Genomic DNA, 57671 nt, shown 5'->3' with positions numbered 1-57671 from the left:
TCGGCGACGAGGATTCCGCCTGCGTCGCCCGAGGTCAGCACGATGCCGTCATGGGCCAGGGCGATCGTCGTCGATCCGTTGGAGATCGAGAAATCGCTGTATGTCCCGCCCTGTCCAGGCTCGCCGACATAGGTCTCCGACCCCGCGATGATTGAAATGCCGCTGCCGGGCGCAAGAGTCGCCGCGGCGAGGGCGGCGGCCGTGCCGGAAGGGTCAGCGGTCGGATCGACCGTGGTGATCGTGGTGGCGTGCGCGCCCGCTGTCAGCGCGACTGCGCAGACAGCTGTAATTCCCAGATTTTTCATGATTCTCCCCACTCGTACTCTCCCAGATTTCATGCTTAACACAGGCTTTCGCCCTGCGCAAGAAACCTGCCCGTGTCATTGCGATTCAGATGTCGCCTATTGCGGGTTTCGGCGGTGGAGCGCCGCCGGGGGCGGCCTTTCCAAGCGCGGCCGCTGCCGGGCGGGCGCTTACCTGTCCATCTTCAACGCCTTGATGAAGGCTTCCTGGGGGATTTCGACGCGGCCGAACTGGCGCATCTTTTTCTTGCCCTCTTTCTGCTTCTCGAGGAGCTTGCGCTTGCGCGTGACGTCGCCGCCGTAGCACTTCGCGGTCACGTCCTTCCTCAGGGCGCTGATCGTCTCGCGCGCGATGACGCGCCCGCCGATGGCCGCCTGGATCGGGATCTTGAACATATGCCGCGGGATGAGCTCCTTGAGCTTCTCGCACATGGCGCGCCCGCGGCTCTCCGCCTTAGAGCGGTGGACGATGATCGAGAGCGCGTCCACGGGCTCCTCATTGACGAGAATCTGCATCTTGACGAGATCGCCCTCGCGATAGTCGAGAAGCTGATAGTCGAAGCTGGCGTAGCCTTTGGAAACCGACTTCAGCCGGTCGTAGAAGTCGAACACGACTTCGTTGAGGGGAAGCTCGTAGACCAGCATGGCCCTGCTGCCGGCGTAGGTTAGCTCCTGCTGAACGCCGCGCCGCTCTTCGCACAACTTCAGGATCGCGCCCAGATGGTCGTCGGGCGTCATGATCGTCGCCTTGATCCAAGGCTCTTCGAGATGGCTCACGCGAACCATGTCCGGCATGTCGGCGGGGTTGTGCAGCTCCTTCATCGAGCCGTCGGTGAGATGCACCCGGTAGATGACCGACGGCGCGGTGGTGATGATGTCGAGGCCGAACTCGCGCTCCAGCCGTTCACGGATGATTTCGAGATGCAGGAGGCCGAGAAAGCCGCAGCGGAAGCCGAAACCGAGCGCGGCCGACGTCTCCATCTCGTAATGGAAACTCGCGTCGTTGAGGCGGAGCTTCGCCATCGCCTCGCGCAGATCTTCGAAATCGGCCGCATCCACCGGGAACATGCCGCAGAACACCACGGGCTGCGACGGCTTGAAGCCGGGCAGGGGCGTTCCGCAGGGCCGGCGCTCCTCGGTGATGGTGTCGCCAACATGGGTGTCGGCGACCTCCTTGATCGAGGCGGTCAGATAGCCGATCTCGCCGGGGCCGAGGGCGTCGACGGGCGTCTTCTTGGGCGTCGACACGCCGACCTGATCGACCGTGTAGCTCGCCTTCGCCCCCAGCATGCGGATGCGCGCGCCTTTCCTGAGGACGCCGTCGACGATGCGCACCAAAACGACCACGCCGAGATAGGGGTCGTACCAGCTGTCGACCAGCAGCGCCTTCAGCGGGGCGTTCGGGTCGCCCTCAGGGGGCGGCAGGCGCCTGACGATCGCTTCGAGCACCTTGTCGACGCCGAGGCCGGTCTTGGCCGAGATTTCGATGGCGTCGGAGGCGTCGAGGCCGATGACGTCCTCGATCTGGGCCTTGACGCGCTCCGGCTCGGCGGCGGGCAGGTCGATCTTGTTGAGAACAGGGACGATTTCGAGGTCGACGTCGATCGCCTGATAGACATTGGCCAGCGTCTGGGCCTCCACCCCCTGGCTCGCGTCGACGACGAGGAGCGCGCCTTCGCAGGCCGACAGCGAGCGCGAGACCTCATACGTGAAATCCACATGGCCCGGCGTGTCGATGAGGTTGAGAACATAGGTCTCGCCGTCCGCGGCCCTGTAATTGAGCCGCACGGTGTTCGCCTTGATGGTGATGCCGCGCTCGCGTTCGAGCTCCATGGAGTCGAGCACCTGCTCCTTCATCTCCCGGTCCGTCAGTCCCCCCGTCAGCTGGATGATCCGGTCGGCGAGGGTCGACTTTCCGTGGTCGATATGGGCGATGATGGAGAAATTGCGGATGTTCTTCAGCGGCGTCATGGCGGCGGGATATAGAGGCGGCCGCGCAAGCCGGCAATGGCGGGCGGGTTGACGCATGAAAACGACCGCCGGCGCGCCGCATGACGGCCCGGTTCGACAAGGTCCGAAGGGATCAGCCGCGCGGGTCAGACCCGCTGCTTCAGCAAATCCCGGATCTCGGTCAAAAGCTGCACGTCGGCCGGCGGGGCGGCGGGCGCGGCCTCTTCGTGTTTCTCGAAGCGCTCGCGCGCCTTGTTCATCGCCTTGACGACGAGGAAAAGCGCCCAGGCGACGATCAGGAAGGCGATGATCGCATTGATGAAATTGCCGTAATTGATGGTCACCGCCGCGGTGTCGGCGGTGGCCGGCTTCAGGGTGATGGCGAGCTCGGAGAAATCGATCCCGCCGATGAGCAGCCCGACCGGCGGCATGATGACGTCGTCGACGAGCGACTTCACGATGGTGCCGAAAGCCCCGCCGATAACAATGCCGACGGCCATGTCGACCACATTGCCCTTGAGGGCGAATTGCTGGAATTCCTTGATGATGCCCATCACGCTCCCCGTCCTTTCCTCGGCGGCCCGTCGCGCCGAGGGTCTTGAGGCGAGCCTATCGTGATTTGCGGGCTCGCCAAGCGGGGCCGGTCAACCGGCGAGCTGCGCCGTCGCATCCGCCCAAAGGGCGGTGGATGCGATCATGAAACGCAGGGGCGAGGAAAGGGCGATGGCGAGTCCGCCCCACAGATAGACCGGATGGACGGCCCGCCGCGTCGCGAGATCGAAGGCCGCGCCCGCCAGAACGAAAAGCAGGGACAGTCCCCAGATCGTGTGGGGCATGAAGGCGAAGAGGGCCTGGCTGTCCCATAGGAGAATCAGCCGGCCGAAGGCGGGCGGCGTCATGGCGATCGCTGAAAGATACATGAAGCGCTTGTGGACCTCGGGGCGGCGACGGTTCAAAAGGCCGAGCGTGACGAAGCCGGCGAAGAGGAGGGTGTCGAACAGCGGCACGGAAAAAAACACATGCGCCGGCGCGCCGGGAATCGGCGCCGCGCCGCGTCGCAGCGCGTCGATCGAGACGATCAGGCCAAGGATAGTCACAACGGCTGCAAGCGCGGCCCCGGCGGCTCCGAGGGCGAAGTGCATTCGCGCCCGGCCCGACGCCATCAGGCTCGTCTGGGCGATGAAAAGCAGCACCCAGAGCGAAAAGACGATCCCGTGAACGAAAAGCAGCGGCGAAAGGGGGCCGATGGCGGCTGGGCGCGCGAAAAAGGTCGGCGCGAAGCCCGCATAGACCGTGAGCGCGATGAGAATCCCCATCGCCGGGTAGAACCATCGGACGCTCGCGCGCGCCTCAAGGCCGTTCGCCATTGTCATGATCTCCCCCTGACGCCGCCCTCTCCCGAAAGCGGGCCTATAGGGATTTTCGATCCGGAGTCAACCGGCCTCAGCGGCAGGCTTCCGCAACGCGCTGGAGCGCGGCCGTGACGCCCTGCAGCGAGATCACATAGCTCGTCGCCGTGCCGCGCGCGGAGACCGCGCTCACCCGCATCTCCGCCCCGCGTTTCATGGCGTTAATCAGGCTCTGCTCGTCGGCGGCGCTTTCGATGAAACCTTCGTTGTCGGCGACGTACATCTCCCACTTGTCGGAGCCGATGCGCAGCGTCGGCGGCGGGGCGTCGCGCAGCGCATAGCCGGTCATCAGGCTGGGCTGGTTCGTCGCCGCGCCCGACTTCCATGTCGCGACGAGAAAGAAGACGTCGCCGTGATTGACCGATTTCGGCGATTTGTCCTTGGCCTCGGTCGCCGCGAAGCAGATGCGGTCGCCGTCCGCCTCGCGCACGAAAACGCTCCAGTCCCGGTAGGAGGCGATCGCCTCGGGTTCGGCGGCGGCAGCCGCGCCGGCGGCGCAGGCCGCGGCGAGGGCGAGCGAAAGCGGCAGGGCTGGAAGTCGCGAATCCATAGGCTACTAACTCCCGTCTGGCGAAACATCGTACAGCGCGCGCCTACCATAACGGGATTTGCGGCGCGACCAAGGCGCCCCTGGCGGCGGAGCCGTCGGCGACGGCGCGGCGCCGGACCGAATTGCGCCCGACGGGCGCATCGGCCATAAGGGCGGCGCGATTCACCACCTGATTTCGACGGAGGCCCCCCGTGATCCCCGGACGCGACACCCTCAAGACCAAAAGAGAGCTCAAGGTCGGCGCCAGGAGCTACGCCATCTACAGCCTCAAGGCGGCCGAGGAGAAAATCGGGGACGTGGCGCGCCTGCCCTATTCGCTGAAGGTGTTGCTCGAGAATCTCCTGCGCTTCGAGGACAGCCGCTCGGTCACGACCGACGACATCGCCGCTTTCGGCGACTGGCTGAAGAAGGGCCGTTCGGACCGCGAGATCGCCTATCGTCCGGCGCGCGTCCTGATGCAGGATTTCACCGGCGTGCCGGCCGTCGTGGACCTCGCCGCCATGCGCGACGCCATGAAGTCGCTCGGGCATGATCCCGAGAAGATCAATCCCCTCGCGCCTGTCGATCTCGTCATCGATCACTCGGTGATGGTCGACTATTTCCGCACGCCCGACGCCTTCCGCAGGAACGTCGAGCGCGAATATGAGCGCAACCGCGAGCGATACCAGTTTCTGAAATGGGGGCAGGGCGCGTTCGACAATTTCCGCGTCGTCCCGCCCGGCACGGGCATTTGCCATCAGGTCAATCTCGAATATCTCGCCCAGACGGTGTGGACTGCGGAGCGCGAAGGCGAGACCTACGCCTATCCCGACACGCTGGTGGGCACCGACAGCCACACGACGATGGTAAACGGACTTTCCGTGCTCGGATGGGGCGTCGGCGGCATCGAAGCCGAAGCGGCCATGCTCGGCCAGCCGATCTCGATGCTCATCCCCGAGGTGATCGGCTTCCGCCTCGTCGGCAAGCTGCCGGAAGGATCGACTGCCACCGATCTCGTGCTCACGGTCACGGAGATGCTGCGCAAGAAGGGCGTCGTCGGCAAGTTCGTCGAGTTCTTCGGCCCGGGCCTCGACCATCTCGCGCTCGAGGACCAGGCGACCATCGCGAACATGGCGCCGGAATATGGCGCGACCTGCGGCTTTTTCCCGATCGACGAAGAGACCCTGCGCTATCTGCGCGCTACCGGCCGCTCCGAGGAGCGGGTGGCGCTCGTCGAGGCCTACGCCAAGGAACAAGGGCTTTGGCGCGACTCCTCCGGACCGGAGCCGGTCTACACGGACACGCTCGAGCTCGACCTTTCGACGGTGACCGCCTCGCTCGCCGGTCCGAAGCGACCGCAGGACCGCGTGCTTCTGCAAAAAGCGCCCCAGTCTTTCGCGCAGGCCCTCGACAAGGAGTACGGCCTCGCCGGCCAGAAGGACAAGCGCGTTCCGGTCAGGGGCGAGGATTTCGACCTCGGCCATGGCGACGTCGTCATCGCGGCGATCACATCGTGCACGAACACCTCAAATCCGTCGGTGATGATCGCCGCCGGCCTTCTCGCGCGGAACGCCCGCAAGCGCGGCCTTGCGGTGAAGCCGTGGGTGAAGACGTCGCTCGCGCCGGGAAGCCAGGTGGTCACCGACTATCTCGCCAAGTCCGGCCTGCAGGACGATCTCGACGCGCTGGGCTTCAATCTGGTGGGCTACGGTTGCACCACCTGCATCGGCAATTCCGGCCCGCTGCCGGGTCCGATCAGCGAGGCGGTGAACGAGAACAATCTCGCCGTCTGCTCGGTGCTGTCCGGCAACCGCAATTTCGAGGGCCGCGTTTCGCCCGACGTGCGCGCGAACTATCTCGCTTCGCCGCCGCTGGTCGTCGCCTATGCGATCGCCGGCTCGCTCAATATAGATCTGACGAACGATCCCGTCGGCAAGGACGATCAGGGCGAGGACGTTTACCTCAAGGACATCTGGCCTTCCAATCAGGAGATCGCCGAGGCGGTGCGCGAAAGCGTCAACGCCGAGATGTTCGCCAAGCGTTACGCCGACGTTTTCAAGGGCGACGAGTTGTGGCGCGGCGTCGACGCCGGGGACGGTCAGACCTATAACTGGCCGCCCTCGACCTATGTGGCCAAGCCGCCTTATTTCGAGGGCATGACTCTGGAGCCGGCGCCGGTCCAGCCGATCGAGAACGCGCGCATCCTCGCGCTGTTCGGCGACTCGATCACCACCGACCACATCTCGCCCGCTGGCTCCATCAAGGAGGACAGCCCGGCCGGAAAGTACCTCAAGGACCATCAGACGCCGGTTTCGGAGTTCAATTCCTACGGCTCGCGGCGCGGCAATCACGAGGTGATGATGCGCGGCACCTTCGCCAACATCCGCATCAAGAACCTGATGCTGGACGGCGTCGAAGGCGGCTACACGCGCCATGTCCCGTCCGGCGAGCAGATGGCGATCTATGACGCGGCGATGAAATACAAGGCGGCGGGAACGCCGCTCGTCGTGATCGCGGGCAAGGAGTACGGCACCGGCTCCTCGCGCGACTGGGCGGCGAAGGGGACGATTCTGCTCGGCGTGCGCGCGGTGATCGCGGAAAGCTTCGAACGCATTCACCGCTCGAATCTCATCGGCATGGGCGTTCTGCCGCTTGAATTCACGAAAGGCCAGAACTGGAAGGCGCTCGGCCTTAAAGGCGACGAGGAGATCACCGTCCACGGGGTCGACAGCCTCGAGCCCCGCCAAACGGCGAAGGCGACGATCCGGTTCGCGGACGGACAGGCGACGGAAATAGAAGTCCGGGTGCGAATCGACACCGCCGACGAGCTCGACTATTTCCGCCACGGCGGCATTCTCCAATACGTCATCCGCAAACTCGCGGCGGCGTAACGCGACGCGTTCCTCCCGTCGTCCCCGATCTGCAACGCCGCCGTCCCGGGCGCATTGCAGCACGTGGTGATGCAATGCGCCCGGGATCGGGTTCGGCGAGCGCCGGACCCTGCCGCGCCCGATCCCGCATCAGCAGCGCGCCGCTTCGCGCTGCGCCGCATCCGGGATGACGGCGCTTCGTTCCTAATTTCTCACATCCGCCTGCTCGGCCGTTTCAAGCCCGTAGCGTTCGACCGCGAAGCCCTTTTCGCGAAGCAGCGCGGGCAGCGAGCGGTCCCCGGCGAGATGGGCCGCGCCGACGGCGACGAGCGCGCGGCCGGAGCCGGCCATGACGTGCGCAATCTCCTCGGTCCAGGCTTCGTTGCGCCGGACGATGAGCGCGTCATAGACCTTCGGCGCTTCCGCGCGCAGGGTCTCGTTCATCAGTTGGTCGATCGACTCCGCGTCGCCGGTCCGCCAGGCCTCGAACAGGGCGTCGAACTGCTCCTGCTGCTTGTCCCACTCGCGCAAGGTGACGACGAGGAGCTTTTTCTCCGTCTCCGGATCGAGCGAGGTGAACAACGCGAGCTGTTCTTCGACCGTTTCGAAGAAGCGCAGCTCGCGCCCGGCCGCGCGCGCCTCGGCGAGCAGCTTCGTTTCGACGCCCGAACCGGGATCGAAGCCCTGATTGACGATGAACTGCACGCTCAGGGTCAAGAAGGCCTGCCAGGGGCGCATCGGGTCGATGGCCGACAATGGCAGGCCGAGTTCGCGCGCGACCTCGGCGAGGCGGCGGGCGTCCTCGGGCGCCAGCATCGCGCTCAAGGTTTCGCCCGGCGGGTTGAACCCCTGGGTCATGACGACCTGCACCGTCTTCTGGCGCGCGGCGGGCGTATCGACTTCGGCCTCGAACCACACCGTCTCGGCTGCGTCGAAGGCGGCCGCGACCGGCGGGGAGCGCCAGTCGAGCTCCTTGGGCAGGATGTGGAACGTGCCGAGGAGCCAGATTTCGCTGTCCGCATCGGCGAGGCGCCACATGGGCGGGACGGCCGTACCCGGCGGCGGGGCTTCGCGCGCCGCCGCTGGCGGCAGGCAAAAGGCGGCGGCGGCGAATAGGACGGCGAGGCGGCGGAAAAATCGCATGATCGGCTCTCTCCTTGCGTGAGCGAAGCGAGGGGAGCTTAACAGCGCCGGCCCGGAGGGCGAACATGGTCATTGAACGTTCGGGCCGCCCGTGGTTTAAGCGGGGCCGGTCAGGGGGTCGCCCCCCGGCCGGCCGCGATCCCGTAGCTCAGTTGGATAGAGCGCTAGCCTCCGAAGCTAGAGGTCACAGGTTCAAATCCTGTCGGGATCGCCAGCGCGCTTGGTGTCCGACCCGCAGACATGGGCCACGGATTATCCCCAAGACTGGGCGACAACCTCGCATCGCGCCGGAATTCCGCCCGATTCCGCCACGTCGCCTGTCTCTGCGCGGCGCGCTTTGGCCGGCGCGCGCGATCGCCTATCCTGCCCGCTTTGAGGATGACGAAGGAGAGGAGAGGGGGAATGCGGTCGATCCGGCTGTTGGCAGGCGCGTTGGCGCTGGCGGCCTGCGGGGAGAAGGGAGGCGAGCAAGCGGCGGACTTCTCCTATCAGGAGACGTTGCAAACGCAGCTTCTCGACGCGCGGCCCGGCGACGTCATCGAGATATCGGCGGGGACTTTCCATTTCGACCGCTCGCTCAGCCTCGCCGTCGACGGGGTGACGATCCGCGGGCAGGGCATGGACAAGACGATCCTGTCCTTCAGGAATCAGATCGCCGGCGCGGAGGGGCTGCTCGTCACGGCGAGCGACTTCGTCATCGAGGATCTCGCCATCGAAGATACGAAAGGCGACGCGCTCAAGGTGACGAAGGGCGACAATATCGTGATTCGCCGCGTCCGGACGGAATGGACAGGCGGGCCGAAAACCGAGAACGGCGCGTACGGCATCTATCCCGTCCAGACGACGAACGTGCTGCTCGAAGGCAACGTCGCAATCGGCGCTTCCGACGCCGGCATTTATGTCGGCCAGTCGCGCAACGTCATCGTGCGCGGCAATCGCGCCGAGCGCAACGTCGCCGGCATCGAGATCGAGAACACGTTCGACGCCGACGTTTACGACAACGTGGCGACGGAAAACACCGGCGGCGTCCTTGTCTTCAACATGCCGAACCTGTCGCAGCCCGGCGCGCGCACGCGCGTGTTCCGCAACAGGATCATCGACAACAACACGAAGAATTTTGGCCATCCCGGCACGGCGGTGGCCAACGTGCCGGCGGGCTCCGGGATCATCATCAACGCCAACGATCAGGTTGAGATTTTCGACAATGACATCGAGGGCAACGGGACCGCCAGCATCATCATCGCTTCGGTGTTTTCTTCCGGCCTGTCGCAGGACGGCATGACGGAAGACTTCGATCCCTATCCGGAATCGATCTTCATCTATGGCAATCGGATGAGCGGCGGCGGAAAAAAACCCGACGGGCTCGACCTACAGGCGCTCAAGGTCGCGAAGTTCGGTCCGCTCGGCGCGCTGCCCGACATTCTCTGGGACGGGTATGTCGACCCGGCCAAGATGGAGAACGGCGCGCTGCCCGATTCCTTGCGCATCTGCGTACGGAACGACGGCGCGGCGCTGCTCAATCTTGATGCGCCGAACGGATTCAGGAATCCGCAGATAGCGACCGGGGCGCATGACTGCGCGCTGGAGAAACTGCCGGCGGTCAGCCTCGACGGCCGATTGGCGGAGCTATGACGGCGGCTTTTCGCAGAGGCTGGTTTTTCGTCGCGTTCGCTTTTTGCGCTTTGCAGGCGGGTTGCTCGGATGAGAGGGCGCTCGCGCCGATCTTTCATGAGGAAGACAACCCGGAAACGCTTTCCGAATGGGGCGTTCTGCGCGCGAAGGACGGCGTTCTCGAACTGGCGGCGGGGACGACGCCCTACGATCTCGCCACGCCGCTTTTCTCCGATTATGCGCTCAAACTGCGCACGGTCTGGACGCCGACCGGGACGGCTGCGACGTATGACGAGATGGAGGCTTTCGACTTTCCCGTCGGAACCATCGTCACCAAGACGTTCTACTACGAAACCGGGGAGAGCCGCGACGTGGTGCGCGCCGACGGAACGCGGACCGCGACGGACGGCGCGATGAGCCTTTCCGGCGTGCGGCTTCTCGAAACGCGCATTCTAGCGCGCCGTGAACAAGGCTGGGCTGCGTTCGCCTATGTGTGGAACGAGGCGCAAACGCAGGCGCGGCTGAAACGGGCCGGCGACGTCATCCCGCTGACCCTGGAGCGGCCGGACGGGCGGCGGGAAGATTTCGCCTATCTCGTGCCGAACGCGAACCAGTGCGCGGGCTGTCACGCCACGAACGCCGAGACGCGCGCGATCCAGCCCATCGGCCTCAAGGCGCGCCATCTCAACAAACCGTCGGCCTTCCATCCGGGCTTCAACCAGCTCGACGCCTGGCGTCTCAAAGGTCTGCTGGCCGGAGATTTCAAGAGCGCCGCCGCCGCGCCGCGCAACGCGGACTGGACGGATACGGACGAGCCGCTGGCGGCGCGGGCGCGCGCCTATCTCGACGTCAATTGCAGCCATTGCCACAGCCCGGTCGGCCCCGCCGGGACCTCCGGGCTCGATCTCGAGCCGGGCGCGGACGGCCCTGCGCTCGGCCTGTGCAAGGCGCCGATCGCAGCCGGCTCCGGCTCTGGCGGACGGCCCTACGGGATCGTTCCCGGCGCGCCGGGCGAGTCCATCCTTCTCTTCCGTATGGAGACGAAAGATCCGGCTGCGATGATGCCCGAGCTCGGCCGCGCTGTCGTCCACGAAGAAGGCGCCGCGCTCATCCGCAACTGGATCGCAGGCATGGAGGGCGGCTGCGCGCCGGCGGGAGCGGGGTGACGATGCGTGATTTGCGTCTGCCGGATTTATCTGCTCCAACGGAAACAGCTCCTGGCGGCGCGGGAACGGGAAGGAGGCTTCGATGCGCGATCTGACGAGCTTTTACATAAACGGCGAATGGATCAGGCCGACGGATCGGAAAATCCTGGAAGTCGTCAACCCCGCGACGCAGGAGTCTTGCGCGATCATCGCGCTGGGAACGGCTGCGGATGTTGACGCGGCGGTCGCGGCGGCGCGGCGCGCTTTCGAAAGCTATTCGCGCGCCAGTCGCGAGGATCGGATCGATCTTCTGTCACGGGTTATCGAAAGCTATCAGAAACATTACGCCGATCTCGCCGCCGCCATCACCGAGGAAATGGGCGCGCCCGTCACGCTCGCCCAGCGCGCGCAGGCGCCGTCCGGACTCGGACATTTCCAGACCATGCTGGAGATTTTGAAGGCCTATCCGTTCGAGGAGCGGCGCGACGGACACGACATTCTGAAAGAGCCCATCGGCGTCGTCGGCATGATCACGCCCTGGAACTGGCCGGCCAATCAGATCGCCTGCAAGATAGCGCCGGCGCTCGCGGCCGGCTGCACGATGGTGCTGAAGCCGTCCGAGGTGGCGCCGATCTCGGCCCATGTGATCGCGAGAATTCTCGAAGAGGCCGGCGTTCCGAAGGGCGTGTTCAATCTCGTCGACGGTCTGGGGCCCGAGGTGGGCGCGGCGATCGCCGCCCATCCCGGCATCGACATGGTATCCTTCACCGGTTCGACCCGCGCCGGCGTGGAGGTGGCGCGCGCCGCCGCGCCGACCGTCAAACGCGTCGCGCAGGAGCTGGGCGGGAAGTCGCCCAATGTCATTCTTGAAGACGCCGATCTCGAAAAGGCCGTGCGCCACGGCGTCGTTGCGTGCATGACCAATTCCGGCCAGTCCTGTAACGCGCCGACCCGAATGCTCGTGCAGGCGAAGCTGCTCGATAAGGCGGCGACGATCGCGAAGGCGACAGTCGAGACGCTGAAAGTCGGCGATCCATGCAGGGAAGAAACGGCGCTTGGTCCCGTCGCTAGCGAGGCGCAATGGCGCAAGGTGCAGTCGTTGATCGAGAAAGGCGTCGCAGAGGGCGCGCCGCTTGTCGCGGGCGGACCGGGGCGGCCGCAGGGACTCGATCGGGGCTACTATGTGAAGCCGACCGTGTTCGCGCCGGTCTCAAACGACATGACCATCGCGCGGGAGGAGATCTTCGGGCCCGTTCTCTCGATCATTCCCTATAAGGACGAAGACGAAGCGGTCGCGATCGCCAACGACACGCCTTACGGATTGTCGGCTTATGTGTATGGCGGTTCGGCGGAAAGCGCCTGGCGCGTCGCGCGCCGGCTGCGCGCCGGGCAAGTGCATGTCAACGGCGCTAATGTCGATTTCGCCGCGCCCTTCGGCGGCTACAGGCAGTCCGGCAACGGCCGGGAATGGGGCGTCTACGGGCTGGAGGAGTATCTGGAGATCAAGGCCGTGCTGCGCCCGCGCACGTAAAAGTCCCGGCGTCGATCTTGCAGCGAGGCGGGGAACGAATTGCGAAGCGCAAAGGCGTCAGGGAGGCGCGTATGCGATTTCGGAACAGGATGGTTTATGGCGGCTTCGTCGTCTGGGCGGGGCTTGCGGCGCTTTCGTGCGCCTGCGCGCGCGCCGACGGCGAGAACGCGGCGGCGGAGACGCGCATCGCCGCCGCCTCGCAGGCCGGCCAGCCGACGTTGCCGAGAATCGCGCCTTTTGATCCCGTCTCCCCCTCCGACGTCATCACGCCCCACGCTCAGCCGGCGCATGTTTTTCCGACGACCGACGACGGCCTGCCGATCATGCAGCTCGGCGCGGGCGGTCTCGGCTACATCAACGTCGAGGAGCCGCTGATCGTCCTGTCGCGCGCGAACACGCCGCAGCTCCACGCCTGGGGTCCGGACGGGGCCCGCATGGAGCACGACGAACTGTGGGAGAAGGGGTTCATCAACCCCGAGACCATGCTGCCGCGGGCGATCCCCGAGGGCTTTCACGGCGTCCGGCTCGGCTTCGTCCGCTTCGGCGCCCGGTTCAGGCCCGAGTGGTACGCCGGGACCTACGTCGTCGAATGGGAGGGCGAGGGCCGGGCGACGCTCGCCTTCGCCAATCGCTGCGCGACGATTTCCGACAATCGCGTCGAGTGCGACTTCGCGTCCGACAAGAAAAGCTGGGGCTGGATCACGGTCACGGAGGCCTCCGACAGCTTCCGCGGCCTCAGGGTCTATCGCAAGGCCGACGAGGCCGAAGTCAGGGCCGGACGGGTTCTCAGCCCCGCCTTCCGGGCGCAGCTTTCAGGCTACAAGATTCTCAGAACGCTCGACATTCAGGCGATCAACGCCACCCGTCAGCGGCGGGTCGACCAGTATCTGCCGGCGGCGTCATGGGCCGCGAGCGCGACCGGCGTCGGCAAGAACTACGCGCCTGACGCGCCCTTCGCGGCGCCGCCGCGGCTCCTGTTCGACATGGCGCTGGAGGCGGACGTCGCGCTGTGGATGCATTTGCCGGCCTATGTCGGCGCGCCCGATTCCTTCGACGCGGCGTTCCGCAACGTGAACGCGGTGCGCTTCGAGGTCGCCGAGCCGAACGCCGTCGCCATTCTCGACTCGGACGAGTGGGAGAAGTTCGCCGACCGCGTCGTCGCGGACCTGATCGCCTCGGGCTATCCGGCGGACCGTCGGCTCTATCTGGAGCTTGCGAACGAGCACTGGAACAACGCCGCCGGCTTCGTGCGCGGCAAGGCTTATTTCTGGGGGCTCGCCGACGGGCTCGAGAAAGCCACGGGGCGCAACGCGACCGGCGAAGGCGGCTGGAATTTCTCGCACGGCTACGGCTACGCCGCGGCGCGCATGGCGCACGCCTTCGAGCGGGCGCTCGCAAGGGCCGGACGCAGCCAGGCCTGGGTTCCGGTGATCGGCGTGCAGCTCGCCAATCACTTCACCACCGTCTGGGCGCTCGAAGGCTACCGGGCCTATTTCGAGGATCGCGGCATGGATCCCGCCCCCTGGCTCGCCATGGCCGGGGTTTCGGGGGCGAGCTACTATTCGGGGGGCTCCCAGAACGGCCGGTTCTTCTCCGCGCCGGACGACGACGCGCACAAGGCGATGTGGCTCGAGGCGATCGCGACGAAGGGCGTCGACGCGCTCGCCCGGGAGCTGACCGACTGGGTGATAACCGGCGGGCCGACCGGCAATGGGCCGGGCTCGCTGAAACGCGTGCTCGAATGGCGCGCGCGCACAAAGCGTTTCGCGCTTGAGGGCGGCGCCTTCTTCCTCGGCGACTATGAGGGCGGCGATCACGACATGGGGCCGAAATATCTGCGCGCCGAGCCCGCCTTCGCCGAGTTCATGCGCGCCTGGCGCTGGGGACCGGAGGGCGAGCGCGTCACGCGCGCCTGGATCGAGGCCATGCGCGCCCACGATCCGGAAGCCGTGATCGCGAACTTCGCGGGCGCGCAGTTCGTCTTCGCCGGAAGCAATCTCGCCAATCCGTGGGCGGACGGACACTATTCCGAGGACACCGGACGCAAGCGCGCGCTCGAGGCGTACCTACGGCGGTGATGCGTTCAGAAATCGCGTTTCCAGTTGGCCGAGACGGTCTGCTCGCCGTTCTGCTTTAGCTCGGTTTCGACCGTGATCGAATCGGTGATCTCGTACTGCACGCGGACGGCGCCGTTTTCGCCGCGCGCGTCTTGGGTCGCGGAAACGAAAAGTCCGTTGGCGACGTATTTTCCTACGGCGAGCGAGCCGACCCCCGTTTCTGAGTCGAAATCCACATTCAGCATGTCGAGGCCGAGAGCGCGCCGCGCCGCGCCGACGACGCCAGGGCCGCCGAGACCCGCGACGCCGCTGAGCTGCGCGAGCGCTTGCGCCATCTGCAAGGACTCTATCGCGGAAAGCTCCGTCGCGGGTTTGCCGAACAGCACGAGCGCCATGACGTCTTCCGAAGGCAGCTGCGGCGTGGAAGTCAAGCTGACCGACGGCGCGCTCGCCCGGCCGCCGATCTCGATCGCCGCTATGACGCCTTCTCCTGTTTCATACTCCGCGCGGATATTCAGTACAGGGTCGTTCGGCGCAAGGCGGTCGAAGACGACTTCGCCGCGCGTGATGTCGAAGCGTCGGCCGGAGAAGTCGATATGGCCGCGCCGCAAGCCGAGATCGCCGAGAATAAGCGGCGCGTCCGCGTCGCCCAAGAGGCGAACGTTCGCCCGCCACTCGCTTTCGAGGCCGCGCCCGCGAACGAATATCTTATCATCGGCGCGGGCTGTCACGTCGAACGAAACGGACGGCCGCGGCGACGGCGCAGCGCCGCCGGCGTCTTGCGATTCGTCGCCCACCCGCACGACCTCGATTTCGACGAGACCTGTCGTCTCCGGCGCGGCGAGTTCCGCTTCCAGGCGCGCAAGGGCGATTTCCCCCGAAAGCGCCACGGCTTCGATTGGACCGGCTATGGCGAGCTTTCCGCTTGCGCGCGCCTGTGAAACCGGGCCGGCCGCCAACCGCGCGTCGTTGAGCGTCAACGCGCTTTCGATCCGCGCGTTCTCGCCGATATAGGCCTCGCCTTCATAGGCGATCGTATCGGCGTCCTGAGCCGGCCCGCGCGCAGTCGCGGAAAAGACGACGCGCGAGCCCCCTTCGGCCGGCCGCGCTTCGGCGCGGGCGTTGACGCCGGTCAGGCTGAGACCGGTGGCGAATTCCGTATAGGCGCCGTCCGTGAGCGTCAGGACGCCTGCGAGCTCTGGCTGGACGAGCGTCCCGGCCAGGCTCGCCCGCAGCTCCAGCGCGCCTTCAAGGGAATGAAGCGCCGTCGGCAGAAACAGCGCGACGGCCTGAGCAGGTCCCGAATAGCCGGCCGAGCCTGCGAGCGCGCCGTCTAGCGAAACCGAAAGTTCGGGCGTGCGACGCAGCTTCATGGGAATGGCCAGATCGAAATCGATCGCGTCGGCAGGTTCGGCGTTGACGAGACGCAGCCGTTCGCCGTCCCAGTCGAGCGTTCCGCGAAAGGCGGCGCTCTCGGATTCGGTCAGTCGCGAGCGCAACAAAAAATCCCCGACAGCGGGTCCGTCCCTGCGCGTATCGAGATCGAGCGAAGCTGTGACGACGCTGGAGATGGGGCGGATCGGCGCCGCCTCCAGCGCGAGCCGCGCGCGCCAGCGCGTCTGGGAAAAGGCGCCGTCGAACGCAAGACGCCCGTCGCGGCCGATCTGCGCGCGCAGCCCTGAGATCTCGACGCCTTCGCCGAAAGACAGTCGCGCCGGCTGGTCGAGCATCGCCGGAAACCCGCCGACCTGCGCCTCGAAGCGTGCGAGCGTCGCCTGCGCGCCGTCTTCGAGGTCGACTTCGCCGTCAAAAGAAAGGGCCGCAATCTCGCCGGCGGGCAGACCGGCGATGCGATCGGCCGTGATCGAGAAGGCGAACGCGCTCAGCGTTCCATTCGCGGCGGCGGCGAGATTGCGCGTTTCAATGCCATTGACGTCGAGGCGCGGCGCGTCGAGGGTGAGCGCGCCGGCGCCGTCAAGATCCATGCGTCCGCTGATGGCGAAAGCCCCTTCAAGCGCCAGACCCGGCCAGGGCGTCGCGCCTGCGCCGCCTTCATAGCTCAGGTTAAGCGCGACATGGGCCCGGGCGGGGTCGTAGCTTCCGTTTCCGCCGAGCCGGAAGGCTTCGCCTAGAATCAGAACGCGCGGCGCAGAGATCCGTCCGTCTAGGGAAGATCTGAGTTGAATCTCGGCTCGCCCGCGACCGTCGAGCCGGGTCGCCGTGAAATCGCCCGAGGGCAGCCTCGGCAGGCCGGCAAAATTGAAGGCGAGCGTCGCGGCGGGCAGCGTCTCGCCGCGGTAGGAAGCGGGCGGAGCGTCCGTCTCAAGACGCGCCTCGAAGCGATCGAACGCGCCGCGCGCTTCAAGCTGAAACGGCGCGGCTTTCGGCAGCGCGAGCCCTTCGACGAGCGTTTCGGCGAGGTCGGGCGTCAGGGCGCCTGCGCCGGCGAGTTCAAAGGCGTCAGCGGAGAGATCGATCGCTCCCTCGCCGTCGAAGGAAGACGCGCCAAGACGCAACCGCATGTTTTCCGCTTCGATGCGTTCCTGCGAGACAAAGACGCGCGCGCTCGCCGTTCCGTTGCGGTCGAAAGGCGAGGGACGCATCTGATCCTCTTCGAAAGCGATGTCGATGCGGCCGGCGAAGATCTCGCGCAGATCGGTTCGCCCTTCCTCGATGTCGACGGACCAAGCCGTCCCTCGCGCGGCGCCTTTGAGGGCGTACTGATCGCCGCGCGGCTCTCCGCTGATGGCGAGACTGATTCGCGGACCGAGCCAGCGCTGGAGCGCGGAGCGGTAATCGCCCGCAAGCGAGGCGTCGAGATCGGCCTCGATTGCGGCGAGCCTGCCGCGCCGCACCGTCCAGCGGATTTCGCCGAAAAGGCCCCCTGCGGCGCTGTCGAGGCGCTCAATGGCGAGAATGGTTCGATCGCGCTCTTCGCGCAGCGTCGCGGCGAGATCGATGCGCGGACCGGCTTCCCGGGCGAGCGCAGCGAGCTTCGGGCCGAACGCCAGCGTCGCCTCGGCGCGCGCAGAGCTCATGGCGGACAGGTCGCCGCCAAGGCGCGCCATGATGTCGCCATAGCCGCCCAACGACCCGTCGATGGACAGTTCGAAAACAGCGACGGGCGCGTCCGCCTTCGCTTCCAGAAACAGCGGTCCGTCGAGTCCGACGAGCGCGGCGACTGCTCCGTCGGCCTGCGAGGCTGCGACGAGGTCGAGGAAAAGGCGCCCTGCTGCGGGATCGAAGTCGAGCGCGAGATCGACGAGATCGGTGTCGTTCCGGCTGCTGAGGCGAAGCTGCGCCTTGATCGCCGCGCCCCCCATGTCGAGCGCGCCCTCGCCGTCAAGGCGCAAAGGCCGACCCGCGACGGTTTCCTCGACGCGGGCGTCGACGAGCGAGAAGGCGTCCACCGCGACGTAAGGAAAGCGCGGCGGCCACGGCGGCGCACGCGGTTCCTCATCGCCGCGCTTGCGCGCGGGCGGCGCGCGCAAAAGCTGCAATCCCTCCACATGCAGCCGCACGGCATGGACGCGTCGGCTGAGAAGGGCGAAGGGCCGCCAGTCGAATTCGATGCGCGCGGCGGTCAGCAGAGGCTCGCCGTCTACATGCGCGCGCAGGTCGTGCAGTACGATGAAGCCCGGCGGCGCGCCGTCGAGCGCTCTGATCTCGACCTCGCCGCCCAGCGCGTCGCCGAGCTCCCGTTCGATCAGCGTAAGGACAAGCTCCCGCCCGGGCGCGGTGCGAAACAACGCCGCCCAGGCGAGCGCAGCGACGAGAATCGCCGCGAAGGCGAGAATGAGCGTTATGACGAGCGCGCGCCGCATCAAAAGGGCTGCCCAAGCGAGATGTAAAGCTGCCAGGCGCGGTCGCTCTCTCGCCCGTCGAGCGGAACTGCGACGTCGACCCGGATCGGGCCGACGGGCGTGAAATACCGCACGCCGCCGCCTGCGCCTAAGAAGAACTTCTCATTAAAATCCGGAAACGCTTGCGACGAGACCGAACCGGCGTCGAGGAAGCCGGCGATCTGCAAGTTTTTCAAAACGCGCGCGCGCGCTTCGAACGCGCCTTCTATAACGGAGCGCCCGCCGACAGGGTCGCCCTCGGCGTCAAGCGGGCCGACGGCCTGAAAGTCGTAACCGCGCACCGAGGCGCCGCCGCCGGCGTAATAGCGTTTGTTGGCCGGCAGGCCCGCGAGCGAGGAGCCGAGAGTGGCGCCGAGGCGCGCGCGCGCGGCGGCGGTCAGGCGGTCGTCCGGGCCGAACGCGACGCGGCTGCGCACGGCGATTTCGGCGCGCGTGAAATGATCGCTGCCCGTATAAGGCGTTACTGAAAGGCTGGCGCGCGCGCCTCTGGTTGGATTGAGCAGGTCGTTCTCCGTGTTCCAGGTCGCCGACAAGGGCATGGAGAAGAAATACGTACGCTGATCGTCACTCGCTGAGCGAACGCCGGACGTTTCGAGCGCCACGCCGCCGCGCGTCTCGAGGCGGTCGTCGAGCCAGCGTTTGACCAGACCGCTTTCGATCTGCGCGGTGCGGGCGTTGAAGGCGTCGGTGGTCTCGTTCGTGAAAGCGAAACCGAAGAAGGCGGCGCCGGGAAAGTCGGGAAGAGGTTTGGCGAGATCGGCCTTGAGCGACTGCTCTATTTCGGCGCCTTTGAGCTCGATAAACGCGCGTTCGCCGCGGTGAAAGGCGTTTCTGTATTCGAAGAACAGTCGGCCGCCGGGGCCTTCCGAAGTCGAGTAGGATGCGCCGACGCCGATAGTGCGGCGCTTGCGCTCGACGACGGTGACAAGAATCGGCGCGGCGCCGCTTTCGTCCGGCGCGCCCGGCGCCACGTCGATGGAATTGAACAGCCCCGTTTTGGCGAGCCGGTCGCGAAACGCGATGAGCTTGGATCGGTCGAACGGCTCTCCCGGCGTCCAGGTCCTGAGTTTCTCGACATAGACCGGCGCGGTCTCGTCCGCGCCGCTAAGCTCTATCGCGCCGAACCGCGCGCGCGGTCCGCTTTCGAAGCGGAACACGGCGACGCCGGTCCCGGCGGCCATGTCGGCCTCGACATGACGCGAGACGATGCGTGCGGCCGGAAAGCCCCGGTCCCAAAGGCCCGAAAGAAAACGCTCCTGCAACGCCTTGAGCGACGCGCCGTCGCCCGCGCCGTCGCCCTTGAGGCCGAGCGCGGCGAGGTCGGCCGGCCGCTCTGCTTCGCCGGCGTCTTCATAGACGATGCGGTACGCCTCGATGCGGAATTTCGGGCCTGGCTCGATCGTAAAGACGACGCGCCGCACGCCTTTCGCGCCGTCGACGACTTCGAAACGCGCCGACCCTGCGTAGTATCCAGCCGCCTCCAGCGCATTTTCGATGGCCTTGAGATCCTCGCGCGCGGCCCGGCGCAGGGCTGTCGCCGTCGGATATGCGCGCTTGCCGGCCGCGAGCGCCGACACCATCCTCAGCTTGTCCGCGAGCCCGTTCGGCGCGCCCTCGAACACGGTTTCATAGGGCGCGGCCGCCGCCGCGGCCATCATCATCGCCGTCGCCGCCGCGCCTGCCATCGCCCGTCTGAGTATCGCCGTCACCTTGTCGCTCAAAACCTTGCGCTGGTCGGGCCGCCGCGAACGCCGCCATGCGCGAATCTTCTCACGGCGGCGGTAACCATAGGCTGAATTGGGGAGCTTTCATGGCCGTCGTCTGGTCAAGATGCGCCGCCTGCGCTAAAGCTCGCCTTCGGTTTCGTGAAAGGATTAAGGAAGCATTCATGGCTCATCCGCTGTGCGGCGCAGATCCGGGAACGCTTCTGGCCGTCATGCGCCGCGCCGGTCCGCCGGAAAAGCCGGGCGCGGCGGCCATGATCGCATTTTCGGTGCTGGCGCGTTGGCCCTTTTCAACGGCCGAGCGGCTGGCGCTCGCGGGGCGCCTGCCGCGCGCGCAGGAGATGCCCGCGCCGGTTTTCATTCTCGGCCACTGGCGTTCAGGAACGACCCATCTTTACAACATCATGGTCAAAAGCGGCGCATGGGGTTTCGTGCCGCCGGTCGCCACGGGCCTGCCTTGGGACCTGTTCGGCCTTGCGCGCGTCTTCAGGCCGTTGCTCGAGCGCGCCCTGCCGGAGCATCGCTATATCGACAACATCCCCGTCACGCCAGACAGTCCGCAAGAGGATGAAATCGCCGTTGCGAACATGTCGGCGTCGTCCTTTTACCATGGCATCTATTTTCCGCGCGCCTTCGACGATCTTGTGCGACGCGGTCTTTTTTTCGACGGCTGCGCGGAAGGCGAGGTCGAGCGCTGGAAGGAGCGTTTCGTCTATCTGATGCGGAAGCTTCACCTGCATCAGGGCGGGCGCCGGCTTCTCATCAAGAATCCCGTCTATACGGGTCGTCTCGCCTTGCTGCGCGAAATGTTTCCGGACGCGAAGTTCATTCACATCCATCGCAATCCGTATGACGTGTTCGTGTCCATGCGTAACTTCTACAAAAAACTGCTCGCGGAATTCGCGTTGCAGACCTACGAGCATGTCGACATCGACGGGACGATCCTGGACGTTTATGCGCGCATGATGGACGCCCTCGAAACGGACGCGAAGGACATGCCGGTCGACCGCTATGTCGAGCTGCGTTACGCTGATCTCGACGCGCGCCCGCTGGAGGCGGTCGAAGAGATTTATCGCCGTCTCGGCCTCGAAGGCTTTAAGGAGGCGCGCCCCAAATTCGAATCCTATCTCGCTTCGGTGCGCAGCTTCGAGAAGAACCGGTTTGCCTATTCCGACGAGGCGGCGGCCAAGGTCGAGTCCCGGCTCGGCCGGTTTCTGGACAAATGGGGATACGCCCGGCCCGGCGCGCCGTCGGCGCCGGCGGCAGGGGAACGGCCTAGAGAGGGCGAAAGCGATGCGAGCGCGAAAGGACAGGCGGGGGCGGCCTGAGCGGATTTTTCTTGCGCTCGCCGCCGGACTCGCGGCGGCGGCCTGCGCGGGCGAAACCGTCGGTCCTGCGGCCTATTCTTTTGAGCAGTGCCGGCGCGTCGCGCTGATCGATCCGCACAGCGGCGCGGCGGTCCGCGGCGCCGAAGACCTCGCCTTCGATCCAGTCCGCGGCCGCCTGTTCGTATCCGCTTACGACCGGCGCGCCGCCGAGCGCGCCGCCCGGAAAAGAGCTTTTGCCATTCCCGAAGGCGGGATCTACGTCGTGCCGCTCGCGGCGCTAGACGATCCGTCGACGGATCGCGTCGTCGCTGAGCGGTTGATCGGCCCGGGCGAGGCGGCGGGGGGCGTGCGCCCTCACGGGATCGCCTATGATGCGGACAGCCGCGAGCTCGTTTTCATCAATCGCGCCTATCAGCGCATCAATCATATCTGGCGGCTTCAGCCGCGCATCGAGCGGGTCGGCGACGACGGGACGGTCTTCATGGGCGTCGGGCGCGAGGCGCCCTGCTCTGCGAACGACGTGCTGATCGGTCCAGAAGGCGTGCTGACGAGCTTCGACCGCGCCGCCTGCGGCCTGCAGGCCCTGCCGGAAGATCTGTTCGCGCTCCGGCGCTCGGGACTCGCTGGAGCGGACGGGGCGCGTCTGTTCGAAGGGGCGGCGTTCGCCAACGGGCTCGCGCGCGCGCGCGACGGCGCGCTCGTCCTTGCGGCGACCCGCGAGCGCGCGGTGCTGGCGCTCGAAAAGGATACGGGCGGCTATGCCCTCGCGCACAGGCTGGCGCTGCCGGGCGGGCCGGACAATCTCACGCGCGCCGCTGACGGCGGGATCGTCGCGGCGGTTCACCCTTCGCTCATCAAATTGGCGTTGCATCGCAAGCTCGGGCTTGGCGCGGCGCCGAGCCGCGTCGTAAAGACGGATGCGGGGTTGGAGTCGCTCGAAATCCTTTATGATGATCCGAAAGGCGCGCGATTCAGCGCGGCCACCGTTGCAATCGAGGCGCAGGGCGTTCTGATAATGGGCTCGGCGACGGACGCCGGGCTTATGGTCTGCAGGAAGGCGGATTGACGTTTTCTCTCGTTACCGGCGGCGCCGGCTTCGTGGGCCGGCGGCTCGTTCGCACGCTGAAAGATCGCGGCGAGCGCGTGCGCGCGCTCGATCTTGCGCCCCTCGAAGGCGAAGACGGCGTGCAGGGGTCGGTGGCCGATCCGGACGCGGCGGCCCGCGCCGTGGAAGGCGTCGATGTCGTCTTTCATCTCGCGGGTCATGCCCAGCTCTGGAGCCGCGACCCCGGCCTGTTCGACAAGGCGAATCGCGCTGGAACGGAAACCATGCTGGCGGCGGCGAAACGCGCTGGGGTCAAGCGGTTCGTCCATTGCTCCAGTCTGACGACATTGGTGGGCCGCCGGGCGCCGCGCGCGCCGTCGACGGTCGATGAGACGACGCGGCTTGAGCCCGCCGACATGCTCGGCCCCTATCCGCGCTCCAAGCTGCGCGCCGAGCGTGCGGTTGAGCAGGCGGTGATCGACGGCCTCGACGCGGTGATCGTTATTCCGACGGAGCCCCTCGGCGCAGGAGACAAAAGCCTCACCCCCCCGACGCGCATGATCCTCGACTTTCTGCGCGGGGCGACGCCTGCCTATATCGACTGCACGCTGAACTTCGTTCCGGTCGGCGATCTCGCAGAGGGGCTGATCGCCGCGCGCGAGCGCGGCCGCAGAGGAGAGCGCTACATCCTCGGCGGCGAAAACGTTTCCATGCAGACCTTGCTCGATGCGTTGGAGCGCGTCTCCGGCAAGCCGACGCCGAAGACGAAGCTGCCTTATCAGGTCGCGCTTGCGGCGGGCTTCGTCGATACGGCATTCTCCTATGCGACAGGCCGGTCGCCTAAGGCGCCGCTGACGGGCGTGCGTCTGGCGGGTCGCCCGGTTTCCTTCTCCAGCGAAAAGGCCGCGCGCGAACTCGGTTGGCGCGCCGGCGGCTTCGAGCCTGCGCTCGAGGAAGCCTACGGATGGATGAAGGCTGAAGGACTGCTCGGTTAAAGCTTATCGCGGATCTGGCCGAGACGGCTGTTGATCTCGAACAGAACGAGCCACATCTCAGTCGAAAATCGCATCAGCAAGATGAAGATCGGCGCGCCGATCGCCGCGCCGGCGATCATCGCGCCGGCCTGCGGCGCGCCGAGCGTGCGCATCTCGACAAGCGCGTAGAGAACGACGCCAAGCGCCGACAGGACCGCCACGAACAGCGCAAGATAGTAGAAGAATTTAATGACGCTTGGCGCGATGAACCGCTTGAATCCCAGCAAGAACATGATCGCCCCCTCCCTTTGTGCCGCCTTGCCCCCCCCGGCGCGGACGCTATCATTCTATGAAAAATGCGCAACAGGCGCGCCCCCAGACGAGAGATGCGGACGGAGATTCTCCTTTCAGGAGAAAGGAACGCCGCTTGACAGTCAGGAATAGCTGCGGCCTTTCCAGCTTCCCCCTTCGCCGCGCGCATAGCGTTCGGCGGAGGAAATGGTCATCAGCATGTAGAAAAACGCCGCCAGCGGCAGAAGCAGCGTTTTCCAGAAGGAAAGGCCGTAAAGCGTCGCGGTCGGGCGATAGGTCGCCGCCATGACCGCCCAGGCGGCGAGCCCGTATCCGACGGCGGGCGTCGCGCCGGCCCATAACGCCGAAAGCGCGGCGAGCGGCGGGACGAGATAGACGATCGCCATGCCTGCGACGGTTCCGGCTAGCAGAAGCCAGGAATGATCGAGCTGGGCGAAGGCGGTGCGGGCGACCATTCTCCAGACGGATGAAAGCGCTCGGTTGTCGCGCAGGCTCACGACCTCGTCGCTGGCGAGCCCGAGCCAGATTCGGCGCGGCGCGCCGGCGCCTTCGCGCTTGATCCGGCGCGCAAGCGCGCAGTCGTCGATGAGCTGGTCGCGGATCGCCTCCGCCCCGCCGGCGGCGTCATAGGCCTCGCGCCGCACGAGCATGCATCCGCCCGCCGCCGCCGCGACCGTGCTTTCCGGATTGTTGACGCGCGCGAACGGATAGAGCTTCTGGAAGAAATAGACGAAGGCCGGGATCAAAAGCGGGCCCCAAGCCCCGCGCGCGTCGAGTCGGGCCATGAGCGAGACGAGGGCGAGGTTCTCAGTCTCCGCCTTGGCGACGAGGCGGCGCAGGGTCGCGGGGGCGTGCTCGATGTCGGCGTCTGTGAACAGAAAGTAGCGCGCATCCGGCGCAAGCTCTTTCGCGCGCGCGACGCCGGCGGCGAGCGCGGAAAGCTTGCCGGTCCAGCCTGGCGCCAGCGGCGGCGCATCGATGACGTCGACGGCGCGCGGGCCCTCCGCGGCAGCGGCGCGGGCGAGCGCGCCGGTCTCGTCCGCCGACTCGTCGTCGACCACGACAAGCGAAAAACGGCCCGGATAGTCGCTCGCCTGATGGGACGCGAGGGTGCGGGCGATGACGGCGGCCTCGTCGCGGGCCGGGATCACCGCGACCGCTTCCGGCCAGGTCTCCGGCTCTCTCGGCGGCGGCGCGTCGAGACGGGCCTCGGCGCGCCAGAAATCGCCATGTCCGAAGGCGAGGTAAAGCCAGGCGCCGAGCGCAAGAAAAGCGAGGAAAGTGAGCATTTGGGCCGTCTGCTTACGGCGCGACTCGCCGCCCGCCAAGGGCTTTTGCGGCGGGCGGTTTGCAGCGCGGCGGAAAAGCCTTAATCCTTCGCGCCATGACCGCTCTAACAGAAAGGCGCGAGGAGGCGCGGGCGCGCGCCGAAAACCCCGAAACGCCTTCGGGCAAAGGCGCGCGCGACGAAAATTTTCCGGTCGGCTCGTTCCTCCTGCCGGCCCGGCTGCGCCCGCATGTGGCGGCCTATTACGCTTTCGCCCGCGCCATCGACGACATCGCCGACAATCCGGCGCTGGAGGCGGCGGAGAAAATCCGCCGGCTCAAGGCTTTCGACGCGGCGCTGAAGGGGGAGCCGGGCTACGGGCCGGAGTATGAAAAAGCGCACTCTTTGCGCCGCAGCCTTCTTGAGACCGGCGTGACGGTCGCGCGCGGCTCCGACCTCGTGGCGGCCTTCGTGCAGGATGCGGTCAAGCTGCGCTACGCCACCTGGGACGAGCTTCTGGGCTATTGCGCCCTGTCGGCCAACCCCGTGGGACGCTATCTGCTCGACCTCCATGGGGAAAATCCGTCCGCCTACAAATATTCCGATGCGCTGTGCACGGTGCTCCAGATCGTCAACCATCTTCAGGACTGCGGGGACGACAGACGCAATCTCGACCGGGTCTACATCATCGGCGACTGGCTCGCCGAAGAGGGCGGCGCGGCGGAGGACCTGGACGCCGACAAGACCTCCCCCGCGCTGCGCCGGACGATGGACCGCATGCTGGCGGGATGCGAGGCGCTGATGACGGATGCGCGCCGTCTGCCTTCCGCGCTCAAGAGCCGGCGGCTCGCCATGGAGTCGGCGGTGATCGTGAAGCTCGCCGCGCGCCTGATCGCGCTTTTGCGGAGCGGCGATCCGCTGGCGCGGCGCGTGGCGCTGACGAAGCTCGATTTCGTCGCGGCGGGGCTCGCCGGCGCCGTCTGGGGCTTTTTCGCAGCGGGGAAGGGCGCGTCATGACCGCCACGGCCCTAGTAGTGTCGCCGGAGGAGGCGCGCGCCCACGCCGAGGCGACGGTGCGCCGCTCCGGCACGTCCTTCGCGGCGGGAATGCGCATTCTCTCAAAGCCCCGCCGCGCGGCGATGCACGCCATCTACGCCTTCTGCCGCGAGGTCGACGATATCGCCGACGGCGATCAGCCGGTCGTGGAGAAGCGGCTTGCGCTCGCCGCCTGGCGGGCGGAGATCGACCGGCTTTACGCGGGCGCGCCGCAGACGCCGACGGGCGTCGCGCTCGTCGAGCCCGTGCGCGCCTTCGATCTGCCCAGGGAGGAATTTCTCCTGATGATCGAAGGCATGGAGATGGACGCCGAAGGGCCCATCGTCGCGCCGAGCCTTGAGCGGCTTTTCGCCTATACCCGGCGCGTCGCCGGCGCGGCGGGGATGCTGTCCATGCCGGTGTTCGGCGCGCCGAAAGGCGCGGCGTCCGACCGCTTCGCGCTCGCCCTTGCCGACGCGCTGCAACTGACCAACATCCTGCGCGACATCGGCGAGGATGCGAACATAGGCCGGCTTTACCTGCCGCGCGAGCTTCTGGAGAAACACGGCGTCCCGGCGACCCCCGGCGAGATCGTCGGCGCAAGGGGGCTGCCCGCCGTGGCGCGCGATCTCGCCGGGATGGCGAAAGCCAAATTCGCCGAGGCGCGCGCCGCGCTCGCCGCGCTCGACTGGCGCATCGTGCGGCCCGCGCTTTTGATGATGGGCGTCTATGAGGCGTATCTCAAACGCATGGAGGCCCGCGGCTGGGATCGCGTCGGCGAGCCCGTGACGCTGTCGAAAGCGGAAAAAATCCTCGTCTCGGCGCGCTGGTTTTTCGCGCCGCCGATCAGCGCGCGTTCCTGAAAGACCGTTCGATGACTTCATCCGCACGCCGCGCTTTCATCATCGGCGCCGGGCTTTCCGGCCTCGCCGCCGCGGTCCGCCTGGCGGAAGCGGGCGTCAAGACGTTGTTGTTCGATTCCGCCGGCCATGCCGGCGGGCGCTGCCGGTCGTTCTACGACAGGACCCTCGACCGTGTCATCGACAACGGCAATCATCTCGTCATGTCGGGCAATCGCCATGCGCTCGATTATTTGAAGCGCATCGGCGCGGAAAACGCGCTCATCGGCCCGCAATTCGCGCAATATCCGTTCTTCGATCTGGCGACCGGCGAGCGCTGGACGGTGCGGATCAACGAAGGATTCATCCCGTTCTGGATCTTCGACCGGAAATGGCGCGTTCCGGGCACGAAGGTTTTCGATTATCTGAACGCGGCGAAAATCGCTTTCGCCCGGCCGGACCAGACCGTGGCCGATGTCGTCGACCGCGAAAGCCTTCTCTACAGGCGCTTCTGGGAGCCGCTGACCCTCGCCGCGCTCAATACGACGCCCGAGATCGGCTCGGCCCGGCTTTTGTGGTCCGTCATTCGGGAAACCTTCGCGCTGGGCGGCCAGATGTGCCGGCCGCTCGTCGCGCGCGACGGGCTGGGCCCGGCTTTCGTCGAGCCGGCGCTGCGCTATCTGAAGGCGAAGGGCGCGCAGGTCCGCTTCAACGCGCGTCTGCGCGCGTTGTGGGTTGAGGATGGGCGGGCGATCAGCCTGAACTTTCCGGATGAGACGATTTCCCTGAAGGAAGGCGACGAAGTGATTCTGGCGCTGCCGCCGTCTCGGCTGAAGCAGCTCATGCCGGAGCTCGATCCGCCTGCGGACGAGGCCTCCATACTCAACGTGCATTACCGCGCGCCGGGCCCGGTCCCGACCGACGCGCTCGGCGCGTGCGCTTTTCTCGGGATGATCTCGTCGGACGCGCAGTGGGCCTTCGTGCGCGGCGACGTCATAAGCCTCACCGTTTCGGCCTCGCACGCCATCGGCATGGATGAAGCGCCCAACGCGCAGGTGGTCGACGATCTCTGGCGCGAGACGCAGGCCGCGCTGCGGCTCGGCGACATGCGCTACGAGGCGGTGCGCGTGATCCGCGAACGGCGCGCCACGCCCGACCAGTCGCCGGCGGGCGTCGCAAAACGCCTCAAGCCGGAAACGCGGATCGCCAACGTCACGCTCGCAGGCGATCACACGGACACCGGCGTGCCCGCGACCATCGAAGGGTCGATCCGCTCCGGCGACCGGGCGGCGATGATCGCGCTGCGGCGCTGGCGGGAATGAAGGCCGCCGGCCGGACGTGCAAAATGCTCCCGATGCTGTAGATTGGCCGGATGACGGCGAGTCGCTTCATCGGCATCATATGCGGCCTTAAATCCGAGGCGGCCGTCGTCCGCGCGGCGGCGCCGCGGCAGGCCGTGCGCATCGCCGTATCGGGAGCGAGCGCGGCGCGCGCCGAATCGCAGGCGACGCGGCTGTGCCGCGAAGGCGCGGCGGCGATCCTCTCCGTTGGAATCTCCGGCGGACTGTCGCCTGCGCTCCGGCCGGGCGATCTGCTGCTGGGCGAATGCGTGCGCACGCGCGCCGGGGAGGAGTTCGGCGCGAGCCGCAATCTGCTCGCCGCCGTCGAGCTGGAATCGCCCGCCGTGGCGATGCAGCGCGCGACCGTGTTCGGCGCGGATGAAATCGTCGCCAGCGTCAGCGAGAAGCGCCGGCTGTTCGACCGCTTCGGCGCGGCGGCGGTCGATATGGAAAGCCACGGCGCGGCGCGCGCGGCGCGCGCGGCCGGGGCGCCGTTCCTTGCGATTCGCGCGATCGCCGATCCCGCCGACCGCGCGCTTCCCGCCGCCGCCCTGAACGCCGTGACGCCGGACGGGGGAACGCGGACCCTCAGCGTGCTGATGGCGTGCGCGCTCGCGCCGGGGCAGTTCCCGGCGCTGATGCGTCTGGGGGCGGATTCGCAGGCGGCGCTGAAAGCGCTACGCGGCGGCCTCGGCCGGCTCCTTGGCCGCCTTCTTCTCAGCCTCGATCTTTGAAAGCTCTTCGGCGACGAGCTTTTCATGCACGTCGACGGCCTTGCGCGCCTTCGAAAGGTCGATCTCCGGCGCCATCGGGCCCTCGGTGCGGATCGAGAAGATGTTCTTCAGCTTGAGAAGCTTCAGCGGATTGCGGATGGCGTCGATCGCGGCCGTCGGCTCATAGCCGCAATGAGCCATGCAGTTCGAGCACTTCTCGTATTTGCCGGTGCCGTACTGATCCCAGTCGGTCGTCTCCATCAGCTCCTTGAAGGACGAAACATAGCCCTCGCCCAGCAGGTAGCACGGCTTCTGCCAGCCGAAGACATTGCGCGTGGGCATCCCCCACGGGGTGCACAGATATTCCTGATTGCCCGCGAGGAAGTCGAGATAGAGCGTCGAGTGGTTGAGCCGCCATTTGCGCCCGCGCGTCTTGCCGATCCGGAAGACGTCGCGGAACAGGTTCTTGGTGCGCTCGCGCGACAGGAAGTGCTCCTGGTCTTCGGCGCGCTCATAGGCGTAGCCGGGCGAGATGGTGATGTTGACGCCGAGATCGGTCGCATAGTCGAGATAGTCCGCGATCTGCTCGGCGGTCATGTTGTCGAAGACGGTCGCGTTGACGTTGACCTGGAAGCCTTTCTCCTGCGCGGCCTTGATGGCCTTGATCGCGATCTTGAAGGTTCCCTTCTGATCGACCGCGCGATCGTGCTCCTCTTCGAGGCCGTCGAGATGGACCGAGAAGAACAGGAAGGGCGACGGCTTGAACAGGTGCAGCTTCTTCTCGAGCAGCAGCGCGTTGGTGCACAGCGAGACGAACTTCTTGCGCTTGACGATGCCCTCGACGATCTCGCCGATCTCCTTGTGGATGAGCGGCTCGCCGCCGGGGATCGCCACGACCGGCGCGCCGCACTCGTCGACCGCGTCGAGGCATTCCTTCACCGACAGGCGCTTGTTGAGGATCGGGGCGGGATAATCGATCTTGCCGCAGCCCGGACAGGCGAGGTTGCAGCGGAACAGCGGCTCGAGCATCAGCACCAGCGGAAAGCGCTTGCGGCCCATCAGGGTCTGCCGCAGCACATAGGCGCCGACCCGGATCTGCTGGTGAAGGGAAATCGTCATGCCTGTCTCCGTGTGAATGTTGCGGGCCTGTTCGGGATCAGGCGGTTTAAGCGGTCTCGACGATCCAGGCGTCCATCGCGTCCTTGGGGCGCGGCACGTCGGCGAGCTCGCGCGGCAGCTTGAAGTGGACGTTCTCCTCGACCCCTTCAAGGGTTTCGACCGTCAGCGCACGGAATTCGCGCATGCGCGCGATCGCTTCCTGGACGAGGGTTTCGGGAGCGGACGCGCCGGCGGTGACGCCGACGACCGAGACCCCTTCGAACCAGGCCGGGTCGAGCATCGTGGCGTCTTCGATGAGATAGCTCGGCACGCCGAAATTCTCCCCGATCTCGCGCAGCCGGTTCGAATTGGAGCTGTTGTTGGCGCCGACCACGATCAGCAGGTCCACCTGCCTGGCCATCTCGATGACGGCGGTCTGGCGATTCTGGGTGGCGTAGCAGATGTCGCGGGTGTCGGGCCCGATGATTTTCGGAAAGCGCTTTCTGAGCGCGGCGATGACGTCCTTGGTGTCGTTCACCGAAAGCGTCGTCTGGGTCACGAAGGCGACGCGCTCGGGATCGGCGACTTCGAGGGTTTCGACCTCGTGGGGCTCGCTGATGACATGGACCTTGCCCGGAATCTGGCCGAGCGTGCCTTCGACCTCGGGATGGCCGAGATGGCCGATCAGCACCACGTCATAGCCCTTCTCGGCGTAGCGGCGGCCTTCCTTGTGGACCTTGGTGACGAGCGGGCAGGTGGCGTCGATCACGTCGAGGGTGCGCAGCTGGGCGCCGTCCTCGACCTTCTTGGAGACGCCGTGCGCGGAGAAGATGGTCACCGCGCCTTCGGGGATCTCGTCGACCTCCTCGACGAAGATCGCGCCGCGCGCGCGCAGGGTGTCGACGACGCGCTTGTTGTGCACGATCTCGTGGCGGACATAGACCGGCGCGCCGTACTTCTCGAGGGCGCGCTCGACGATGTCGATGGCCCGCTCCACGCCGGCGCAGAAGCCGCGCGGCTGGGCGAGTATGACCCGCAACGGCGCCGTCGTTCCTGACTGTCGCGTCGCCCCAGACTGTCGCGTCGACTGCGTCATGCCATTCCCCTCGAACTTGAGGCGCAGGCCCCTGTCGGCGAGCCTGCGCCTTTATTTCACGGCGGCCAGTGGGCGGCAATGCAGCCGCGCCGGGTTTCGGAAAGGCCCTCTATAGCGCGGATGGCGCCGCGCCGCAAAACACAGCCGCGACAGCGCGCCGGCCGCGGCCGAATAAGCCCCTTGCGTTACAAAGATGTAACAGGGACGCACCGGGTCGGTCTCCGGGCCGCGCCCCAGTCGCCTGTCGGCGGTTGAGCCTGTCGCCGGCCCCGTCTAAGGAGCCTTGCGCCGCCCGCAGGGAAGGGGATCGCCCGATGCAGACCGCCGCCGCGTCCTTCGACGCGCTCATCAAGGAGACCGCCGCGCTTGTCGAGGCCGCCCTCGACGGCTTTCTGCCCCGGCGGGAAGGCCCGCTCGGCCGGGTGGTCGACGCCATGCGCCACGGCGCGCTCGACGGCGGCAAGCGGCTGCGGCCTTTCCTGCTGATCGCGGCGGCGGACATGTTCGACGCCCCCCGCGCGCGCTCGGTCCGGGCGGCCTGCGCGGTGGAGATGATCCATTGCTACTCGCTCATCCATGACGACCTGCCGGCGATGGACGATTCGGATCTGCGCCGCGGCCGGCCGAGCGTGCACAAGGCGTTCGACGAAGCGACGGCGATTCTGGCCGGCGACGCGCTGCTCACCCAGGCCTTCGAGATTCTCGCCGAGCCGGAGACCCACCCTGACGCGGCGGTGCGCTGCGCGCTCGCCCTCGAACTCGCCCGCGCCGCCGGCAAGGCCGGCATGGTGGGCGGGCAGATGATCGACATCTACGCCGAACACAAGACGTTCGACCTCGCCGGCATCGAGGAGTTGCAGCGCCTCAAGACCGGCGCGCTCATCCGCTTCTCGGCGATCGGCGGCGGAATCGTCGGCCAGGCCGGCGCCGACGCCATCGCCGCCCTCGCGGCCTATGCCGAGGATCTGGGGCTCGCCTTCCAGATCGTCGACGACCTTCTCGACGCTTTCGGCGACGCCGAAGCGCTCGGCAAGCCCGTCGGCCAGGACGCGGACATGGACAAGGCCACCTTCGTCAAGCTCCTCGGCGCCGAAGGCGCGCGCGACAAGGCCCGCGCTCTCGTCGAGAGCGCCAAGGCGCGCCTCGCCCGCTTCGGCGCGCGCGCCGAACCGCTCAAGGGAGCGGCGGATTTCGTTTTCAGACGGAAGCATTAGCGCCGCGCCTTGATCGAACCGCAGGCCGCGCTTACGTGATCCGCGCCGTCCCTGCCGCCCGCCCGGAGAACTCATGCCTTCCGACACGCTCGTACAGGAGCCAGCGGCGCGTCCGCCTGACGCCGCCGCGCCGCCGCCGGGAATCATCTCGGTGCAGGGCCTTTCCAAGACCTACGCCGGCGGCTTTCAGGCGCTGAAGAACGTCGACCTTGAAATCCGACGCGGCGAGATCTTCGCGCTGCTCGGGCCCAACGGCGCCGGCAAGACGACGCTCATCAGCGCCATCTGCGGCCTGATCAATCCGACGACAGGGCGCATTCTCGCGGACGGTCATGACGTCGTGCGCGACTTCCGCGCGGCGCGAAAGAAGATCGGCCTCGTGCCGCAGGAAATCTCCATCGACATGTTCGAGACCGTCTGGGCGACGGTCAGCTTCAGCCGCGGCGTCTTCGGCAAGCCGCCTGATCCGGCGCATATCGAGAAGGTGCTGAAGGATCTCTCGCTTTGGGACAAGAAGGACGCGAAGCTGCTCGCCCTTTCGGGGGGCATGAAACGGCGCGTCATGATCGCCAAGGCGCTTTCGCACGAGCCGCAGATCCTCTTCCTCGACGAGCCGACGGCGGGCGTCGACGTGGAGCTGCGCCGCGGCATGTGGGACATGGTGCGGGGGTTAAGGGCTTCTGGCGTCACCATCATTCTGACCACGCACTATATCGAGGAAGCCGAAGAGATGGCCGACCGCGTCGGCGTCATCGACAAGGGTCAGATCATCCTCGTCGAGGAGAAGACGGCGCTGATGAAGAAGCTCGGCAAGAAGCAGCTTTCCCTCGAACTCGTCGAGCCGCTCGCACGCCTGCCCGAAGCGCTCGCCGGCTACGACCTTGGGCTTGAAAACGACGGCCGGCGCCTTGTCTATGCGTTCGATACGCAGGGCGAGCGCACTGGCGTGACGCGACTTCTGCGCGATCTTGACGCGCTGGGCCTGCGCTTCACCGACATGGACACAAAGCAAAGCTCGCTTGAGGAAATCTTCGTGAGTCTCGTCAGGAAAACGCCATGAACCTTCACGCGATCCGCGCGATCTATCTGTTCGAAATGGCGCGCGCCTGGCGCACGCTGTTCCAGACCATCGTCTCGCCGGTGCTGACGACGACGCTTTACTTCGTCGTTTTCGGCGCCGCCATCGGCTCGCGCATGACAGAGATAGACGGAGTCGCTTTCGGCGCCTTCATCATTCCGGGCCTCATCATGCTGTCGATCCTGACCCAGAGCGTTTCGAACGCCTCGTTCGGCATCTACTTTCCGAAATTCACCGGGACGATCTACGAAATTCTTTCCGCGCCCATTTCAGCCGTTGAAATCGTGATCAGCTATGTCGGCGCGGCGGCGACGAAATCCGTGATTCTGGGCCTCATCATTCTCGTCACCGCGCGCGTCTTCGTGCCGTACGAGATCGCCCACCCCGCGGCCATGCTGGCGTTTCTCGTCCTCACCGCCGTCTCTTTCAGCCTGTTCGGCTTCATCATCGGCATATGGGCGGACAATTTCGAGAAACTGCAATTCATTCCGATGCTGGTCATCACGCCGCTGACTTTTCTCGGCGGCAGCTTCTATTCCATCGACATGCTGCCGGAATTCTGGCGGACGGTCTCGCTGTTCAACCCGGTCGTCTATCTAATCAGCGGATTCCGGTGGAGCTTCTTCGGCTCGGGCGACGTATCGATCGGGATCAGCCTCGCGATGACGCTCGGCTTTCTCGCGCTGTGTCTGATCGTCATCTGGCGAATCTTCGAGACCGGCTATCGCCTGAAGGCGTGACGAGATTCATCATTCGCCCCAGGCTTCCGCTTCGAGACGCTCGATGAGGGCGTCGACGCCGTTCTGGGCGACGAAGGCGGAGAACTCCTCGCGCTTGACCAGCATGATCGACACGCCCGAGACGATGATGTCGATCATCTTCCGCCTGCCATCCCGGAGTTCGCGCACGCGCCAGTCCACCATGATCGGCGCGCCGTTGCTGCGCGGGAACTGCGTGCGCACGATGACGTCGCGCGCGCCGAGTTGGCGCGCCTCCAGGACTTCGAGCTTGCGTCCGACGATGTCGGAGAACTGCTCGGCGTAGAGCCGGGTAATGTAGTCGGGGAAGACCGCTTCGTAGCGGGCGATCTGCTCCGGCGTCATGGCCTTGCGCGTTTCGCCCAGCATGAAACGGCCGATGACGTCGAGGGCGAGTCCCTCTGCGAGCACGAGCTGGAAGCGGTCGAGTCGCTCCGCCTCGCTTGCAGACTCGTCGGTAAGCGCGGCGGTGGCTTTGTCCGTCAGCTCCTGGGCGAAGGCGATTGCGGCGGCGACCATCGCCGCGCCGTCGCCGTCGCCATCCGGCGCGGCCTCGGGGGCGTCTTGCGCGGCGGCGAGAGCGGGGCCGGACGGGGGGCCAGCGAGGAGCGCCGCGGCGGCGAGGCCGGCGAAAAGGGCGGGGCGAAACCTGGTCATCGAACGGACTTTCTCATGTACAGCGCGAAGGGACGCCGGCATATAAACGGGGAATGCGGCGCCTTTGAAGCGCCATAGTGGCGAATTTCGCCGCCGACGAACAGGGCCCGGTCCCGCCGAACGGCTGGCGAAAGGCGCCTCATTCGGCCTGTTGCATCCTCTTACGGCGTTTTGCGGCGCGGTTGCGCGATCGCGCTTCGCCGAACCGGAAAGCGGCGGGCAGCACGACTAGCGTGCACACGAGCGTGAACGCGAGAGCGATCGATAAAAGCTCGCCCATGCTCGCCGTGCCGCGATGCGGGGACAGCATCAGCGAGCCGAAGGAGGCCACGGTCGTGAGCGCCGCGAACAGCACCGCCCGAGGGGTCGAGGTGCCATAGACGCCTTCTCCGGCCCGAATCTGCTGTTGGCGCATAACGAGATGAATGCCGCTGTCGACGCCGATGCCGAGCAGCAGCGGCAGCACGATCACATTCGCGTAGTTGAACGGAATGTCGAGCAGCACGCCGGCGGCCGTCGTCAGCGCGGCGGCCAGCATCAGCGGCAGGATCATGAGAAAGACGAGCATCAGGCGACGGACCAGCAGCCACAGGAAAATCGCAATCACGACGAGCGCAAGGCCGGTGGCTTCGAGCATGGCGGCGGAGATGACGTCGCCGGCTTTCTTGGTCTGCAGCGCCCCGCCGGTCACGTCCGGAAACTCCGCGGAGACGGCGTCGACGAAGCGTTCAAGCGCCGCCGGGTCGCGCACGTCCTCTGCGGGCAGAAAGTCGACTCGCCATACGCCGTCCTCGGATCGGTAGCGCCGGGCGAGCGCTTCTGGCAGGGAGTCGAGATCGACGTAGTCGGCGTTGAACTGGGCGCGCAGGCGTTCGATCAGATGCGGCCAGAAAGCGAAGATGTTGCGCTCGATTCGCGCGAGCGTTTCCGGATCGGCCGCGCGCCGCGCCTCAGCGAGGAGGGCGGCGAGCCTCGCCTGGGGGCCGTCCGTGTACGCTTCATTAAGGCGCTCTTCGAGAGCGGCGAGGCCGTCGCCCGTCGGTGCGGCCGGCGCCGGCTCGGCGTCGAGCGCGAAGATGAGCGATCCGGCGGCGAAGTCGATGAGCTCCAGCTTGGCGTCCTGGTCTTCCGGCACGAAGTCGGGCAAGGAGCGCGCGCCGGCGACGGTCTCGATGCGCCGCGCCTTCTCGGCGGCGCGATCGGCCTCCTCGGCGTCGCCGACCAGAAGCGACAGCCGATAAGGGATGGTGTCTTCATCCGTAAACAGAAGGTTGAAGCCGACGACCGACTGGCTGTCAGGATCGCGCAGCGACATCGGGTCGGCGTCGAAGCGCGCCTTGGGCGCAAGCGCAAGCGATGCCAGACCGAGAGCTATAGTCGCCGCCGCCACGGGCGCGGACGCTTTCTCGATAAGCGCGAAAAACTTGCGGATTCCGCCGCCGGCGCGCGGAGCGTGCGGCCGGGGCAGCGCGCCGAGAAGCGCCGGAATGAACGTCACCGAGACGAAAAAGGCGATCAGCACGCCCGCGCCGGCGATGACGCCGAGCTGGGCGATGCCGTCGAAACGGGTAGGCACGAAGGAGAAAAAGGTGAGCGCCGTCGTCGCGGCGGCGAGCGCCATCGCCGTCCCCACCTCGCGCATCGCTCCGAACAGCGCCTGTCGTGTGGCCTGCCCGGCCGCGCGACGCTCCTGCACGTGCAGAAGCAGGTGGATCGCGAAGTCGAGGCCGAGACCGACGAGCAGCACCGTGAACGCGATCGACACCAGATTAAGCTCGCCGACCGCGATCGCGGCGAAGGCGGTGGTGAGCACGAGCGTCACCGTAAGCGAGGCCATCGTCACGGCCGCCAGCGCTGCGGAGCGATAGGCGATCATCAGCAGGAGCGAGACCAGCGCGAAGGACAGCAGGAACGACAGGCCGATCCCGGTCGTGACCGATTCAAGCTCTTCCCCGCGCAGCGCGGGGTCGCCGGTGACGTAGGTCTCCACGACGCCGGGAAAGTTCGCCTCGAGGGCGGCGATTTCCTGGCGAATGGCCTCGATGGCGGGCCTGGCCGGCTGCAGGCGCGAAAAGTCCTGCACGGGCGTGGCGTAGACGAGTCGAAGAAAACCGTTCGAGCCCGGTTCGCCCGCATCGAGCGCGCCCATCCATGAGAATGGCCGCCGCTCGCCGGCCAGACTCGCTTCGACGACATCGGCCAGCTCGGCGTAAATATCGGCGAGGGTCTCCTGACCGAGGTCGGCGCGCTCGGCGAGCGCGTCATTGTCGGCGAGCGTCTGGAACAGCGTATCGGCGGTCGGGCTTTTGACCAGCGTTTCGATGAGCCCGGCGGCCTTGGTCATCTGCGCCAGCCGCGATTCGAGATCGGCCGTATCGAGGTAGAGCAGGCCGTTTTCAAGAAAGAACGGCTCTTCGGCCGGCGCGAAGACTGCGCTTATGACGTCGGATTGCGCGAGAAGCCGCCCGCGCAGAAGCCCGGCGAAGGCGTCCGCCTCGTCGAGCGTATCCGCCTTCACGATGACGATGACGTCGGTCTTGATTTGCGGAAAGGCCTCGCGCAGCGCCCGGGCGTTCTGCTGGAACGGCAGGTCCGGGTCGAGCATCTCGCTGGTGTCGGTGTTGACCTTGAGATGGGTCGCCGCATGCCAGCCGGCGAGCGCCGTCGCCGCGATGAAGAGCGCCACGATCGCCCAGCGCCCGCGCCGGGCGGCCTCGGCCCAGAAAACCAGGAAACGTTCTATGATGCGCAACATGCGGACGGAACTTCAGCGGCGGCGGAGCGGAAACGACGGGCCGGCGCGCATGGCGCGCCGGGGCGAGGCTGCGCGGACTATAGAGAGGTTCAGCCGCCAAGGACAATGACCGCTGCTCGCGCGCGGACGGGCTTCAGGCCGCCTCGATTTGCGGCTTTGCCGCCCATGGGCGGGCGCCTCCTTGCCGGTTCCCGGCCGGGGCGCTAGTCCTGTCGCGCCTATGGCTGGAAACATGGATCTTTCCCACGCCCTGTCGTTCCTCGACGGCAAGCGGGCCGAGATGACCGCGACCCTGCGGGACTGGTGCGCGATCAATTCGGGCAGCCGCAATCTCGAAGGGCTCGCCGCCATGCGCGCCGCCCTCGCCGAAGCCTTCGCCGCGCTTGGCGCCGCGCCGGAGGCCGTTCCGGCGCGCCCCTACGAGGTCGTCACGGAAAGCGGCGAGATCGTCAAGGAGACGGTCGGCGACTGCCTTCGCCTCGTGAAGCGCCCGCAGGCGCCGGTGCGCGTCCTGCTCGCAGGGCACATGGATACGGTGTTCGGCGCCGATCACCCCTTTCAATCGGACCGCTATCTCGACGAGGATGTGCTGAACGCGCCCGGCGGCGCCGATATGAAGGGCGGGCTTCTGGTCATGCTCTACGCTCTGAGGGCGGTGGAGAATTCGCCGCTCGCCGAGCGGATCGGCTATGAGGTCGTCATCAACGCCGACGAGGAAATCGGCTCGCACGGTTCGGCCCATATCCTGACCGACGCGGCGCGGCGCGCGCACTTCGCCTGCGTCTATGAGCCGGCGCTCGCCGACGGCACGCTCGCCGGGGCGCGCAAGGGCAGCGGCAATTTCGCCGCCGTTTTTACGGGCCGCAGCGCGCATGCGGGCCGCGAGCACCATCTCGGGCGCAACGCGGTGGTCGCCGCGGCGGAGTTCATGACCCGCATCGACGCGCTGTCGGGCAGGCGCGAGGGACTCACCGTCAATGTGGCGCGACTCGATGGCGGCGGGCCGGACAATGTGGTGCCGGACCGGGCGGTCGCACGCTTCAACGTGCGCGTCGAGCAGCCTGAGGACGCCGAGTGGTTCTTGCGCGAGGCCGAACGCCTCATCGCCGAAATCGACGCGCGCGCGGGCTATGGCGCGCGGCTGCATGGCGGATTCGGCCGGCCGCCCAAGCCGATGACCCCGCGGCTTCAGGCGTTCTTCGAGGCGCTCAAGGGCGTCGGCGCCGAGCTCGGCCTCGATATAGCCTGGAAGCCGACAGGCGGATGCTGCGACGGCAACAACATCGCTGCGGCGGGGATTCCGGTGATCGACACGCTCGGCGTGCGCGGCGCGAACATTCACAGCGCGGAGGAATATGTGAGGCTCGATTCGCTCGAAGAGCGCGCGAAGCTGTCGGCGCTCCTGCTGCTGCGCGTCGCGGCTGGCGACATTCCCAATCCGGGCGCGCAGCCCGAGGCGGAGACCGCGCGATGACGAAGCCGTTCCTGCGCCCCGTGCGCGAGTCGGATTTCCCGGCGGTGCTCGACCTCGCCCGCCAGTCCGGCGGGGGCATGACGAATCTGCCTGCGGACGAGCAGGCGCTGCGCGCGCGCATCGCCTTCGCGGTCGAAAGCTTCGCCAGGGACGCAAGCATGCCCGGCGGCGAGGTCTACATGCTGACGCTCGATCGCGGCGACGGCCAGGCCGTCGGCACGGCGGCGGTTTTTTCCGCCATCGGTCTCGATTCCGGCTTCGTCAATTACAAGATAAACTGGACCTTCCACGCCTCGAAGCAGTTGAACAAGCGCATCAGCCGGCGCGTGCTGGTGCCGACTCACGATTTCACCGGCAGCGCGGAAGTGGGCTCGCTGTTCGTCTCGCCGGAGATACGCGGCGGCGGCTTCGGCAAGCTGCTGGCGCGGGCGCGCTATCTCTTCATCGCCCAGACGCCGGAGATCATCGCCGAGCATATCTGCGCCGAGCTTCGCGGCTGGCGCGCGCCCGACGGCTCCCAGCCTTTCTGGGACGCGGTGGGCCGGCATTTCTTCGAAATGGATTTCGAGGAGGCCGACGTTCACAACGCCGCGAATGGCAACCAGTTCATCGCCGACCTGATGCCGCGCTATCCGATCTATGTCTGCCTGCTGCCGCCGGCGGCGCGCGACTGTCTCGGCCGGCCGCACGACAACGCCGTCGCGGCCTACAAGATGCTGCTCGACGAAGGCTTCGAGTTCGACGACTATATCGACATCTTCGACGCCGGCCCGCTGGTGGAGGCGAAGACCAAGAACATCCGCACCATACGGGAAAGCCGGGTGCTTGCGGTTTCGGACATTGTCGAGTCGGAAGCCGGCGAAGACTCGATTCTGGCCGCCGGCGCCGTGGCGGCGTTCCGCGCCTGCCGCGCGAAAGCGAAGGTCGCGGGCGAGGAAATCGTCATCGACCGCGAGACGGCGAAAGCGCTGAATGTGGACAAAGGCGCCCGCGTGCGCTGGGTGAAATGGTGAACGGACGATGGGCCTTAATGATCCGGCGGGAGGGCCCGCGCGCCGGGAATGAGGGAGGACCTGCGCGCGCGGCGAATCGCCGGCCATGCTTTCCGCCGCCAGCAGGCCGGCGCCTGCTCAATTCTGGAACGCGAACATGACCGATACAGTTTTCATCGACGGGAAATGGCGCAAGGGCGCCGGCGCGCCGTTCCGTTCTCTTGATCCGTGCACGGGCGAAACCGTGTTCGAAGGTCCGGCGGCGAGCCGCGAGGACGTCGCCGAGGCGGTCGGCGCGGCGCGCCGCGCCTTCCGCGGCTGGGCGCTCAGGCCGGTCGAGGAGCGGATCGCGATCATGGAGCGCTATCGCGACATCATCCTAGAAAAAGCCGACGATCTCGCGCGCCTCATCTCGCGCGAGACCGGAAAGCCATTCTGGGAGACGAAAACCGAAGCGGCCTCCGTCGCGGGCAAGGTCGATATCTCGATCCGCGCCTGGCGTGAGCGCACGGGCGTGAAGGAGACCGCAAGCGGGCCGACGCGCGGGATGCTGCGCCACAAGCCGCATGGGGTTCTCGCCGTGCTCGGCCCGTTCAATTTCCCGGCGCATCTGCCGAACGGGCATATCGTCCCGGCGCTGATCGCCGGGAATGCGCTTGTCTTCAAGCCTTCCGAGCTGGCGCCGGGGCCGGGCGCGTTCATCGTGCGGGCGATGGTCGAAGCGGGCGTTCCGGACGGCGTCGTCAATCTCGTGCAGGGCCCGCGCGAGACCGGCGAGGCGCTGGTCGACGACGAGCGCATCGACGGGCTTTTGTTCACCGGCGGCGCGCGCGCGGGGCTTTCCTTCCACAGGGCCTTCGCCGGCCGGCCGGAGAAAATCCTCGCGCTCGAACTTGGCGGGAACAACCCGCTCATCTGGTGGGACACGGAGGATGTCGAGGCCGCCGCCTGGACGGTCGTGCAGTCATCCTTCCTGTCCGCCGGCCAGCGCTGCACCTGCGCGCGCAGGCTCATCGTGCCGGACGATGCGCGCGGCAAGCGCTATGTGGACGCGCTTGCCGCGCTCGCCGACCGGCTCGTCATCGGCGCGCCTTTCGACGAACCGCAACCCTTTATGGGGCCGGTGATTACGGCGAAGGCGGCCGAGGCGCTGGAGCGCGCCTTCGACGCCCTCGTCGAGCAGGGCGCGGAAGCGATCCGCACCCTGTCGGTGCAGGACGAGGGCGCCGCCTTCGTCTCGCCCGGCATCCTCGACGTCGCCGACGCCGAGGCGGTTCCGGATGAGGAGCATTTCGGCCCGATGCTCCAGGTCTGGCGCGTGAAGGATTTCGACGCCGCCGTCGAACGCGCCAACGCCACCAGATACGGCCTCGCTGCGGGGCTTTTGTCTGACGACGCGAAAAAGTGGGAGACGTTCTTCGCGCTGTCGCGCGCCGGAATCGTCAACTGGAACCGGCAGACCACCGGCGCGTCGAGCGCGGCGCCCTTCGGCGGGATCGGCCGGTCCGGCAATCACCGCCCCAGCGCCTATTATGCGGCGGATTATTGCGCCTATCCGGTGGCTTCGATGGAAGGCGAGGCGCTGCTCGGGATGCCGGAAGGGCAGGTGGGGGTGAGGTAGAAGCGCTGACATGGCGGGCAAACGGGTTTTGACGGTTCTGGCGTGGCTCTCTCTGTTTGGAGCCTTCGTGTGGACCGCGCACAACCTGATCGTGTTCGTTGTCTGTGTTTCTGGAACATGCAGGTCAGACACGTGGATAGCTCTGGTCGGGGTTGCTGCGATGACGGGCGGGCTTTGGCTGCTGACAGTGTTTTTGTTCCGCATGAAGTCGCGCAGGCGATATGGCGTGAAACCGTTATTCGCCATCCACGTCCCGCTCATCCCGGCGAAGGCCGGGATTCATTTCTGAGTCAGTCTGGGTCCCGGCCTTCGCCGGGATGAGCGGAGTGAGAGATCAGAGTAAGGAATAAAATGACCGGTTACGCGGAAGTCAATTTCGACGGGCTGATCGGCCCGACGCATAACTACGCCGGGCTCGCCCTCGGCAATGTCGCCTCGGCGAAGAACGCCGGCGCGGTCTCCAGCCCGAAAAGCGCCGCCAGACAGGGCCTCGCCAAAATGCGCGCGCTTCTTGAGCTCGGCTGCGTTCAGGGCTTTCTGCCGCCCCTGCCGCGCCCGCATCTGCCGAGCCTGCGCGCGCTCGGCTTCACGGGAAGCGACCGGCAGGTGATCGAGAAAGCCGCGAAGGCCGCGCCCGACGTCCTCGCCAATGTCTACTCCGCCTCCTCCATGTGGACGGCGAACGCGGCCACCGTCGCGCCGTCGCCCGACACCCCCGACGGGAAGGTTCATTTCACGCCGGCCAATCTGGCGGCGAATTTCCATCGCGCGATCGAGGCGCCGGACACCGCCCGCGCGCTGCGCCATATCTTCGCCGACCCGGCGCATTTCGTTCATCACGCGCCGCTGCCGGGCGGCGTACACTTCGGCGACGAGGGCGCGGCCAATCACGGCCGGCTCGCGCCGGAGCACGGCGCGCCGGGCGTGCATCTGTTCGTCTATGGCGAGGACGGCGAGCGCTTCCCGGCCCGGCAGAAAAAGCGCGCGAGCGAGGCGGTCGCGCGCCTGCACGGCCTCGCGCGCGAGCGCACGGTCTTCGTGCGACAGGCGCGCGCCGCGCTCGACGCCGGCGCCTTCCACAACGACGTCGTCGGCGTGGCGAACGCCAACGTGCTCTTTCTGCACGAGGAAAGCTTCGAGACGCGCGCGCGCGCGCTCGACGCGATCCGGGCCGCCGCGCCCTTCGTCGAGATCGTCGAGGCGCCGTCACGCGCCGTCTCGCTCGACGACGCGGTCTCGTCCTATCTCTTCAACTCCCAGCTCGTAAGCCTTTCAGGCGGCGAGATGGCGCTGATCCTGCCCGTCGAGTCCGAAGAGAATCCGCGCACGCGCGCTTTCATCGACGAGGTCGTCGCGGCGAACAACCCGATCAACCGCGCGATCTTTCTCGACGTGCGCGAAAGCATGCGAAACGGCGGCGGGCCGGCCTGTCTGCGCCTGCGCGTCGTGCTGAGCGCGCAAGAGCGCCGGGCCGTCAACCAGAGCTTCCTGCTCGATGCGCGCAAGATCGACGCGCTCGAATCGTGGGTGGACGAACATTACCGCGACCGCCTTTCGGTCGAGGATCTGCGCGACCCCGCCTTCATGGAAGAAGCCTTCGCCGCGCTCGACGCTTTGGCCGACCTGCTCGGCATGGGCGCCTTTTACGACTTTCAGCGGTAATCCCTCGCTGCGAGACGACGCCAGCGCGCTATTGCGGCTCCAGCACGAGCGCGGCGCCGCCGTCGGCTGAGAGCGTCAGGCGCAGCGTTTCACCCGGGAAGACGTCGCGCTGCGAGACGGCGAGGCTCGCCGGGCCGTCGGCGCCGTCCTGCCACAGACGGGCCCCCCAGAGGCGCGCGCCGGCTTCGAGGAAGTCGAGGGGAACGTCGATCTCGCGCGGCGCCTCGTTGGTCATCGCGCCGACGAACCAGCGTTTCCCCTTGCGGCGCGCGACGACGACATATTCGCCGATGTCGCCGCCCAGGAACCGTGTCTCGTCCCAGTCCGTCGGAACAAGCCGGATGAAATCGAATCCCGCGGGGCTTTGCGCGTAGGCGTCCGGCGTGTCCGCGACCATCGCCAGCGGACTTTCATAGACGACATACATGGCCAGCGCCTGTCCGCGCGTGGTCATCACCTGAGGCGCGATGAAGCGCGGCGAAAACTCTTCGGGGCTGACATTGCGGAAGCCGCCCGGCGTGTAGTCCATCGGTCCGAGGATCAAACGCGTAAAGGCGAGCGTCACATTGTGCCGGCTCGTGATGCGGCGGGACCATTTATTGTATTCCGCGCCGAGCACGCCCTCCTGCGTCAGATAATTCGGATAGGTTCGCGAGAGGCCGGCGGGGGGAAAGGCGCCGTGCAGGTTGACGCTCAGTCCATGCCGCGCAGCCGTTGCGAGCAGGCGGTGATAGAAGTCGACCATCTCTTGGTCGTTGCGGTCCATGAAGTCGACCTTGATTCCGGAGACGCCCCACTCGCGAAACAGCGCGAATTTGGCGTCCATGTCTTCCTCGACGTCGCGCCAATGCGCCCAGATGAGAATGGCGACGCCGCGCTCTTTCGCATAAGCGGCGAGCGCAGGAATGTTGATATGCGGCCCGGCCATGCGCGTAACGTCGCCCTGGCCGCGATAATGAAAGGTCGTCGGGCTGGCCTGCGTCGCGTACCAGCCTTCGTCGATCAGCGCGTATTCGAGCCCGGCCTCTGCGGCGAAGTCGATGAAGGCGCGTTCGGTCTCGTCGTTGACGCCGGGATTTTCGACCGCGGCGAGCGTCGGCCCGTTCCACCAGTCCCAGGCGGATTTGCCGGGCCTGACCCAGGAGAAATCGCCGGACGGCGCCGGCGCGAGCGCGCTGACAAGCGTCGATTCGATGAAGGCGCCGGGGTGATCGGCGATCATCACGACGCGCCACGGCGTGCGGAAACGGCCGGTCGCGGTTTTCACCGCGACGCGCCGGCCGACGGAGTCGGCGAGTCCGTCATGGCGCGGCGGCAGCGCGATCTGGACGCCCATGCCGCCGTCATCGCGCCCGCGCAGAAACATGCCGGCGTAATCGCGCAGGTCGGACTCGGCGATCGCGAAGGCGGCGCCGCCGGTCTCGCAGACGAGCGGCGCGAAATAAAGATGGTGCGGGCGGATCAGCGACGCCGGCGCGGGATCGTATTCTCCCTCGAAGGAGGAGTTCCAGCGCCCGATGTTCACGCCGTGGCAAACCGGCTCGCCGGCGAAGAAAAAACCGGTGCGCTCGGCGTAAAGATACGCCGGCGCGCGCGCCGACTCATAGCGGAAGGCGACGCCTTCATCATAGGCGCGGAAGACGATGCGCCAGACGCGGCCTTCTCCGTCGGCGAGGTCTACAGACATCTCGCGCCACGGCGCGACGATTCCGCGCGCGCGTCCGGGCAGGTCGAAGCGGCCCTGTCCGCGCCGGCGCGAGACGGCTTTTAGCGACAGGCCGTCTCCGAATGATCCGTCCTGGCCGAAATCAAGACCGAGCGCGGAGTCGGCGATCAGCGTCTCGCCGCGATAATCGATCCGGTAAAACGGCCTCCCGTCCGCATCAAGATCGACCGTCGCCAAGATGCCGCCGTCGGGGGAGGCGACGCTTTCTGCTGCGTGGGCCGATGACGCGGGGCCGGTTGGGGCGTAGATCACAAAAAAGCCCGCAACGAAGGCTATGAGGCGAACAGCAGAAAACATCGCGGACGCGCGCGGCGAGATGCTGTTTCCTGTCATTTGTCGCCTCCCGGGCTAATGATCGTGCGGGTGCAAATAGAACGCGAAGCCGCCTCGGGGCGCCGCCCTAACGCGTATGCCGTCAGCGAGGTTGCGCGGACGAGGCCTCCCGATGAGCCAAAGCGTCAGCGGCGGCGGCGAGATAGAGGTACCGCGCGGCGAGCGTGATGACGTATTCATTCTCGCCCCACAGAAATGGCCAGTTCTCCTTGTTCTCGGGAAAATCGGGCTTGATAATGAGGACGCCCGGCACGACGCCTCCCGCGATGAAGCTGAAATCCGCCCTGTTCGTTCCGTAGGCGACCTCTTTCGAGCGCGCGCCGACCGCGGAGACGAGCGAAAGGTTCGACGCCGGATGCCGGCCGAAGATGTAATCGAGACCGCGGAAAAGGCCCTCGTCCCCGATGATCTCCGGAAACGCCCTGTGCAGGACGTAGTTGGCGATTGCGAATTCGACGACGGCGCCGGCGCCGGCCCAGCCGCCCGTCGTGATCGGCGTCCCGAAAGGATTGGCGCGGGCGATTTCATCCGTGTGCGCCTTGAAGGCGCGTGCGGCCGATTCAAGCTTCGCCCGGTAATCCTCGGGCATGAACGGCGCGGCCTTCAGCGCCATCGGCGCGACGAGAGAGAACCGGTCTTCGACGGCGGGCCACAGCTCGGCGACGCGCCGGGCGTACTTGTCGTCCTGCGTCGTTGCAAGGAGTTCGACCGCGGCGTTGAACTCCTCGATTTCGAGCGGACCGCCCGTCGTATTGCCGTGGCGGAACAGATGCGGCGGATGAGATCGTTCCTCGTCCCACACGCGCGCGGCGATCGCGAAGGCTTCTTCGGCGAGGGCGTCGTCATAGCCGCGAAGGGCTCGGCTCGCCGCCGCAAGCGCCGCCGCTGAGCCGTAGTTGAGCGCGCTCGATTTATTCGTGAACGCCCATCGGTCGTCCTTGACGCCGCTGCGTCCGTTTTTCGACTCTCCCGGCTTGAGACGCGGATCGTGGACGAGATTGTCCGTCTTGGCGCTGGCGTCGCCGAGATGCGTATACTGATCGAGATCCGGCTCGACGATGCCGTTGATTGCATGGCCGACGGCCTTGTGCTGAGCGACGAGGTGCAGCGTTCCATGCTTGATCTGCTGGAGAATGTCCGGCGCGCCGTCCGGCATGTGCAGGTCGACATAGCGCCGATTCCAGTCGACCGTCGCCGTGTCGCGATCGATCCTGAACTCTTCCCATGCGGCGACGAGGCTGAGGACGGTCGCATATTGGCTTTGCGTCCGGATGTCGTAGTCGCCCGCGTCGAACCATCCGCCGACGTTGAGGCCCGGAATGTGCTCCATCGGCTTGAATCTCGTGTCCGTCGTCGGCCCTTGGCGATAGAGGTCGTGATGTTCGTGATCGACGGGCGCCTGTAGCGCGTCGTCGCGATGGGGCTCGCCGTGCCAGACGCGATAGGCCTCGTTGACGAACATGTGGTCCATTTGCACGGGAAAGAATATGTCGAGCGTCGGACGCCACGTCGTCGCGTAAACGTCTTTGTCGATCGAGAACGGCGCTGAGCGGGCCCCGTCATACTCGATGACATAGAGGCCGGGCGTCGTGACGCTGCTGAAATCAAACGTCGCGTAATTGTAGCGCAGATAAGCGCCCCAGGGCTCGACCGGTCCCGAATAGGCGGTTTCGACGCCGCCGTCCGCGTCGACTCTGAGCAGCCGCGCCGTCTTCGCCGGGCGGTCGTTTTTGTCAAGCTCGACGATCGCGACCTTCGGCTGCGCGGGCGTATAGCCGACCTGGGAGTAGGAGACGACGGGCGGGCGAACCCAGTCCGCAATCGTCGAGCCCGTCAGCGTCCATTCGACGACGCGGCCCGTTTCGCCAGCGGGGATCAGCGTGCGCAGCACGTACCAGCCGTTCTGCGCCTGGTTGCGACCGTCATAGAGCGCGATCTCTCCGCGGGAGGACCTGACGACGACGCGGCGTTCGGGATCTTCCGGGGCCAGCGTGACGGACCTGCCTGCAGCGAAAGGCAAGGGCTCGGCCCGCCCGTTTTCGACCGGCCCCATGTCGCTCGCCGGGTAGCGCGGAAAAAGTCCGCTCTTTCCGTCGGCGATGAACGCCTTGCCGAAATAGGCGGCGGGGAGGAATTCGAGATTGAACCCGGCGCGGCCTTCGAGCGCTTCAGGCAAGGGCGCGTCGAGGTTGACGGAAAGGACGACGCCGTCGTCGCGCGCTTCAGCCCTTATCACGTATGTGAAATCATATTCGGGATAGGCGAGCGTGGCTTCGATCGTTCCCCGTTCGGGGTCGATCGTGCGGTCGAGCAATCGGCCGATCGGATCCCATTGGCCGGGCGTCGCGCTCAGGCGGACGTCGCCATTGGTCGCCGTTCTTTCCTCGTGATGAATGATCTCGACGCCGCTGATCTTCGAATCGCTGAAAAGGCTGTCGTACCAGTTGCTGAAAACGAGAACGTTGAGCCCGCGCGTCTCGTAATAGCCGGCGTCGTTCAGCGCCAGCTCCGCCGCTGCGGCGTGCGCGCTCCCTGCTGCAAAGGCGGCGATCGCCGTCTTGAAAATGCGCGATTGCATGGCGTTCCTCCCGCTGGCGCGCATCCGGCGACGGCCGCCCGCATTTCTCGCTTGAAAACAGACGCCAAACCCGCGACCTTTTATAAAAACAATGTTCTTAATGAATAAGGGGAGGCGAGACGATGGGCAAGACTGGAGACGCGCCGGCAGGCCCGCCCGCGCGCGGGCGATCGTGGGCGGCGGGCTTCGCCCGTCTGATTTGCGCGCTTGTCGTCGCTCAGGCCTTTGTTTTTCATCATGTCGCGCGCGCAGCGCCTAGCGACAGCGCGCTTCAGGCGCTCGTTGAGCGCATGACGCTTCGCGAGAAGCTGGGCCAGCTCAACCAGATCGCGGGCGGGCGAAGCAAGGCGTTGAACTCAAGGATCGACGAAGCGGAGCTTGAGCGAATCCGGCGCGGCGAGGCAGGCTCTTATCTGCATGTCGCCGGCGCGGAATTTCTGAAAGATCTTCAGAAGGCCGCCGTCGAAGACTCCCCTCACGGCGTTCCGCTTCTTTTCGCGATGGATGTCGTGCACGGCTATCGCACCATATTCCCGGCTCCCATCGCGATGGCGTCGAGTTTCGATCCCGAGATCGTGCGCAAGGCGGCCCGGGTCGCCGCCGTCGAGGCGTCCGCCGCGGGCCTTCATTGGACGTTCGCGCCGATGATCGATATCGCGCGCGATCCCAGATGGGGGCGGATCGTCGAAGGGGCGGGGGCCGATCCCTATCTCGGATCGGTCATGGCGGCCGCTCAGGTCGAGGGCTATCAGAATGGAGACCTCGCCGCGCCCGATACGATCATGGCGACGGCGAAGCATTTCGGGGCGTACGGCGCGGCGGAGGGCGGACGGGACTATGACTCGGCCGATATTTCGGCGCGCACGCTTCACGAAGTCTACCTGCCTCCCTTTTACGCCGCGGCGAAAGCCGGCGCCGGCGCGATGATGACGGCGTTCAACGATATCGCCGGCGCGCCGACGACCGCCAACAGGGCGCTCGTGCGCGATCTTCTGAAAGGCGAATGGGGCTTCGAAGGGGTCGTGGTGAGCGACTGGAACGCGGTCGCCGAGCTCATCGAGCACGGCGTCGCCCCGGATCGCCCTGCGGCCGGCGCGCTCGCGCTCGACGCCGGCGTCGATGTCGACATGATGAGCGGCGTCTTCGCGGACGATCTGGAAGAGGCGATTCGACGTGATCCTGCTCTGGCGTCCCGCCTCGACGAGGCGGTGCTGCGGGTGCTGAAGGCGAAAAGGGCGCTCGGCCTGTTCGATCGGCCCTATCAGTATCATGACGGCGCGCGCGAGCAGGTCTTTCTGTCTGCGGAGCACAGGGCCGTCGCCAGGGAGGCGGCGCGCAAATCCATCGTGCTTCTGAAGAACGAAGGCGGTCTGCTGCCGCTGACGGACGGTTTTTCGCGAGTGGCGGTGGTCGGCGCGCTTGCCGAAGACGCGCTCTCGCAGCTTGCGTCGTGGCGCGCGCAGGGCGATCCGTCCGACGTGATCGACTTCGTACAGGCGTTGCGCGATAGACTTGCGAACGCGAAGATCGAATACGAGCCCGGCGCGGATGCGCGCACGATCGATCGCGACGGCGTCAGGAAAGCGGTTCGGGCCGCAAGGCGCGCCGATCTCGTGATTCTCGTCGTGGGCGAGGACTACGACCTGAGCGGCGAGGCGCGCAGCCGCTCGAGCGTGGAGCTTCCCGCGCCTCAGCAGGAACTCGCCGACGCCGTTCTGGCGCTCGACAAGCCGACCGTCGTCATTCTCGCCAACGGCCGTCCGCTCGCCGTCGAGTCGGTCGTCGAGCGCGCCGACGCGGTTCTCGAAAGCTGGTTTCTCGGCGTCGAAGCCGGTCCTGCGCTCGTCGACATCCTGACCGGGGCGCCGCCGCCGGGAGGCAAGTTGCCTGCCGCCTTTCCGCGCCGGACGGGGCAGACGCCCGTCATATATGACCATCGCAACACGGGCCGGCCCGCCGATCCGGACCCCGGCAAGGATACGACCCGCTATCTGGATCTTCCGATCACGCCCCTGTTTCCTTTCGGCCACGGATTGAGCTACGCGCCTTTCGACTATTCCGGTCTTGAGGTTTCGAAACGCTCGATCGGCGCGCGGGACGAAGTCGAAGTCCGGTTCACGCTTTCGAACGCCGGCGCGCATGTCGCCGAAGAGGTCGCCCAGCTATACATTCGCGATCCGGTCGCCAGCGTCGCGCGGCCGGTTAAGCAGCTGCGGGGCTTCCGGCGCGTGCGTCTTGCGCCGGGCGAAGCGGCGCAGATCGTCTTCACCCTCGCGCCGGCGCAGTTCGCGTTTTACGACGATGAGGGGCGCTGGACGGTCGAGCCCGGCGCCGTCGAACTCATGATCGGTTCGTCTTCGGCGGATATTCGTCTGCGCGAGACTATAGAGATTACGGAAACCGCCCATTTCGCGACGCCGGCTCCTGCGATCGCCACGCGTGTCGAAACAAGAACGACCGGCGGCGAAGCCGGCCGCGTCCGGCGCCTTGCGCCGGAGATCGACGCGCTCGTTCCTCCCGGGGCGAAGCTTGAAATTCTGGGAAGCGGATTTCAGTGGGCGGAGGGTCCTGTCTGGATAGAAGAGGAGAGGGCGCTTTATTTCACCGACGTGCCGAAGAACCGCATGTATCGCTGGACGGCCGAGCGCGGCGTCGAGCTGTTTCTCGAGCCCTCCGGCGGCGCCGGCGAGGACGCGTCCGCCATGCGCGAGCCCGGCGCGAACGGCCTGGCGCGCGATCCTGAACGTTCCTCGGCCCTGCTTCTCGGCGATCACGGCGCCCGGGCGATCACCCGCCTCGATCGCAAGACGCTGCGCCGGGAAATCGTCGTCGGCCGCTTCGAGGGCGCGCGCTTCAACAGTCCGAACGATCTCGTCGTCGCGAAAGACGGCGTCATTTACTTCACGGACCCGCCTTACGGGCTGCGCGGACTCAACGCGGCGCCGGAGAAGGAGCTCGCCGTCAACGGCGTCTACGCGCTGCATCCCGACGGACGGCTCGAGCGCATCATCGATGCGCTGACGTTTCCGAACGGCGTCGCGCTTTCTCCCGATGAGAGCACGCTTTACGTCTCGAACTCCGATCCGGATCATCCGGTCATCATGGCGTACGACCGCGCGCCCGACGGCGGGATCGCCAATTCGCGCGTCTTTTTCGACGCGCGCGCTTTGCAGGGCGAAGACGCGCCGGGGCTGCCTGACGGCATGGCCGTCGCGCCTGGCGGCGCGCTGTTCGCGACAGGTCCCGGCGGCGTGCTGGTTCTCTCTCCGGAAGGGGCGCTTCTCGGCGTCGTCGAGACCGGTCTGCCGATCGCCAATTGCGCGCTCGATGGCGACGGCGCGTATCTTTATCTTACTTCGCAATCGCTTCTCGCGCGCATTGCCGTGAACGCGCGATAGGCCAGGATGATGGATCCCGCCTCGCCGCTCTATCTCGGCCTCGTTCTGACCGGGGCCGTCCTCGCCCTTTTGCTTCTGATCGTAAGGCTCAAGGTTCCCGCGTTTTTCTCGCTCATGCTGATCAGCGCCTGCGCCGGCCTTCTGCTCGGCGTTCCGCCTACGGACATGGCCGAGACGATCCGCGCCGGCATGGGGAGCGTGCTGGGGTTCATCGCCGTCGTCGTCGGCCTCGGCGCCATGCTCGGCGCGCTCCTGGAGCGGGCCGGCGGCGTCGAGGCGGTCGCGGCGGCCCTTGTTCGCGGGAAGAGCGCGGCGCGCCTTCCGTGGATGATGGGGCTCATCGGCCTCATCGTCGCCATTCCCGTCTTTTTCGACGTCGCGCTGATCATCCTGGCGCCCGTGCTGTTCCGACTCGCCGCCAGGGCGGGGCGTCCGCTGCTTTTCCTTGCAGTTCCCCTGCTGGCTGGCCTCGGCGCGGCCCACGCCTTCATTCCGCCGACGCCGGGCCCGGTCGCCGTCGCCGCGCTCATGAAGGCGGATCTCGGGCTTGTCATCCTGTTCGGCGCGCTCGCCGGGATTCCCGCCGCGGCCGTCGGCGGTCCTTTGTTCGCGTACGTTCTTTTCCGCGACGGGCGCGCGCCGGCGGAGGGGGCGGAAGGCTTTCCCGAGCAGCCGCGGGCGGATCAGGCCGGCCCTGAGCCGCCGAAGCGGCGGGCGAGTCTGGCCGCGGCGCTCGTCTTCATTCTCCTGCCTCTCGTCCTGATCGCCGGCGCGACGGTCGTCGATGTCGCAAAACTGTCCGGCTGCGCGGCTGAGACCATGCGCTTCATCGGTCATCCGTTCACGGCGCTGCTCATCGCGGTGGCGCTTTCATACGCCCATGCCCGGATGCGCCTCGGCCTCGACGCGCGCGCGCTCAATCAGGCCGCCGCGCGCGCGCTGGAGCCGGCCGGCGCCGTCATCCTCGTGACGGGCGCCGGGGGCGTTTTCAAACAGGTGCTGGTCGACTCCGGGGCGGGGGTGCGCATCGCCGAGGCCGTGGCGGACGCAGGGCTGCCGCTCCTCGGCTTCGCCTTCGTGATCGCCGCCGTCATCCGGATCGCCCAGGGATCGGCGACCGTCGCGATGATCACGGCCGCCGGCCTCGCTGCGCCTGTCGCGCAGGCGGTCGGCGCGGACGCGGTCGAAACGGCGCTCGCCGCGGTCGCCGTCGCCGCTGGCGCGACCGTGCTTTCCCATGTCAACGATTCCGGCTTCTGGCTCGTGAGCCGCTATTTGGGGCTGACGGAAATGCAGACGCTCAAATCCTGGACTGTCGCGTCGACGCTTGTCGGCTTGACGGGATTTGCGGTCGTCCTCGCTTTGGGGGCGGTTCTTTGAGGTCCCGCCGCCCGCCCGACCAGCGCCCTGGCCTTGAGGCTGATGGCTCCCCGGGCCGGAACGCAAGGAAAAAATGCGCCTACGGATTACGCCATTGTTCCGTGGGCGGTTTCTCGGATTTTCGGCGCGCTCGCATCCGCATCGGTTCGCGCGGATGTCAGCAGGGATGTCATCATCTTCTGTCGATGCCCGCCTGGATGGCGGAAGAGAACGGTAAGGAACGACGATGTTCGATGCAAGAGAGACGACCGAAAGCGTCGCTGACCTGCGCCGGCGCTGGCGCATGGCGCACGGCGCAGCACAGGCTGCGCTTGTGGGAGCTCGATAACGCGACGGCGGCGGACGATCAGCGGGCGGAGGACGAACGCCGCGCGCTGGCGGACGAGATGGACGCGCTATCCGTGGCCATCGCCGCGGCCGAGCCGGGCGACTGGCGCGAGATTGCCGATATGGTCGATCAGCTGGCGGAGCGCCTCGCCGAGCCCTGGGCGGGGGCGTCGGGCGAGCCAGACCCCGAGACCGCCCATCTGCTTGGAGTCTCCGGCAATCCCGGTGCGGTTCACTTGGAACAAACTCATCGATCAGCCATGGCGCATCACGTCCATCGGCTCTAGTGATTAGATAAATGCGTGATGTTCAGCGAAGTTGGTATGACACTCTCGGCCAGATAAACTTCCGCGTCGCGCAACTTCGATATGATTTCTTCACGGCGATATCGCTTTCCAGACGCCTTCTAAGTGTCTGCTCCAAAAAGAGGTGTGTGATTTCAGCGACTTATGATTCTCTGTGATTTGCGACGATCACGGAGGATCACGATGCCTTGGACTGAAATCACACGCCCGCACTATGAGCGGCATTGCGCGCGCTACGCAAGCGATCTGACGGATGGCGAATGGGAGCTGATTGAGGGTGAGTTGCCGGCGCCGCGCCGTTTGGTGCGCCCGCCGAAATGGCCGATGCGGGAGATTGTGAACGCGCTGATGTATCTCGCGGCGGCGGGCTGCGCGTGGCGGCTGTTGTCGAAGGATTTCCCGCCGTTCTCGACGGTGCAGAAATATTTCTACCGCTGGCGCGACGAAGGGTTGCTTGAAATCATCAGCCACAGGCTGGTCGCCGCGGCGCGTGAGAGGGAGGGCCGCGAGGCGCAGCCGACCGCGGGCGTCATCGACAGCCAGAGCGTGAAAACCACCGAAAGCGGCGGGATTTCGGGTTTCGACGCTGGCAAAAGGATCAAGGGACGTAAACGCCATATTCTCACCGACACACAGGGCTTTCTTCTTGCTGCGCTCGTCCACGCCGCCGACATTCAAGACCGCGATGGCGCGCCCGCAGTGCTCGGCGAGGCGCGGCACAGGGTTCCCTGGATGCGCCATGTTTTCGCCGACGGCGGTTATGCGGGCAAGAAATTGCGCCGGGCCCTGACGAAAATCGGCGACTGGACGATCGACATCATCAAGCGCTCCGATAGCGCCAAGGGCTTTACCGTCCTGCCGCGCCGGTGGGTTGTCGAACGAACCTTCGCCTGGCTCGGACGATGCCGCAGGTTGGCCAAAGACTGGGAGCGGACGATTGAAAGCGCTCTCGCATGGCTCTTCATCGCTCATATCCGCATCCTTACACGCAGGCTCGCTAGACCTTGATCGAAAAGGCTTCATTGTGATTCAGGTTCTAAGTATCGCGATGATGTTCCGGCTGCTGCGTTCGCTTCGAGAACGGTCAGCCTCCAATCCTCGGTGAAACGCGATTTGCGCATGTCCGTCGTCTCCTTCCGGTTGACGGACTCACCTTTCAAATAAGGGCCAAGCCGGGCGCAGGTCAAACTCACCCTCAATCAGCTCCCATTCTCCATCCGTCAGCAGGCGACTCAATGCTATCCTCTCCCATGGCGGCTCTCCTCTCTGCTTGATGATTCGATGGTTCGAACCACTCAAGCCCGAGTCGGGAGCCGCCAGCTCAGAATCCAATTTGCGAAAGAAACCCTACGTTATCCTCATAGTGCGGGCGTGTGATTTCAGTCCAAGGCATCGTGATCCTCCATGATCGTCGCAAATCACAGAGAATCATAAGTCGCTGAAATCACACACCTCTTTTTGGAGCAGACACTCAGCACGGCGGCGGTGAACGTGCGGAGACCGAAGAAGCCGAATAAAGGTAAAAAATCAAACGGCTCTCTTCTTGAGCCTAGAGAGAGCCCTAAAGCTCTTTGACGTGTAGTGTCTTCAGCAATTCCTCGATTAATTGTTTTGATTTCTGATAAATCCCCGGAGCCTCACTCTCACGTGGACCCGCGAAATTCAATATCAATTCTGGTTGATTTACGCCCTGCACAAAGCCAACGATTTTTTCCAGCTGGCATTCCTGCGACAGGTCAATAACAACGTAAGGCTTGGACCACTTATGCGCCATATCAATGGTATAGTTGGTGCCAGGTGAGTCGCGGAATGTAGCATTTGGCAGGAAAATAAGCGTCGCGGTGGAATCTCGAACATTCCATTCAGTACGCTGTTCAACAGCAGAATCAGGCGTTTCCTTCATTTCCGGATAATTTACCAGCAGACCGGGAGGCTCTGTCAGGTCTTCTGCCCAACCTCCGGCAGGGCACCAACCTGAATATTGAATTTCGTTACTGACTGCAGTATCAAGCGCTGCTCGGTCTACGCCGGATTGTCCGCCTGAGTTGATGATCAGTTTTTTTATAATGTTCAATTCTTTTTTCTCCATGGCGGTATTTTACCCAACCAGTTTTTACGATGGAACTTGCAGGCCAGCTTGTACAAATCTCCGAAATGCACAAAGAAATCCCTGCCACGAATTGATTGATGTCCTAGTTAAACTTGTGCATCGTCAAGATATTCTTTCAGTATTTCATACTGATGGCAAATGCTTTCACCCCATGATGATCTGAGAAAAACATCTGCACTCCGTGCATCGACGATGCCGCCAGTGATCAAAATGCCAGCCTGATCGTAACTTGCACAGACGCGATTCGCGAATCCCTTATCTTCCGGTGTCCATTGAGAATAGTCCAGCTTGTGAAGACGTGTCCGAAGCTCTCTACGTGCTACCGAAAATTCCTCTTGCGACAAATATTGATGCAGGTAAAAAAATGATTGCTGGTTTCGCGTGCGTATATCATGAGAAACGCGCCATAATGCAATCAGAACACCAGCAGCTGCAAAAGTCGAAGCAATATTTGCAACCAATTGCCAAAAAGCGAGCAACTGCGGCGACATGTTTCCCCTCCCTTACAAATCACCCATAAACTCGTGCTTACATAAAGATTTCAGTGGACAGACTTAAGACATACACAACCAAATAAATTACAGTATAGATGCCGACAATCCAAGGCAGACGATTCCACACCAATCCGCGAGTCTGCGCTTCGATTTTTAATTCATGATAAGGCTTCCCTGTTGAATCTTTTTTAAGATTACCATTTTTATCTTTTGCAGGTTTTTTGTGAAGCTTTTCATGATCATCTTTGTGCAACTCCTCACGTGCATTTTCCTCGCCTTTATCGTGTATGACATTTAATTCAGCCGCTTCGTGTAACTCACAAAGTCTCTTTCGTGCCAGCGAAAAACGATGATATGCTGTCTTCATTCTAAAACGATGTTTGCGCGCAGCAATATTGCTTAAGTAGGAAATCGTGATCAGGATAGCGCAAGAAGCAATGACAAGCATGACTTGTGGTACAACATTTTCAGTAGGCAGAATTAGCTTGAAAGGCGCTAACGAAAACCCAACGACCGCCGCCACAAGAATCCCGGCCAGCTTCGCTCTCTGGTTATCATAATGCTTATATTGCTTTAGATATTCTTCTGCAAAAAACAGAAGCAACTCTGTCTCAGCATCTAATTCTCGTTGTTTCTCGCCAGAAGCAGGAGTTTGCCCTTTTAGGGACCGAACCTCTCCGGGCAGCAAAGCCACAATTGTCTTGTTCCGGCTTTTGCCGAAATATTGGTCGAATAGTTGATCGACCAAACACTCTCTATCATTTTGTGTGTTTAGCATTGCCCCACCCGCAACCCGAAGCAGAGACTTTATCAAACATCAATTGGGACGCGAAGGGTACCGAAGTGGCCTGACCCATCGAGGTGCTCCAAGCCAATTGTTAGACTCGGCGGGTTGTGCAGCGGCGTTCATGCCGCCACGCCCTCAATGTAAGGCGGCATGAACGGCTTTGGCAAGATGGCTTTCGGCGCAGGCGGTCTGTAGCCGAGCGATGAATGCGGACGGAACGTGTTGAAGTGCTCGCGCCACCATTCGATCAGGGTTTTCGCTTCTTTCATCGTGTAGAAGATTTCCCGCGCGAGCAGTTCGTCTCTGAGTTTGGAGTTGAAGCTCTCGCAATAGCCGTTTTCCCATGGGCTTCCCGGTTCGATGTAGAGCGTCTTGACGCCGAGCCTCGCCAGCCATGCGCGCAATGCCTTTTCGATAAATTCGGGCCCGTTGTCGGAACGAATGTGATCCGGTGGACCGTGCGAGAGAAAGAGATCGGCCAGCACCTCAAGGACAATCCTCGCGTTGAGCCGTCGCTCCACCCGGATCGCCAGACACTCACGTGTGAACTCATCAATGACGCACAGCATGCGGAACGGTTTGCCGTGATGGGTTCGATCCATCACGAAATCATAACTCCAGACATGGTTGCGGTGTTGCGGCCAGAGCCTCACGCAGGAGCCGTCATTCAGCCATAAACGCCCGCGTTTCGGTTGCTTCTGGGGAACTTTCAGCCCCTCATGCCGCCAGATGCGATAGACCCGCTTTGACCCGACCCCTTTGAACGCAGCCACGAACAAGGAAACAAATGGCTGCATTCAAGGAGATAGAGAATGTCGGGAAAACGATATCGCCCAGAAGA

General features: G+C 65.6%; 43 protein-coding genes, 1 tRNA gene and 1 pseudogene (1 of these 45 running past the window's edge). 25 read left to right on the top strand and 20 right to left on the bottom strand.

Annotation, left to right across the window (positions count from 1 at the left end):
• The 5 genes from CHB64_RS09950 to CHB64_RS09930 form a co-directional block, all read right to left on the bottom strand.
• Positions 1–305: the 5' end (the start) of a choice-of-anchor L domain-containing protein gene (locus tag CHB64_RS09950; protein ID WP_089412478.1), read on the bottom strand. The gene continues 601 nt to the left of window position 1, outside the view; only the first 305 of its 906 coding nucleotides appear in the window; the start codon lies at positions 303–305; the stop codon falls past the left edge of the window.
• 168 nt (positions 306–473) lie between these two features.
• Positions 474–2273: a translation elongation factor 4 gene (lepA, locus tag CHB64_RS09945; RefSeq protein ID WP_089412477.1), complete on the bottom strand. Its 1800-nt coding sequence runs from the start codon at positions 2271–2273 to the stop codon at positions 474–476.
• A 125-nt stretch (positions 2274–2398) separates the two neighbouring features.
• Positions 2399–2806 (bottom strand): large-conductance mechanosensitive channel protein MscL, encoded by a 408-nt coding sequence (gene mscL / locus CHB64_RS09940; RefSeq protein WP_200815331.1) that lies wholly within the window; start codon positions 2804–2806, stop codon positions 2399–2401.
• Between the two features lie 90 nt (positions 2807–2896).
• A complete protein-coding gene (locus tag CHB64_RS09935; protein WP_089412475.1) occupies positions 2897–3619 on the bottom strand; it encodes a hypothetical protein in 723 nt (240 codons plus the stop codon).
• A gap of 76 nt (positions 3620–3695) precedes the next feature.
• On the bottom strand, positions 3696–4211 hold the full coding sequence (locus CHB64_RS09930) for an invasion associated locus B family protein (protein WP_143265994.1): 516 nt from the start codon (positions 4209–4211) through the stop codon (positions 3696–3698).
• Positions 4212–4402: 191 nt separating this feature from the next.
• On the opposite strand from CHB64_RS09930, the gene acnA reads away from it, so the two are divergent.
• On the top strand, positions 4403–7081 hold the full coding sequence (gene acnA, locus CHB64_RS09925) for an aconitate hydratase AcnA (protein ID WP_200815318.1): 2679 nt from the start codon (positions 4403–4405) through the stop codon (positions 7079–7081).
• A gap of 183 nt (positions 7082–7264) precedes the next feature.
• Here acnA and CHB64_RS09920 read toward each other — a convergent pair whose 3' ends face one another.
• Positions 7265–8203 carry a TraB/GumN family protein gene (locus tag CHB64_RS09920; RefSeq protein ID WP_089412474.1) on the bottom strand — a complete coding sequence of 313 codons (939 nt, stop codon included), beginning with the start codon at positions 8201–8203 and terminating at the stop codon, positions 7265–7267.
• Between the two features lie 137 nt (positions 8204–8340).
• Here CHB64_RS09920 and CHB64_RS09915 point away from each other — a divergent pair.
• The 5 genes from CHB64_RS09915 (at position 8341) to CHB64_RS09895 (ending at position 14568) form a co-directional block, all read left to right on the top strand.
• Positions 8341–8417 (top strand) — tRNA-Arg (locus CHB64_RS09915).
• 188 nt (positions 8418–8605) lie between these two features.
• Entirely contained in the window at positions 8606–9835 is a 1230-nt protein-coding gene (locus tag CHB64_RS09910) for a parallel beta-helix domain-containing protein (RefSeq protein ID WP_089412473.1), read from the top strand.
• Positions 9832–10980: an SO2930 family diheme c-type cytochrome gene (locus tag CHB64_RS09905; RefSeq protein WP_089412472.1), complete on the top strand. Its 1149-nt coding sequence runs from the start codon at positions 9832–9834 to the stop codon at positions 10978–10980. The genes CHB64_RS09910 and CHB64_RS09905 overlap by 4 nt, the downstream gene beginning before the upstream one ends.
• An 82-nt stretch (positions 10981–11062) precedes the next feature.
• Positions 11063–12490: an aldehyde dehydrogenase family protein gene (locus CHB64_RS09900; RefSeq protein WP_089412471.1), complete on the top strand. Its 1428-nt coding sequence runs from the start codon at positions 11063–11065 to the stop codon at positions 12488–12490.
• Between the two features lie 71 nt (positions 12491–12561).
• A complete protein-coding gene (locus tag CHB64_RS09895) occupies positions 12562–14568 on the top strand; it encodes a hypothetical protein (RefSeq protein ID WP_143265993.1) in 2007 nt (668 codons plus the stop codon).
• A gap of 5 nt (positions 14569–14573) precedes the next feature.
• Here the strand turns inward: CHB64_RS09895 and CHB64_RS09890 are convergent, their stop codons facing one another.
• Complete coding sequence (locus tag CHB64_RS09890) at positions 14574–18371, bottom strand: translocation/assembly module TamB domain-containing protein (RefSeq protein WP_089412469.1); 3798 nt, start codon at positions 18369–18371, stop codon at positions 14574–14576.
• On the bottom strand, positions 18371–20131 hold the full coding sequence (locus CHB64_RS09885) for an autotransporter assembly complex protein TamA (protein WP_089412468.1): 1761 nt from the start codon (positions 20129–20131) through the stop codon (positions 18371–18373). Before CHB64_RS09885 ends, CHB64_RS09890 begins: the two co-directional genes overlap by 1 nt.
• 167 nt (positions 20132–20298) lie before the next feature.
• Here CHB64_RS09885 and CHB64_RS09880 point away from each other — a divergent pair, with 167 nt between their 5' ends.
• From CHB64_RS09880 to CHB64_RS09870, 3 genes are read left to right on the top strand one after another with little or no spacing between them, the layout of a single operon-like run.
• Positions 20299–21462: a sulfotransferase family protein gene (locus tag CHB64_RS09880; RefSeq protein ID WP_089412467.1), complete on the top strand. Its 1164-nt coding sequence runs from the start codon at positions 20299–20301 to the stop codon at positions 21460–21462.
• On the top strand, positions 21428–22528 hold the full coding sequence (locus CHB64_RS09875) for an SMP-30/gluconolactonase/LRE family protein (RefSeq protein ID WP_089412466.1): 1101 nt from the start codon (positions 21428–21430) through the stop codon (positions 22526–22528). Before CHB64_RS09880 ends, CHB64_RS09875 begins: the two co-directional genes overlap by 35 nt.
• On the top strand, positions 22525–23502 hold the full coding sequence (locus CHB64_RS09870) for an NAD-dependent epimerase/dehydratase family protein (RefSeq protein ID WP_159462470.1): 978 nt from the start codon (positions 22525–22527) through the stop codon (positions 23500–23502). The genes CHB64_RS09875 and CHB64_RS09870 overlap by 4 nt, the downstream gene beginning before the upstream one ends.
• Here the strand turns inward: CHB64_RS09870 and CHB64_RS09865 are convergent.
• Both CHB64_RS09865 and CHB64_RS09860 read right to left on the bottom strand, forming a co-directional pair.
• Entirely contained in the window at positions 23499–23774 is a 276-nt protein-coding gene (locus CHB64_RS09865; RefSeq protein ID WP_089412464.1) for a DUF4282 domain-containing protein, read from the bottom strand. The two genes, CHB64_RS09870 and CHB64_RS09865, sit on opposite strands and share 4 nt — an antisense overlap.
• 141 nt (positions 23775–23915) lie before the next feature.
• A complete protein-coding gene (locus CHB64_RS09860) occupies positions 23916–25082 on the bottom strand; it encodes a glycosyltransferase (protein WP_089412651.1) in 1167 nt (388 codons plus the stop codon).
• A gap of 95 nt (positions 25083–25177) precedes the next feature.
• Here CHB64_RS09860 and hpnC point away from each other — a divergent pair, with 95 nt between their 5' ends.
• The 4 genes from hpnC to CHB64_RS09840 are packed head-to-tail and all read left to right on the top strand — an operon-like array spanning position 25178 to position 29008.
• Positions 25178–26077: a squalene synthase HpnC gene (gene hpnC, locus CHB64_RS09855; RefSeq protein WP_089412463.1), complete on the top strand. Its 900-nt coding sequence runs from the start codon at positions 25178–25180 to the stop codon at positions 26075–26077.
• Positions 26074–26958 (top strand): presqualene diphosphate synthase HpnD, encoded by an 885-nt coding sequence (gene hpnD / locus CHB64_RS09850; RefSeq protein WP_089412462.1) that lies wholly within the window; start codon positions 26074–26076, stop codon positions 26956–26958. Before hpnC ends, hpnD begins: the two co-directional genes overlap by 4 nt.
• 11 nt (positions 26959–26969) lie before the next feature.
• Positions 26970–28256: a hydroxysqualene dehydroxylase HpnE gene (gene hpnE, locus CHB64_RS09845; RefSeq protein WP_089412461.1), complete on the top strand. Its 1287-nt coding sequence runs from the start codon at positions 26970–26972 to the stop codon at positions 28254–28256.
• A gap of 50 nt (positions 28257–28306) precedes the next feature.
• Positions 28307–29008 carry a phosphorylase family protein gene (locus tag CHB64_RS09840; protein ID WP_089412460.1) on the top strand — a complete coding sequence of 234 codons (702 nt, stop codon included), beginning with the start codon at positions 28307–28309 and terminating at the stop codon, positions 29006–29008.
• Here CHB64_RS09840 and hpnH read toward each other — a convergent pair.
• Together hpnH and ispH are read right to left on the bottom strand one after the other, a co-directional pair.
• Positions 28952–30106: an adenosyl-hopene transferase HpnH gene (hpnH, locus tag CHB64_RS09835; RefSeq protein ID WP_089412459.1), complete on the bottom strand. Its 1155-nt coding sequence runs from the start codon at positions 30104–30106 to the stop codon at positions 28952–28954. The genes CHB64_RS09840 and hpnH overlap by 57 nt on opposite strands.
• Positions 30107–30152: 46 nt before the next feature.
• Entirely contained in the window at positions 30153–31181 is a 1029-nt protein-coding gene (ispH, locus tag CHB64_RS09830) for a 4-hydroxy-3-methylbut-2-enyl diphosphate reductase (RefSeq protein ID WP_089412458.1), read from the bottom strand.
• Positions 31182–31495: 314 nt separating this feature from the next.
• Between ispH and CHB64_RS09825 the strand changes: the two genes are divergently transcribed.
• The 3 genes from CHB64_RS09825 to CHB64_RS09815 all read left to right on the top strand — a co-directional run bounded on the left by CHB64_RS09825 (position 31496) and on the right by CHB64_RS09815 (position 34213).
• Positions 31496–32395 carry a polyprenyl synthetase family protein gene (locus CHB64_RS09825; protein ID WP_089412457.1) on the top strand — a complete coding sequence of 300 codons (900 nt, stop codon included), beginning with the start codon at positions 31496–31498 and terminating at the stop codon, positions 32393–32395.
• A 73-nt stretch (positions 32396–32468) separates the two neighbouring features.
• Complete coding sequence (locus CHB64_RS09820; RefSeq protein ID WP_089412456.1) at positions 32469–33455, top strand: ABC transporter ATP-binding protein; 987 nt, start codon at positions 32469–32471, stop codon at positions 33453–33455.
• Complete coding sequence (locus CHB64_RS09815; protein WP_089412455.1) at positions 33452–34213, top strand: ABC transporter permease; 762 nt, start codon at positions 33452–33454, stop codon at positions 34211–34213. Before CHB64_RS09820 ends, CHB64_RS09815 begins: the two co-directional genes overlap by 4 nt.
• A gap of 9 nt (positions 34214–34222) precedes the next feature.
• Here the strand turns inward: CHB64_RS09815 and CHB64_RS09810 are convergent, their stop codons facing one another.
• Positions 34223–34888, bottom strand: coding sequence for an MlaC/ttg2D family ABC transporter substrate-binding protein (locus tag CHB64_RS09810; protein WP_143265990.1), 666 nt, complete (start codon positions 34886–34888; stop codon positions 34223–34225).
• A gap of 139 nt (positions 34889–35027) precedes the next feature.
• Positions 35028–37643 carry an MMPL family transporter gene (locus CHB64_RS09805; RefSeq protein ID WP_089412453.1) on the bottom strand — a complete coding sequence of 872 codons (2616 nt, stop codon included), beginning with the start codon at positions 37641–37643 and terminating at the stop codon, positions 35028–35030.
• A 232-nt stretch (positions 37644–37875) separates the two neighbouring features.
• Here CHB64_RS09805 and CHB64_RS09800 point away from each other — a divergent pair, with 232 nt between their 5' ends.
• The 5 genes from CHB64_RS09800 (at position 37876) to astB (ending at position 43392) form a co-directional block, all read left to right on the top strand.
• Entirely contained in the window at positions 37876–39117 is a 1242-nt protein-coding gene (locus CHB64_RS09800) for a hydrolase (RefSeq protein WP_089412452.1), read from the top strand.
• Entirely contained in the window at positions 39114–40130 is a 1017-nt protein-coding gene (locus CHB64_RS09795; protein ID WP_089412451.1) for an arginine N-succinyltransferase, read from the top strand. The genes CHB64_RS09800 and CHB64_RS09795 overlap by 4 nt, the downstream gene beginning before the upstream one ends.
• 136 nt (positions 40131–40266) lie before the next feature.
• A complete protein-coding gene (gene astD, locus CHB64_RS09790) occupies positions 40267–41730 on the top strand; it encodes a succinylglutamate-semialdehyde dehydrogenase (RefSeq protein WP_089412650.1) in 1464 nt (487 codons plus the stop codon).
• A gap of 10 nt (positions 41731–41740) precedes the next feature.
• Positions 41741–42019 (top strand): hypothetical protein, encoded by a 279-nt coding sequence (locus CHB64_RS09785; protein ID WP_089412450.1) that lies wholly within the window; start codon positions 41741–41743, stop codon positions 42017–42019.
• Positions 42020–42081: 62 nt separating this feature from the next.
• Positions 42082–43392 carry an N-succinylarginine dihydrolase gene (gene astB / locus CHB64_RS09780; RefSeq protein WP_089412449.1) on the top strand — a complete coding sequence of 437 codons (1311 nt, stop codon included), beginning with the start codon at positions 42082–42084 and terminating at the stop codon, positions 43390–43392.
• 28 nt (positions 43393–43420) lie between these two features.
• Here astB and CHB64_RS09775 read toward each other — a convergent pair whose 3' ends face one another.
• Together CHB64_RS09775 and CHB64_RS09770 are read right to left on the bottom strand one after the other, a co-directional pair.
• On the bottom strand, positions 43421–45415 hold the full coding sequence (locus CHB64_RS09775) for a glycoside hydrolase family 97 protein (protein ID WP_260167667.1): 1995 nt from the start codon (positions 45413–45415) through the stop codon (positions 43421–43423).
• 118 nt (positions 45416–45533) lie between these two features.
• Entirely contained in the window at positions 45534–48029 is a 2496-nt protein-coding gene (locus CHB64_RS09770; RefSeq protein ID WP_089412649.1) for a glycoside hydrolase family 9 protein, read from the bottom strand.
• Between the two features lie 122 nt (positions 48030–48151).
• Here CHB64_RS09770 and CHB64_RS09765 point away from each other — a divergent pair, with 122 nt between their 5' ends.
• The 4 genes from CHB64_RS09765 to CHB64_RS09750 all read left to right on the top strand — a co-directional run bounded on the left by CHB64_RS09765 (position 48152) and on the right by CHB64_RS09750 (position 54447).
• On the top strand, positions 48152–51427 hold the full coding sequence (locus CHB64_RS09765) for a glycoside hydrolase family 3 N-terminal domain-containing protein (protein ID WP_089412447.1): 3276 nt from the start codon (positions 48152–48154) through the stop codon (positions 51425–51427).
• 6 nt (positions 51428–51433) lie between these two features.
• Positions 51434–52807 carry a GntP family permease gene (locus CHB64_RS09760; RefSeq protein ID WP_200815316.1) on the top strand — a complete coding sequence of 458 codons (1374 nt, stop codon included), beginning with the start codon at positions 51434–51436 and terminating at the stop codon, positions 52805–52807.
• A 233-nt stretch (positions 52808–53040) separates the two neighbouring features.
• The gene (locus CHB64_RS09755; RefSeq protein WP_143265989.1) at positions 53041–53421 is read left to right on the top strand and encodes a hypothetical protein; all 381 of its coding nucleotides are present in this window, start codon (positions 53041–53043) and stop codon (positions 53419–53421) included.
• Between the two features lie 201 nt (positions 53422–53622).
• The gene (locus tag CHB64_RS09750; RefSeq protein WP_089412444.1) at positions 53623–54447 is read left to right on the top strand and encodes an IS5 family transposase; all 825 of its coding nucleotides are present in this window, start codon (positions 53623–53625) and stop codon (positions 54445–54447) included.
• Positions 54448–55000: 553 nt separating this feature from the next.
• Here the strand turns inward: CHB64_RS09750 and CHB64_RS09745 are convergent.
• The 4 genes and pseudogenes from CHB64_RS09745 to CHB64_RS09740 form a co-directional block, all read right to left on the bottom strand.
• Positions 55001–55528: a putative molybdenum carrier protein gene (locus CHB64_RS09745; RefSeq protein ID WP_089412443.1), complete on the bottom strand. Its 528-nt coding sequence runs from the start codon at positions 55526–55528 to the stop codon at positions 55001–55003.
• A 107-nt stretch (positions 55529–55635) separates the two neighbouring features.
• Entirely contained in the window at positions 55636–56040 is a 405-nt protein-coding gene (locus tag CHB64_RS15095) for a DUF4760 domain-containing protein (protein WP_143265988.1), read from the bottom strand.
• A 37-nt stretch (positions 56041–56077) separates the two neighbouring features.
• On the bottom strand, positions 56078–56737 hold the full coding sequence (locus CHB64_RS15090) for a hypothetical protein (RefSeq protein ID WP_159462469.1): 660 nt from the start codon (positions 56735–56737) through the stop codon (positions 56078–56080).
• 212 nt (positions 56738–56949) lie between these two features.
• Positions 56950–57585: pseudogene (locus tag CHB64_RS09740) on the bottom strand (IS3 family transposase); the annotation flags it as partial.
• Between the last annotated feature and the right edge of the window lie 86 nt (positions 57586–57671).

This window comes from Amphiplicatus metriothermophilus (genome assembly GCF_900199215.1).
GTDB lineage: Bacteria > Pseudomonadota > Alphaproteobacteria > Caulobacterales > Parvularculaceae > Amphiplicatus > Amphiplicatus metriothermophilus.
Note: the sequence above shows the minus strand (reverse complement) of the source record. Positions and strands in the feature narration are given on the sequence as shown.

Coding starts and splice junctions, on each gene's coding strand:
- CHB64_RS09760 (WP_200815316.1), top strand. CDS start 51,434: ATGATGGATCCCGCCTCGCCGCTCTATCTCGGCCTCGTTCTGACCGGG.
- CHB64_RS09815 (WP_089412455.1), top strand. CDS start 33,452: ATGAACCTTCACGCGATCCGCGCGATCTATCTGTTCGAAATGGCGCGC.
- CHB64_RS09805 (WP_089412453.1), bottom strand. CDS start 37,643: ATGTTGCGCATCATAGAACGTTTCCTGGTTTTCTGGGCCGAGGCCGCC.
- CHB64_RS09770 (WP_089412649.1), bottom strand. CDS start 48,029: ATGCAATCGCGCATTTTCAAGACGGCGATCGCCGCCTTTGCAGCAGGG.
- CHB64_RS09890 (WP_089412469.1), bottom strand. CDS start 18,371: ATGCGGCGCGCGCTCGTCATAACGCTCATTCTCGCCTTCGCGGCGATT.
- astD (WP_089412650.1), top strand. CDS start 40,267: ATGACCGATACAGTTTTCATCGACGGGAAATGGCGCAAGGGCGCCGGC.
- astB (WP_089412449.1), top strand. CDS start 42,082: ATGACCGGTTACGCGGAAGTCAATTTCGACGGGCTGATCGGCCCGACG.
- CHB64_RS09745 (WP_089412443.1), bottom strand. CDS start 55,528: ATGGAGAAAAAAGAATTGAACATTATAAAAAAACTGATCATCAACTCA.
- CHB64_RS09930 (WP_143265994.1), bottom strand. CDS start 4,211: ATGGATTCGCGACTTCCAGCCCTGCCGCTTTCGCTCGCCCTCGCCGCG.
- hpnH (WP_089412459.1), bottom strand. CDS start 30,106: ATGACGATTTCCCTTCACCAGCAGATCCGGGTCGGCGCCTATGTGCTG.
- CHB64_RS09910 (WP_089412473.1), top strand. CDS start 8,606: ATGCGGTCGATCCGGCTGTTGGCAGGCGCGTTGGCGCTGGCGGCCTGC.
- CHB64_RS09905 (WP_089412472.1), top strand. CDS start 9,832: ATGACGGCGGCTTTTCGCAGAGGCTGGTTTTTCGTCGCGTTCGCTTTT.
- CHB64_RS09785 (WP_089412450.1), top strand. CDS start 41,741: ATGGCGGGCAAACGGGTTTTGACGGTTCTGGCGTGGCTCTCTCTGTTT.
- mscL (WP_200815331.1), bottom strand. CDS start 2,806: ATGGGCATCATCAAGGAATTCCAGCAATTCGCCCTCAAGGGCAATGTG.
- CHB64_RS09875 (WP_089412466.1), top strand. CDS start 21,428: ATGCGAGCGCGAAAGGACAGGCGGGGGCGGCCTGAGCGGATTTTTCTT.
- CHB64_RS09860 (WP_089412651.1), bottom strand. CDS start 25,082: ATGCTCACTTTCCTCGCTTTTCTTGCGCTCGGCGCCTGGCTTTACCTC.
- CHB64_RS09800 (WP_089412452.1), top strand. CDS start 37,876: ATGGATCTTTCCCACGCCCTGTCGTTCCTCGACGGCAAGCGGGCCGAG.
- CHB64_RS09900 (WP_089412471.1), top strand. CDS start 11,063: ATGCGCGATCTGACGAGCTTTTACATAAACGGCGAATGGATCAGGCCG.
- CHB64_RS15095 (WP_143265988.1), bottom strand. CDS start 56,040: ATGTCGCCGCAGTTGCTCGCTTTTTGGCAATTGGTTGCAAATATTGCT.
- CHB64_RS09765 (WP_089412447.1), top strand. CDS start 48,152: ATGGGCAAGACTGGAGACGCGCCGGCAGGCCCGCCCGCGCGCGGGCGA.
- CHB64_RS09935 (WP_089412475.1), bottom strand. CDS start 3,619: ATGGCGAACGGCCTTGAGGCGCGCGCGAGCGTCCGATGGTTCTACCCG.
- lepA (WP_089412477.1), bottom strand. CDS start 2,273: ATGACGCCGCTGAAGAACATCCGCAATTTCTCCATCATCGCCCATATC.
- CHB64_RS09750 (WP_089412444.1), top strand. CDS start 53,623: ATGCCTTGGACTGAAATCACACGCCCGCACTATGAGCGGCATTGCGCG.
- hpnE (WP_089412461.1), top strand. CDS start 26,970: ATGACTTCATCCGCACGCCGCGCTTTCATCATCGGCGCCGGGCTTTCC.
- CHB64_RS09880 (WP_089412467.1), top strand. CDS start 20,299: ATGGCTCATCCGCTGTGCGGCGCAGATCCGGGAACGCTTCTGGCCGTC.
- CHB64_RS09810 (WP_143265990.1), bottom strand. CDS start 34,888: ATGACCAGGTTTCGCCCCGCCCTTTTCGCCGGCCTCGCCGCCGCGGCG.
- CHB64_RS09895 (WP_143265993.1), top strand. CDS start 12,562: ATGCGATTTCGGAACAGGATGGTTTATGGCGGCTTCGTCGTCTGGGCG.
- CHB64_RS09920 (WP_089412474.1), bottom strand. CDS start 8,203: ATGCGATTTTTCCGCCGCCTCGCCGTCCTATTCGCCGCCGCCGCCTTT.
- CHB64_RS09820 (WP_089412456.1), top strand. CDS start 32,469: ATGCCTTCCGACACGCTCGTACAGGAGCCAGCGGCGCGTCCGCCTGAC.
- hpnD (WP_089412462.1), top strand. CDS start 26,074: ATGACCGCCACGGCCCTAGTAGTGTCGCCGGAGGAGGCGCGCGCCCAC.
- CHB64_RS09840 (WP_089412460.1), top strand. CDS start 28,307: ATGACGGCGAGTCGCTTCATCGGCATCATATGCGGCCTTAAATCCGAG.
- CHB64_RS09775 (WP_260167667.1), bottom strand. CDS start 45,415: ATGTTTTCTGCTGTTCGCCTCATAGCCTTCGTTGCGGGCTTTTTTGTG.
- CHB64_RS09755 (WP_143265989.1), top strand. CDS start 53,041: ATGCAAGAGAGACGACCGAAAGCGTCGCTGACCTGCGCCGGCGCTGGC.
- CHB64_RS09865 (WP_089412464.1), bottom strand. CDS start 23,774: ATGTTCTTGCTGGGATTCAAGCGGTTCATCGCGCCAAGCGTCATTAAA.
- CHB64_RS09795 (WP_089412451.1), top strand. CDS start 39,114: ATGACGAAGCCGTTCCTGCGCCCCGTGCGCGAGTCGGATTTCCCGGCG.
- CHB64_RS09825 (WP_089412457.1), top strand. CDS start 31,496: ATGCAGACCGCCGCCGCGTCCTTCGACGCGCTCATCAAGGAGACCGCC.
- hpnC (WP_089412463.1), top strand. CDS start 25,178: ATGACCGCTCTAACAGAAAGGCGCGAGGAGGCGCGGGCGCGCGCCGAA.
- ispH (WP_089412458.1), bottom strand. CDS start 31,181: ATGACGCAGTCGACGCGACAGTCTGGGGCGACGCGACAGTCAGGAACG.